Raw genomic sequence first — 56,709 nt, forward strand, 5'->3', positions numbered from 1 at the left:
GACGCGACCATCGCAGGCAAAAGGCTGCGGCGCGGGGCGCGGCTTTGGACGGTCGCCACGTCGACCTTCAAAACCGAGACCTATCGCTATTTGCGCCAGGACCGGCCGACGCGGGAGGAAATCGAGGCTGGGCACCTTTGCCCGCCCGGAACCATCCATCTGCCAAACTGGGCGGACGGCGAGTGGTTGAAGCAATTCACGGCCGAACAACTGATCACGGTGCGCACCAAACGCGGCTTTGCCCGGCTCGAATGGCAGAAGCTGCGCGAACGCAATGAAGCTCTGGATTGTCGCGTCTATGCCCGGGCAGCCGCTTGGATATTGGGCGCTGACCGTTGGTCCGATGCGCGGTGGACTGATCTGGAAGCACAGGTCGGGATCACGGCGGAGGACATGGCTGAGGACGGGGCGGGAAACACCACGCCCGCTTCTCGGCGCGCGGGACCACAGCGGCGAACCGTGCGCTCAAGCTACATGAGGTGAATTGATGTCTACGATTGCCGAGCTCCGTGCCCGCCGCGAGGCGTTGGCCGTTCAACGCTCCTCTGGCGTGGCGCGTGTCAGTTACGACGGAAAGACGGTGGACTATCGCAGCGTCGCGGAAATCGACCGGGCCATCGAGGCGCTTGACCGCGAGATCGCGGCTGCTGAAGGACGGCGGATCGTTCGGCAGGTGCGTGTCACGACGACGAAGGGTCTTTGATCCATGGGCCTGTTTGATCGTTTCCGTCGCCCATCCTCGGGCGGCCCGGCAGCCGTGTCAGCGCGCCTCGAAGGCGCTATGGCGAAACGACGGCTTCGCGGCTGGAACCCGCCGCTGGAGAACATCAATTCGCTGGTCGCCTCGGGCGGTCCCCGCCTGCTGGCGCGGTCGCGCGAACTGGTCGTCACGAACGGCTATGCCGCAAATGCTTGCGAGGCCTTCGCAGCAAACCTGGTGGGCGATGGGATCAAGCCCTCGTCGCTGATCACGGATGCGGCGTTGCGTGACAGTGTTCAGCGGTTGTGGCTCGCCTGGACCGACGAGGCCGATGCCGACGGGTTGACCGATTTCTACGGCCTGCAGGCCATGGTCGCGCGGGAAATGTTCGTGGCAGGCGAATGCTTCGTGCGAATGCGCCCCCGCAGAGTGGAAGACGGATTACTGGTGCCTTTTCAGCTTCAGCTTCTCCAGTCGGAGATGCTGCCATTCGAGAAGACCGAAACTGCGGCAAACGGCAATCGCATCCGCTGCGGGATTGAATTTGACGGCATCGGGCGCGTGGCCTACCACTTCCGCCGTCGCCATCCGGGCGACAGCACCGATCAGGGAGCGGTGATCCCGGATACGGTGCGCGTGCCCGCTGAGGATGTGCTTCACATCTATCGGCCCATTGATGCAGGCCAGATCCGCGGCCTGCCGCATGTGGCTCCGGCCATGGTGCGGCTGTTTTTGCTGGACCAGTACGATGACGCCGAGCTCGACCGAAAGAAGACGGCGGCGATGTTCGCCGGGTTCATCACCAAGACTGCGCCGGAAGACCCGATGATGGGTGAGGCCGAGGCCGCTCTCGATGGCACCGCCATTGCGAGCCTCGAACCTGGCACGATGCAGGTGCTGCTGCCGGGCGAGGATGTGAAGTTCTCCAGTCCTGCAGATGTTGGGGGCGGCTATGAGGCGTTTCAATATCGGACGCTCTTGTCGGTATCAGCCTCTCTGGGGCTGCCGTACCACCTGGTCACCGGGGATGTGCGCCAGGCGAACTATTCGAGCTTGCGGGCAGAGCTGGTCGAGTTCCGCCGCCGCATCGGTCAGTTGCAGCACGGGGTGATGGCACACCAGTTGTGTCGGCCGATCTGGCGGCGCTGGCTTGAGACGGCCGTGTTGTCGGGAGCGCTGGATATCGGCAATCCCGCCGTCGCGCGGCCGGTGCAATGGATCCCGCCACGCTGGGATTGGGTCGACCCGCTGAAGGACATCCAGGCGCAAGTGCTGGCCATGGAAGCGGGCATCACCTCGCGCCGGAAGGTGGTCGAGGCCACCGGCTATGACGTCGAGGAAGTGGACCGCGAAAATGCGGCAGATGCCAAACGCAGTGCTGATCTGGGGCTGAGCTACCGCGCGAGCCCCGGCGAGACGCAAGGCGCGCGGGCGACGCCCGCCGCGCGGCCTGATCCTGGAGATGGCACAGGCGAAGACACAGGCGACGGATCCGCCTCCACCGATCCCGCCACCGAACAGGAGTGACAATATGACAAGCTGGTATGCGATCCGCGCCCGGGGAACAGGTGCGGAAGTGGCGATCTATGACGAAATTGGCGCCTTTGGGGTTTCGGCGAAGGGGTTTCTTGCCGAACTCGGCGCACTGCCCGACGGGACGCCGGTCGATCTGCGGCTGAACAGCCCGGGCGGGTCAGTCTTCGATGCGGTGGCGATTTACAATGCGTTGAAGCGGCACACGGGCACGGTCACGGTCTGGATCGACGGTATTGCCGCCTCTGCCGCCTCCTATGTCGCCATGGCGGGTGACGAGATCGTCATGCCGGAAAACGCGTTCCTGATGATCCACGACCCGTCGGGGTTGGCAATGGGCACGGCGGGCGACATGCGCGCCATGGCCGAAGCGCTGGACAAGATCGCGGGCAGCCTCGTCCGGGGATATGCCGCCAAATCCGGCAAGACCGATGACGAGATCGCAGCGCTGATGTCGGCCGAAACATGGTTCGATGCGGGTGATGCGGTGGCGGCGGGTTTCGCGGACCGGCTGGCGGAACCCGTCAGGATGGCTGCGCGGTTCGACATCGGTCGGTTCCGCAACGCGCCGCCGGACCTCGTCGAGGCAGTGGAAGCAACAAGCCAGGAGGGTGTTCCGACCGAGGCGGAGAGCGTTCCGGCCGAAGGCAATCCAGAGACGGGCACCAACATGCACCAAGAGATCGACAGTATCGTGGACGGCGATGTCGAACCTGCCGACGGCACTGGAGAGGCGGACAGCGACGATGCGCCTGTCGAGCCCGAGGGGCAAGTTGAGGCCGACGACATGCCCAGCCCTTCGGACCCGATCCCGACCCCGGGTGGCGCACCGCCCGATTCCGCCGCGATCCGCGCCGAGGCGATCACCCATGCCCGCGCTATCGTCGATCTTTGCCGCCTTGCAGGCCAGCCGCAGATGGCTGGGCGCTTCCTCGATCAGGACGCCAGTCTCGACGACGTCCGCATGGCCCTTCTCGCTGTCAAAGCCGAGGCAGAACCCGAAATCGCCGCCCATCACCCGCAACCCGGCCGGACCACGACGGCCCGCCCATGGGGCGAGATCGTCGCCCGTACCTTCAAACTGAAAGGATAACTCATGACCACGCTCACGGAGACCACGCATCCCGGAGGCTTCCTCGTTTGGGAAGCCTTCCGCGACTACACCCGCGAAACCGTCACCGTTGCGTCCGGCACGCTCAATCCGGGCACCGTGCTGGGCATGATCACGGCTTCGGGCAAATACGCGGCCCATGATCCCGCCGCCGTCGACGGTACTGAAACCGCCGTGGCGGTGCTCTGGGGCAAGGCCGACGCGACAGGCGGCGATGCGCCAGCCGTTGCGCTGGTTCGCGGCCCCGCCGTCGTCAATCGCTACGATCTTGTCTTTGTCGGCACCCCCAGTGAGGGCGAGATCACCGCCGCCCATGCCGCGCTGCAGGCGGTCGGCATCCTCGTCCGCTGATCAAACCCTCAAAGGAGGCATTCCCATGACCACCATGGATATCTTCGAAGGCGATGCCTTCACCATCATCGAACTCACCCGTGCTCTGGAAAACATCCCCTTCAAGCCCGCGATCCTGTCGGGCGCCAGCCTGTTCTCACCGCGCGGCGTGCGCTCGCGCACCGTCGTGATCGAGAGCCGGGACGGCACGCTGTCGCTAATCCCGTTCTCTGAACGCGGCTCGGCGGCCGAGCAACAAGTGCCGGAGCGTCGCGACATGCGCGCCTTTGTCTGCCGCCAGTTCAAGAAGCAGGACGTGCTCTGGGCGTCTGAAATCCAGGGCATCCGCGACTTCGGCTCGGAAAGTGCGACCCAGCAGGTGCAAAGCGAGGTCGCCCGCAAGCTTGGCCGTTTGCGCCAGGATGCGGAGGCGACGTTCGAATATCATCTGCTGAACGGCATTCAGGGCATCGTGAAGGATCCCAAGGACAGCGCCACGGTGATCAACTACTTCACCGAGTTCGCCATCACGCCCGCCACCGAGATCGACTTTGATCTCGACAATGCGACCCCGGGTTCCGGCGCGCTACGCAAACGCTGCCAGGCGCTGATCGAGGATGTCGAGGACAGCATGGGCGGGCTCGCGGCCGGGGCCGTGCAGGTCCGCGCCGAATGCGGCTCCGCCTTCTTCGCTGATCTCATTGCCCACAAGGAGGTGCGCGAGACCTATCTCAACACCGCCGCTGCTGCCGATCTGCGCGGCCGGGTCGCCGACGAGGTCAGCTTTGGTGGCATCACCTTCCGTCGCTATCGAGGTGGGGCGGGCTTCGGTGTGCCGACCGACAAGGCCTTCTTCTATCCCGAAGGCGTCGAGGGACTGTTTGAAATCTACCACGCACCCGCCGACACCTTCGAGACGGTCAATACTCTGGGACTGCCGCTCTACGCCCGCACGATCCCCGATAGGGACCGTGACGAATGGGTGCGGCTCGAAATCGAGAGCAACCCGCTGCCGATCTGCACTCGCCCACAAGTGCTGCGCTCGGCAAGGCGGACGTGATGTCTGCCTTCGACGCCGCCGTCGACTTGCTGTTCGCCGACCCGAACATCGGGCGCGAGGCGATCTACACCTCCGACGGCGGCGCGCCCATGCTGGTGCGCGTCGTCTCGCGGCAGGCTGATGCGATCACCGACTTTGGCGATGCCCGGCTCTGGTCGGAAACGACCCGGATCGACCTGCGTGTCGCTGAGGTTCCGGCCCCGCGTCCGGGCGACCGCTTGGAAATCGACGGCGAAGCCTTCCTCATTCAGGGCGAGCCCGTTCGTGACCGGGAACGATTGGTCTGGACCGTGGACCTGAGGTCCGCGTGAAACTGAAACTCGACATCGATCCCGACATCGTCGCCATGATGGCAGCGGAGGTCGCGGCGGGCGAACGGGCGGTGACAGCGGCCATGCGCGAGGCCGGGACCGGGCTGAAGTCTGCTTGGCGTATGCAGATCACTGGCGCGGGGCTCGGACGACGGCTTGCCAACTCGATCCGTAACCAGAACTTCCCGAGGTCGGGCGAGAGCCTTGATGCGGCGGCATTGGTCTGGTCCAAGGCCCCAGTAATCGTCGGCGCTCACGATACCGGCCCACTGATCCGCTCGAAGGACGGGTTCTGGCTGGCGATTCCGTTGCCCGCTGCCGGGAAATCCACGCGCGGCGGGCGGATCACCCCCGGCGAATGGGAGCGGCGACGCGGTCTACGCCTGCGCTTCGTCTATCGCCGGACGGGTCCGAGCCTGCTGGTGGCCGAGGGACGGCTGAATACGAAGGGTCAGGCGGTGGTCTCCCGATCAAAGACTGGGCGCGGAAAGGTCACCGCGCCGATCTTCCTTCTGGTGCCGCAGGTCAAACTGCCGAAGCGACTGGACCTCGACCGGGACGCAGAGCGGGCGCTCGACAGCGTGCCGGGGCTGATCGTGGCGAAATGGGTAGAGGACAGGTTTTGAATTTGGATTAAGCATCAGCTAAGAGACGCTCGTACATCCGCCATCGGAATGAAGACGCGGTGCGGATTGTCAGGATCGCCAAGGGTTTGGAAGCCGAGTTCGGCATAGAAGTTCCAGCGGCGATCAAAATGGTCGTCTTGGAGCACGTCGAGTGTGATGGCTGCGGCACCCATCTGGTCAGCAATCTCGAGGCAGCGCTTCAAGGCATCTATTACGAGAGCTGTTCCCAGACCCATACCTTGCGAAGCTTCGTGTACGGCGACAGCACGGATGTAGATTACCGGGATATCGGGGACACCAGCGCGCTGCCACTTTTTGGGACCAAGATTGGCCCGAACGGCCATCGCGCCGAGTGTATAGAAACCGAGCACCGCGGGATCGTTGCCATCCGTTGCGATCCATGCTGTGACCATGCCGGCCTTGATTTGATCCGAAAGCGAGGATTTCAGAAAGTTATCGATGGGCGCAAATCCGCAAGAAAAGGCGCTGCGGTCATGCAGCGCCTTGTCAAACTTGGCGATTGTGAGGGCGGGCGTGTCCGCCGCGGCCTCAGCCGGCATCCTTCAGGAGGCCCTTCGACGCTTCGGCGGCGCGTGCCAGACCTGGCACAACCTTTCCGGGCAACTCGATAGCGGCCTTGAAAGCTTCAAACGCGTCAATGGGCAGAATGGAGAGAGATATTCGCTGTTCCACTTCCTGCGCACGCAGAAGGGCCGCCTGACGAATAAAGTCAGCTTCCTGCAGGCCAGTGGCAGCAGCTGCAGCCTTTATGCGCTCTTCATCAGCACGATGCATGCGCAACTCTTTGCGCGCTTCCATCTTGCCCGGCGTAGGTGCGGTGGTTTCGATCGCAAACATAATCGGTCTCCTTCGCCGATCTATGTACGGTATAACGCCGTACATGTCAATGATCATCATGAGGGTGATCAGGGTCGGCCGCATCGGAAAGATCATGTTCATCACGATGATCACCATGATGATGATCGCCTCGACCATCCAACGAACGTCAGAATAGCACAATGCCCACCCCACGCGAAACCATCCTGACCGCGCTGCACGCGCGGCTTTCGGCGCTGCCCGCGACCGCCCTGCGCGGTGAGGTCTTGCCCGAGCGCGTCCCGGTTGATGGCCTGCTGATCCTGCGCGACGGCGAGCCGGGGGAGCCCGAGGTGACGCTCTCGCCGCTACGCTACCACTACCAGCATCGCGCCGAAATCGAGGCAGTCGTGCAGGGCGCTGACCGTGACGCCGCCTTCGGCACGCTCTGCGCCAGCATCGGCTTAGCGATTGCCGCTGACCGCACGCTGGGCGGTCTCTGCGACTGGATTGAGGCGGAAGCGCCCCGTCCAGTTGATCTGCCCATCGAGGGTGCTGCGGCGCTCAAGGCGGCCGTCATTCCGGTGGCGCTGCACTATTCCACGGCCGACCAGCTGGCGTGATCATCCGGTTAGGTGGCTTTTGAATATGATTGGGATCTGCACTTTCCCTCAATCTGCGCTCCGCTATCGATGCTCAGGCTCTCATAGGTGATTTCGCCGGTCACCCGCGCGCTTGTATGCAACCTGACCTTGCCACCCGTGACTTGGCCGTTGAAACGCCCCTTTATGTCGATGCTGGCTGCATGGATTTCGCCTTCGACTTCGCCTGCCTCCTCGATGACGATCGAGGACGCTTCCACACGCCCTTTCACATAACCGGGCAATTCGACGGTGCCGGGAAAATACAGCTCGCCCGTGATGCGCGAGCCTGAGCCGAGATGCGAGCGGCCACCGGCTTCAGAGTCGTTTTGATCCGCCATTCAATCTCGCCCTTTTGAGTTCTGGCCCATCTTGGGCTCATCCGCTTCAATATACAGGAGAAACCACAATGGCACGAGCCCAAGGGGCACGGGCGCAGATGGCGCTTGCGTTCGAGACGAATTATGGAACGCCACCGGTGGGTGGCTTCACGAAAATGCCCTTCGCCAGCACTTCGCTCGGCGCGGAGCAGCCGCTGCTCAATTCGGAACTTTTGGGTTACGGCCGCGATCCGCTGGCGCCCATCAAGGATGCGGTAACGGCGGACGGCGATGTCGTCGTGCCGCTCGACGCTGAGGCCTTCGGGTTCTGGCTGAAGGCGGCCTTTGGCGACCCGACTACGACCGGCACCGGTCCCTGGACGCACGAGTTTCAGTCGGGCGCGTGGACGCTGCCCAGCATGTCGATCGAGACCGGCATGCCCGAGATCCCGCGTTTTGCGATGTATTCCGGCTGCGTACTCGACCAGATCAACTGGCAAATGCAGCGATCCGGCCTTTTGACCGCGACCGCGCGGCTCGTGGCACAGGGCGAGACCGTGGGCACGACGACCAGTGCCGGAACGCCCGCTGCGTTGGATCTGCAGCGCTTCGGGCATTTCAACGGCGCGATCACCCGCAACGGGTCGGCCCTCGGCAATGTGGTCTCTGCCGACACCACCTATGCCAACAACCTCGACCGGATCGAGACCATCCGTTCGGACGGCCGGATCGACGGGGCAGACCCCTCCATCGCCGCGCTGACTGGCTCCATCGAGGTGCGCTTCGCCGACCAGACGCTGGTGACACAGGCAATCAACGGCGATCCCTGCGAGCTTGAGTTCGCCTATGTGCTGCCCTCTGGCGAGAGCTTCACCTTCACTGTGCATGCCGTCTACCTGCCGCGCCCGCGCATCGAGATTTCCAGGCCGCAGGGGGTGCAGGCCACCTTTGACTGGCAGGCCGCACGCGACAGCACGGTCGGCCGGATGTGCACCGCAACCCTATTGAACGACATTGAGGTATATTGATGCTGACACTTGACCTGATGAACGCACCGCGCTGGCACGACCTTGCACCAGGTGTGCGCGCAGAGCTGCGCCCACTGACCACGGCCCTGATGGTTGCGACGCGCAGCGATGCGGCTGTCGAGGCGGTCCCGGTAGACGCTTCCGACGAGGAACGCGCCGTTGCCTTTGCCAAGGCGCTGGCGCGTCGGGCAGTTCTCACTTGGGAGGGCATCGGCGATGCGGATGGCAACCCTATCGATCCGAGCCCCGACGCTGTCGACACTCTTCTCGACATCTGGCCGATCTTCGAAGCATTCCAATTGACCTACGTCTCCAAAGGCCTGCTGCTGGACCAGGAAAAAAACGTCTCCGCGCTCTCGCCGAGTGGTCCTTCGGCGGGGGCGAGCGATACTGCGAGGGTTGCGAACCCAGCGAAGCGTGCGAAGCGACGTGCAAAACCTGCCCGGCGCGGCTGAACCGGCCTGCGACCTTTGAGGGCTGGCAGGTCTGGGATCTGGTCGGCCGCCTCGGTGGGCAGCTCAGAATGCTGCCGGGCGCGGTGATCGGTTGGGACATGTCGGCAGCACTTGCACTCGGTGATGCCCTCGGAATTCCGCCGCTGGCGATGGCCGAACTGCTGCCCGTCGTCGAGGCGGTGATGATGGCAAAACTCAACGAAAAGATGGATCATTCCAATGGCTGAGAAGCGCGTTTCTGTCCGCCTTGCTGCCGTGGGCGGCCGAGAGGTACGCGCCGAACTGGAAGGTGTCGGTGAGGCTGGGGCGCGCGGGTTCGGGCGGCTCAGCCGCGAGATGGAAGCGGCCAACGCTCGGCTTGCGGCGTTCTCCCGACGGGTCCGGATTGCCGCTGCCGCTGCAGTGGCCGCTGCCGCTGCTGCAGGCGTCGCCATGGTCCGCTCGGGGCTGCAGACCGTCGATGCACAGGCCAAGTTGGCGCAATCGCTGGGCACGACGGTGGCCTCGATCCAGACTCTGGAACGTGCAGGCGAGTTGGCCGGTGTCTCCATGTCCGGGATTGAACAAGCGACGAAGGACCTCACACGACGGCTGAGCCAAGCGGCTGCCGGGAGTGGTCCGGCTGCCGACGCGCTGGAGCGGCTGGGACTGTCTGCCACCGACCTGATTGCCCTGCCGCTGGATCAGCGGGTGGGGGCGATCAACGCCGCCATCGAGGAGTTCGTGCCGGTCGCCGAGCGCGCTGCTGTCGCAGGCCAGCTATTCGGCGAGGAAGGCTCCATCGCCATGTCGCGGATCGACACCGCGACGCTGCGTCAGGCGACCGAGGATGTTCTCGCCTTCGGTGTCGTCGTTTCAGAGCAGGATGCCGACCAGATCGAACGCACCAATGATGCGATCTCGCGTCTCGGCCTCGTCTGGCGCGGGCTGTCGAACCAGCTGGCGGTTGCCGCAGCCCCCGCGCTCGAAGCGGTGGCGAATGCCATGGCGGCCATGGCCAGTCGAACCGGACCGCTTGGCATCGCCATCAGGGGCCTCTTCGACAACATCGGTCGCCTTTCCGCCTACGCCGCTACGTTCGCGGCCCTCCTGGCGGGGCGCTGGGTGGCCGGAATGGTAGCTGCCGCAATTTCCGTGCGCGGGCTCGCCACGGCGCTGGTGGTGATGCGCGGCGCATTGATCCGCACCGGGATCGGGGCGCTGATCGTCGGTGCGGGTGAGTTGATCTACCAGTTCGGCCAGCTTGTCTCCGGCGCAGGCGGCTTCGGAAATGCCATGGCACTGCTGGGCAACCTCGTGAGCGAGGTCTGGGAGCGGATCAAGATGGGGGCTGGCAGCTTTGCAGCCTCTGCGATGGCGGCTTTTGCGGACGTGCACGCAGCGTCGGCTGCCGCGATGCAAGGCGCGCTCGAGGGGGTCGTCGGTTTTGCCAATGCGGCCGTGAACAGTTTTGAGGGGGCGTTTGAGGCGATCAAGGCTGTCTGGGGGCTTTTGCCTGCGGCCATCGGTGATCTCGCGTTTCAGGCGGCAAACAGCCTGATTGAAGGCGTCGAGGCGATGCTGAACGGCGTCGTCTCCAGGATCAACGGCTTCATCGACGGCGTGAACGCCGGGCTTGAGGCGCTCGGCGTGGAGCGGCGGATCGGCCTTATTGCTGATCTTGATCTGGGACAGCTCGAGAACCGCTTTGCAGGCGCTGCGACCCAAGCGGCGACCGCAGCGCAAGATGCTTTTGCTGGTGCGTTCGCGGACAACCCGCTGGCTGTTCCGGATCTGGGACTTACAGGAGCAGCCAGTGATGCCGCCGCCTCAGCCGAGGCCTGGAGGCAGACTGCCGCGACGCTCGCCGATGGTGCCCTGCAGCCACTTGAAGCGATGGAGGCTTTGCGCACTGCGATGCGTACTACAGGAACCGAGGCCGAGACGGCGCTGGATGGAGCCACGGCAGCTGCGGATCGCTTCGACGCTGCTTTGGCCGAAGATGAAAACGGTGGCCCGGCAGCCACGCTCGATGAAACAGCGGCTGCGGCCGGTCGTGCCGGAGGGGCACTGCAAAGCGCCGCTGATGTCGCGCGCCAGTCATGGGACGCGGCCCGTACTGCGGTTGAGCGCACGCAAGAGATCGCGCGGGGTTTGGCCGATGACATCACCGGGCCGATCAAGGAGGCGCTGAAGTCGGGCGAACTCAGCTGGCAAACCTTCGCGAGCGCAATATCCGGGATCGCCCAAAACCTTGCCAACAGGCTGATCGATACCGCCTTCAAGCCGATCGAGGACGCACTGTTCCGGGCTCTGTCCGGGTCAGGCGGCGGCGGTCTCTTTGGCTGGCTCTCTAGCGCCCTCGGCGGACTGTTCGGCATGGGCGGCACCTTCGCGCGCGGCGGTGCCTTTGGGCAGGCTGGCGAAATTACAGCCTTTGCCAACGGTGGCGTGGTCTCAAACCCGACCGTGTTTCCCTTTGCGCGTGGGATCGGGCTCATGGGTGAGGCAGGCCCGGAAGCCATTCTGCCGCTGCGACGAGGTCGGGGTGGAAGGCTCGGCGTCGAGACGAGCGGTGAAGGTCAAACTGCGCAGTCCGCAACCCGCATCGTTAATGTGCTCGATCCCTCCATTGTCGGCGATTATCTGGCAACGCCCGCAGGCGAGCGGCTGATCGTCAACGTGATCCGGCGCAACCGGGGAGGCCTCGATGCTTAGTCTTTGGCCTTTCCCGGTACGCCAACCTGTCACCGAGGTGCTGGAATGGAACACCGACACGCTGATCACCGAGGCGGCTGAGCAGCGGATCGCGCTCCGCACTGTGCCGCGTTCGATCCTGACGGTCTCGCATTTGCTCGATGCCAGTGACCTCTCCCGTGCGGCAGAGCTTGCCCGGGCCGGGCCACTCGACGATTGGACGGTGCCGCTCTGGCACCTTGCACGCCCGTCCACTGTGCCCGTTGATGCCGCCGACATCACTGTATTCGTCGATACCGGCGAGGGAGCGTTCGAAGCGCCGGGACAGGCCGTCATCGCAGCTGACGGAGGTGTGGCATATCTTGTCGAAGTCAGTGCGGTCCTGCCGGACTGGCTGGAGCTGGCCGCGCCTGCGGGCGTGACCCTTGCGCATCCGATTGTAGCCCCGGTGGGTACCGGGATCCTGACGCGACCTATCGAGATCGACCGGCGCCGCCAGGGACTGGGCACGGTCACGGCCACTTTCACCCTGCAAACTGGGACCGACCTGTCTGCCAGCAGCTACGCGACCCATCTGGGTCTGGATGTGCTGACCGATCCGGCCGTGCTCCGCCAACCGTTGGCGGAGAGTATCGCGCAATCCGTCGAATACATCGACAACGGCTTCGGTCCCATCGTAATCGAACCCGTGCTGACCCATGTCCAGCGCCGCTCGACCATCACATTGATCGACCGGGGTGCTGGGCGTTGGTCGCGCCGCCGCTGGCTTTATTCTCTGCGTGGCCGCCAACGCGCGTTCTGGCTTCCGACTTGGGGGCGGGAACTGGTCCTTCAAGCGGCGGTCACGTCCTCGGCTACCTCTGTGATCATTGTAGAAAACATGGATCCCGGCGTTTTGATCGGACGGCATGTGATGTTCGAGATCGTCTCCGGCCCGGTGTTTTGCGAGATCACAAACGCAGTTTATGACGCGCTCGGGATCCGGCTGACCATCGCCGCCCCGGGCAAGAGCATTCCAATAACAACGCCCATTCATCTGCTCACGAAGTTCCGGCTCGATACCGACCGGATCGAGATTGAGCATTTTGCGGGCCGGACTGAGTTCGCGGCAAGCCTGATTGAGATTCCTGGATGACTTATGACCTTGCCGAGACCTCGACCGCTGAAGGGCGGCCGTATTTCCTGTATCTCTTCGCGGAAGGCGATCAGGGCTGGCGCTTCACGAGCCGTACGGCGATCTGGACCTCGCCTGCTGGGGCCATCGCCGATGAGACCGAGGATCTGATCTGGGACCCGTCAGCGGTCAGCCATGGGTCCGTCGTCCAGAGCAGCGATCCACGGCGCGTCGATCTCAGCGTCACCTTTCCGCTCTCCGATCCCTTCGCCCGCCGTTATCTCGGCCCCCGCGGCCGGGCGGTCACGACGCTCACCATCTTTCGTGGGCACGAACAGGTGCCAATGGAGGTGGTTGCACACTGGAAGGGCCGCGTGGTCTCGGCCCGGGTCGAGGGGCGGCAGATCACCCTTCGCTGTGAATCCCTGTTCACATCCATGCGCCGCGAGGGCGTGCGCGCCAAATACCAGCGCCTTTGCCGTCATGCGCTTTATTCCCGAGGATGCCGTCTCGAAATAGAAACCTTTTTCGTGGGCGGCACAGCCAGCGCGCATCAGGGCCTCACGATCACCGTCCCCGAGGTCGCGTTGCTGCCAAACGGCTGGTTCCGGGGCGGTGTGCTGCGCCACGCGGGCCTTCTGGGGTTCATCGCTGGGCATGTCGGAGATGCACTGACGCTTTCCGGCCGCATGCCCGATCTGGAGGCGGCCATTGATGATCCCGAAGCCCTGGCGCTCGTCGAAATCGCCCCCGGCTGTGATCTGCGGCGCGATACCTGCAAGACGAAGTTCGGCAACCTGCTGAACTTCGGCGGCTTTCCCGACATTCCCGGCCGCAACCCGTTTGGCGGCACCAGCATCGTCTGACCCAAATCTGAGAGCCCATCATGGTCTGGAACTTTGTCGTCCAGATCGTCGCCAGCCTCGTGCTGACGGCGATCTCCTATGCGCTGTCGCCCAAGCCGAAGGTCGAAGCCCCGAAAGCCGCCGGGCTCGATGATTTCGACCTGCCGACGGCCGAGGAAGGCCGTCCGATCCCTGTGGTCTTCGGCACCATGTTGCTGCGCGGCCCGAACGTCGTCTGGGCTGGGGACCTCAAGGTCGATCCGATTCGCAAGAAGGGTGGCAAGAAATGAGCGAAGATCTGATCGCCAGCGTGCAGGACCTGCGCGCGTCCCGGCTCTGCTTTCAGGGCGCGCGGCCGTGGTTTCGCCGTCACGGCCTCGACTGGCAGGCTTTCCTCGCAGACGGGCTTCCAGCCGATGTGCTCGCGGCAACGGGCGACGCTCTGGCAATCCGGGTGATCGCGGAGGCAGAGAAGCGCGCCGCGCGCACCGCGAGCGAGACTTAAAATGGGCGGCCGTTCGAAGTCACAGACCGTCGGCTACCGCTATTCGCTCGGGGCGCATCTGGCGCTTTGCCACGGGCCCGTGGATGCGATCCGCGAGATCCGGGTCGATGACCGTACTGCATGGTCGATTGGAACGGGACAGAGCACGTCGCAGGGAACTGGTGTTGGCGCGTTGGCAAGCTACGGCACCGTCACCGGCATGTCCGCCACCGCAGCGGCAGAGGGCGACAGCGTAGCCGAGGTCCGGTTTCCGGGTACGCTCAGCGGCATCCGGCTAGGCCAGAGCTATGACCTTCAACTTCTGACGGACAACACAACCCGCACCGTTACCGTTCAGGCGGTGAGCTATGCTGCGGGCAGCGGCATTACCACCTGGCTCGTCGAGCCCGCCGCCACTGCCTTCACAGCCCAATCGGTGGCGGTGTCGGATGCGGCCAGCGTACCCAGTCTCAACGGCGGCGCTGCGGGCGGGCGCATCAGGATCAACAAGCCCGACCTCTTCGGGGGCGAGAAGCGCGAAGGTGGCATCGTCGGTGACATCGACGTTTTGATGGGCGCGCCGAGCCAGGCGCAGAACGACTATCTCGCCGCCAATGCCGGGGCCGATGTGCCTGGCTATCGTGGGATCTGCTCGCTGGTGCTGCGGCAGGTGTTTCTGGGCCTCAATCCGTATCTCAAGCCCTGGTCGGTCCGCCTAACGCGGATCCTGAAGGCCGAGGATGGCGGTCCGCAATGGTATCCCGAGAAGGCGCAGATCGTACCGGAAGTCCGGATCGGAGATGCCGCCATTTATATCGCCATGGACGCCTCGGGTTCGATGTCGGGATCGCGCATGGCGGCGCAAATCGCTGCTGTCTCGCGTCTGGTCGAAGAGATCGGCGAGAACGCCCTGGAGCCGAACGACGTCCAGATCGTTACCTGGAACTCCACTGTTTCCGGCACGATCCTGCGGCGCGATGCTGGTGCCACGGCCTATGGCGAGCTCCAGGACTGGGTCGATGCGCTTTCAAGCTCCGTGAGCGGCGGGACGGATTTCGGGGTCGCGGTCAGCCAGGCGGGGGCCTTCTTCAATGGCTCCGGCGGCAAACGACGCATCCTGATCTTCGTCACCGACGGCGAACCGAGCCCGGCCTCGACCCTGCAGACGGCCATCGCAACGCTCGTAGGCATCTCGGAGGTCGACGTCTTCGCCTTCAACATCGCGCTGTCGGACACGAGCGCCACGGCCCAGATCGATAACACGCCTGTCGACGGCGTGCCGGTCGTGCCGCCCGGCGATCCAGATGCGCTGGTGGCCTCGCTGCGCGCAGCCTTCGGGCAAGGCCCAGACATGAACCCGGCCCATATCATCCGGGAAAGTCTGACCAACGGAGACTGGGGCCTCGGGCATACGTTCGCGGATATCGGCCCCAGCTTTGCCACCGCCGCGGACGCGCTCTTCTCTGAGGGCTTCGGGTTGTCGCTGCTTTGGCAGCGGGAATCGACGATCGAGGACTTCATCGCCGACGTTCTGAAGCACATCGACGCCTATCTCTATGTGGATCGTCGCTCGGGCCGCTGGGAGTTGCGGCTCATTCGCGCGGACTACGATCCCGAGACGCTCCCGGTTTTCGATGAGACCAATGTCGTCGACTGGGGCGAGCTTGGCCGCCGTGAGGCCGCTGATCTCGTGAACTCGGTGACGGCGAAGTTTTCCGACGCCCGTACCGATCAGACCGGATCGGTCAGCGTGACCGACACCGCGCTCGTCCAGGATCTTGGTCAGGTGGTCAGCGCGACGGTCGATTATCCTGGCATTCGCTTCGAGTCCCTTGCCGTGCGGGTCGCTGAACGCGACCTGCGGGCGCTCTCCGCTCCGATCCTGTCGGGCGAGATCATGGTCAGCCGTGTCGGAGCCAACCTCGATCCGGGCGACGTGATCGTGCTGTCAAACGCGAGGCGGGGGCTCGAGGGCGTCGTTGTCCGCATCGTCGAGATCGATCATGGGGACGGGCGCAATAATGGTGTGCGCCTCAGGGTCGCCGAGGATGTCTTCGCGCTTGGTGAGACCGCCCTTGTAGGCGGCGAAAGCGGCGATCCGGGCAGCCTGATCCTGCCGCCCAAGCCGTTGACGCGCCGCTGGGTGGCGGAAGCGCCATACTGGTTGCTGGTTCAGGAGTTGGGGCATGCGCAGGCCGACGCGCTTCTCGATGAGGATCCGGGGGTGGGGGCGATCGTCGCGACCGGGGAACGTCCTTCGGCCGATGCACTCTCGGCGCAGGTCTGGAGCGACAGTGGGGCGGGCTACACACTCGAAGAGGCGGTCGAATTTGTGCCGACCGCGCTGCTGGTTTCGGACGTCAGCGACGACCCAGCCGAGAACGTGCTTACGGTTGGCGGCTGGACCGGGCTCGGAGACGTGGCCATCGGCACGCTGGCCGCGATTGGCGACGAACTTGTTCGGATTGACGGGGTGAGTGCGACGGCGCTCACGGTTGGTCGCGGCTGTCTCGATACGGTGCCGCTGGCACATCCTGCGGGCACGCCGGTCATCTGCTGGCAGCAGCTCGCGAATGCGTCGGAGGCGGGCTTTGTCGCCGGAGAGATCGTCACGATCAAGATGTTGCCCGAGACCGGCTTCGGGACATTGCCACTCTCGCAGGCACCCGAAGATTCCGTGACGCTTGCCAGCCGCGCGATCCGGCCGCTGCCGCCCGGCGATCTCCGGGGCAATGGCGTCTCGGTCGTGAACCCGAACGTGCTGAACCTCGGGCCGGTCATGTTGACCTGGTCCCATCGTGACCGGCTCACCCAGACCAGCAGCGTGTTCGACGCCTATGACGCAGGCGATATTGGGCCAGAGCCCGGTGTAACCTATGCGGTCGAGATCCGTTGGGTCGAGCCTGATGCTGACACAACGCTTGAGCCACCCGCCGCCGTGATCGACGTGGGCGCCGCCAACAACATCACGCTGACCAAGGAAGATGTGCCGATCCTCGCAGCACCCACTGGCACCAAGCATTTCGAGGTCCGGGTGCAGGCGCGCCGCACGACCGGAACTATCGCTTACGAGGCGTGGCAGGCCCGGTCGATCCGGCTCTTCATGCCGGACGGCATCAAGGTGGCCGAAGTCTCCGCCTGGATGGAGATCGGGGCCGACGCGCGCCTGACTGTCGCCGAGACGGTAATCTTCCTTGATCGGGGCGGGGCGGTGCAACTGACCATCGCTGACGCCGCCATCTGGATCGGCTTTGGCAGTGATGCGCGCCTCACCATACCGGACATCGACATCTTCAACGAATGGGGCGGTCAGTCCCGCCTTACGGCCGCCGAGGCCGCTCTCTACATAGAGGTACTTCCATGAGCCACATCCTCCATCTCGGACACCAGGTCACTGATCTTGCGGGCGTCGAGGGCCGCATCAGTGCCGACGCCGCCGGGTTCGACGCCGATCTCGATGTCAACTGCGTACGGATCAACACGAGTGAGACCAGCGCAGTCCCGTTTTCCGCTTCCTGGTCCTTGCCCGCCGGGGATATCTGGTTGAGCTTTCGATACAAAGCGCCGTCGGTCAACGCCCACATTATCGGCACGGATGGCACCTTCCTGGAGTTCTACGACACCGCAAATAATCTTGTAGCGATTGTCCGAACTGAGCGGGATGACGAGAAGTACCACGCCATGGCCATGGGCGATACGAATGTCGACGGCGCTTCCTCCTTCGTCGCTGCCACGAACCAAGTCTATTGGGTCGATGTGAAGATCGCTGTTGGCGCTGACATCACCATCGAGTTTTACGCTGATGGGGTCCTGCAAAGCAGTGCAACGGCAGCCAACACCGGTGGCAAGGGTCGTCCCGTTCGCTGCGTGTGGAAGAACTACGGCCTCTTCGATTTCTACAACCCCGCCATTTGTTACTACGCACATATCGCAGTCCTTGACGGCGTCTCGACCATCGGGCGGCGGTTTGCGCGGCGCACGCCAGACCTGGTCGCGACCTATGACGCCTTTTCGGGCGGGGTCGATGCGGTGAAGGACGGCGACATCGCCACCCGCGCCGCGAGCGATATCGCCGGTCAGCGAATGTCGTTTTCGCTGGCGGGGCCAACGGGGCCTGCCGGGGCCTCGGCCATTGCGGGCGTGCATGTGAAGCAGCTGGCCCAGCTCGGCACAGCGGGACCGACCGGTATTGCTGGATTCCTGCGGATCGGCGGGGTCGACTATGATGCTTCGCCCGGTACGCCGTCGCCGGATATGGCTAGTCCCGTCTATTCGACATGGGATGTGAACCCGGCCGACAGCACGCCCTGGACCACGGCTGCGCTGCCGACGGAAGTCGGGATCGTCTCGTCATGACGCCAAAGCAAAATGATGTGGGCGACATGCGTATGTCCGAGATCGAATTCCAGGCAATGCTGACGCGCGCCGCCGAAGCGGGGGCCAAACGCGCGCTTGCCGACGCCGGGATCGATGGCAAGGACGCCGCCCTCGATATCCGTGATCTCCGCTCACTGCTCGACTGCATCCGTTTCGTGCGGCGCACGGCCGTTCAGACGGCCGTCCATCTGATCACCACTGGTGTGATGCTGGCGCTCCTCGCCGGGATCGCCCTGAAACTGAAGATCTTCGGCGGCGGCCCGTAAAAGCGCTCCGCCTCAGTTCACCTGCCAACCCGCACCCGCCCTTGTGGCGGGTCTTTTTTGTTTCTGGAGGACACCATGACCACGACATTTTACGATCACTGGCGCGACGTGCCGGACGACACCTGGCGCTGGCCGAATTTCTCACCCGCCGAAATCGCCTGCCGCGGTACCGGCAAGCTGCTGGTCAACGAACCCGCGCTGGATAAGCTTCAGGCGTTGCGGGACCGGCTGGGCAAACCGCTGATCGTCCGATCAGCCTATCGAAGCCCCGAGCACAACCGCGCCGTCGGCGGTGCGACGCGGTCCAAGCACATGGATGGCGCGGCCTTCGATATCGCAATGTCGAACCATGACCCGGTCGTGTTCGAGGCGGCGGCACGCGCAGTCGGGTTCCTTGGGTTCGGCTTCTATCCGCGCTCGGGTTTCATCCATGCCGATCTTGGACCCGCCCGCCAGTGGGGTGAGCGGTTTCCGATCCGAGTGACCTCATTCGCCGAGGACGCGCCGCCCGCGCGCGAGGTTCTAGGCGACAGCCGCACCATGAAGGGTGGCGGAGCGGCCGGAGTGGCGACGCTGGGCGCAGCCGGGGTCGAGGTGGCTCAGAGCGTCCTGGCTGAAACTCAATCCGCCGTCCTGCCGCTGGTCCCCTATCTGGATACGCTTCGCTGGGTGTTCATCGCTGTGGCGCTCATTGGCATCGCGGTCACGATCTACGCTCGCCTTGATGACTGGCACCGGGGGCAGAGATGATCGCCAGCATTCTCGGCGGGATCGTCGCCACCCCATGGGCTAGGACCGCGCTGCGCTACGGTGCGATCGCCCTCACCATGTTGTTATTCCTGTTGTCCATTCGACGCGCCGGGGAGCGCGTCGGCGGGATTGCTGAACGTCTCGAAACCAGGGAGAAGGCCAATGAAATCCAACGTCGGATGTTGGAGGCGGCCGCTCGCCGTCCTCGTGATCGCGACGAGCTGGTTGACCGGCTGCGCGACGGCGGGTTTTGAAGCGACCGGCTCGGCGGCATGTCCGCCGGTCGTGGAATACAGTCGGGAAATTCGGAATCGCGCGATGGAGGAACTCGCTCTGCTGCCGGAAAGATCGGCCGTCGTCGAGATGATGGCCGACTATACGGTATTACGGGAACAAGTGCGCATCTGCAGATAGAAGCGGGTCCGTTTCCCGGTCTTCAGATCGATCTGCAGAGCATCGATCACTCGGATTGCTTGATGTCCATTTCGCCAACTTCAAGCTGCCTGCCGTTGGAGCGGAGCCATGCTGCAAGAAGCTCGACCGTTGCTGCCAATTGGTCAGTCTTGCGCAGTGAACACTCCCACACCGTTGCGACCCGCCATCCTGCCTCTGACAACTGGCCCTGTACAGCGCCGTCCCGGGTCACATTAGCGTCGAACTTCGCCTGCCAGAACTCTGGACGCGTCGATGGAGTGGTTGTGTAACGACAGCCCTCATGGCGGTGCCAAAAGCAGCCATGCACGAAGACGATTGCGTTATGCTTCGGAAACACGAGGTCAGGTCGCCCGGGGACATTCTTCGAATGCAGCCGGTAACGGAAGCCGCGTGCATGAAGTGCCCGCCGAAGCACCAGTTCGGGCTTCGTGTCCTTTCCCTTGATCCCGGCCATCATCCGGGATCGGGTCTGTTTGTCTACGATATCGGCCACGTGCACCCTGGTCTTCGATCTGGAACCTGGTATACACTGACTGAATGAATTTCGTCAGGAGCCTGATTTGTCAGCCACTTTCGGCATTGTCGATCTGTTCGCCGGTCCGGGCGGACTTGGCGAGGGCTTTGCCTCACTCGTCGAGGACGGACATGCGCCGTTCCGGATCGGCATCTCGGTCGAGAAGGAGGCATCGGCCCATCGAACCCTGACGCTGCGCGCGTTCCTGCGTGAATACCGGGCGCTTCACGGCACCTTGCCCGATCAGTTCATCGATTTCCATGCGGGGCTTGTCCCCGAGCCGGACTGGTCAGCAGTCGACGCCGAAGCGTGGCAGCTTGCCATTGATGAGGCTCGTGCACTCGAACTAGGCACTGAGACCGCTGCAAGGGCGATTGACGGTGCCATCGCGAAGCTGCGCAAAAACTATGACGATACGATTCTCATCGGCGGACCGCCCTGCCAAGCTTATTCCCTGGTAGGGCGCGCCCGGGCCAAGGGCAAGATCGGCTATGTGCCTGAAGAGGATGAGCGGCACTACCTTTTCCGAGAGTACATCCGCGTGCTCGACAGGCTTCGTCCCGCGGCCTTCGTGATGGAAAACGTCAAGGGCATGCTGTCCTCGACTGTCGAAAGCCGACTTGTCTTCGAGATGCTGATGGAGGACCTGTCCTCGCTTGGTACGGGCCAAGGTCATCACTACGATCTGCTGGCAGTCCGCGTGGAAGATGGAAAAGTCAGCGTGCAAGAGGCGGCGCGACCGTCAGATTTCATCGTGCGGGCCGAGCAGTTCGGGGTCCCGCAACGGCGCCACAGGGTGATCATCGTCGGAGTTCGGTCCGACCTTTCGGGCAAGGCTGCGCGCGCCGAGATTGCCGTCTCGGGTCTGACGCGAACGGTCAGTGACGTGATCGGGACTATGCCGGACCTGCGCAGCGGCATCAGTCGTGGTCGAGACGATCCATCGGCGTGGCGTGACGAGGTTGTCGAAGCGGCGAGACTTCTGGCCAAAACCCATAAGGGGAAAGATAATGCTCCGCTTCGTCAGGCATTCTCATCCGTTGCCAAGCGCATGAAGTCGGAAGCGCAGAGTCGTCGGACAGCGTCATGCCAGCCGGATGGTTATGGCACCTCAAACGATGAACTGCTGCGCTGGCTTGAGCGGCCAGAATTGCGCGCCATTGCCCAGCACGAGACGCGCGGGCACATGCCCTCGGATCTTGGACGGTATCTGTTCGCCGCTGTGTTTGGGGCAGTCCGCGGCTACAGCCCGAAGGCTGCCGATTTTCCGCTCACGCTCAGCCCGGATCACCGAAACTGGCACAGTGGCGTCTTCAACGACCGATTTCGAGTTCAACTTGCAGACGCGGCCGCCACTACGGTAACGAGCCATATTTCAAAGGATGGACATTACTTCATCCATCCTGACCCTATGCAGTGCCGCAGCCTGACAGTTCGCGAGGCCGCCCGGCTGCAGACCTTCCCCGACGACTACCTGTTCTTGGGCAATCGCACGCAACAGTATGTCCAAGTTGGGAACGCGGTGCCACCATTCCTCGCTCGGCAGATCGCGCAGCTTGTTTTTGAAGCCATACGCCCTCGCTAACGTACCTTTAAGGCCGTCAGTAGCCCAATGGTAAGGAGCGAGCTGCAACGACAGCTTTGGCTTCTTCAAGCGACCACCATGGTCGACCGGCATGGATCATGCGATGGCAGTTTGAGCAAACGAGTGCCAGGTCTTTGAGGCTAGTTCGCGCATTTTCGCCCAGTGACGATATCGGCGCCGTATGATGACACTCAATGAAATTGCGACCACGCTCCCCATAGGTTTCTAAAAAATCGAACCCGCAAATCTCACAGCAAATCCGACCTGCATCTCGGAGAACAGAAGCCTTCTTTCTTTTTACGAGAGTGCGATTCCTCTCGCGATACAGATGAATGCGGGTAAGAAGACGGCCCTCTGGAGCATCAAATTCGTCCTCGTTTTCGGCAGTCGAAGTGGTCTCTGTCGAGCCTGAAAGAGCGATAATGCTGGATGCAGTGCGCTTCAATTCACTTGGGCGGTCTGAAAACTCATTCCATAAGATGGCCTCGAGTTTATTACCACGATTGAGACTTGTCCGACCGTTTTCCGTGTATAATGGGTCATGTGCACTTAGATTGCGCAATTTCATCTCTACTGCGTCGGGGTTCCTCAACGTCACCCCCGCACTTGCAAGACCGAGTGCGCGGCTGACGACGGCGATTTTTTTCGTCAGATGTAAAATGCCTTTAGAATGTGGCCGTGGATCCTCGTTGCGATGGTCAAGATAGTAGTCAAGCGCGAGAATTAGCTCGTCGCGTGTCCAATTCGGATTTCGTTTTCCCGCCTTGTCTTCCATAACTGTGTTTGTCACTCGCAGCTTAAAGGTTTTTAAGAGCTGGTTCTCAGCTCGGGTATGCTTGAAGACGGCGCTGGAAATTCAGCAGCTCTGACCTTCACCCACGTATCCGCGCGCTTCGCGACTTCCGAGAACTGCTGGCCTGGGGCGATCCGGTTGAACTCCGCGTTTACGACTACGGCCCAGTCCCAGAGCAGGTCGCGCAAACCGCCGGAAATCCCCTGCCGCATCCAGACCTGCTGTAGATCGAGCCTGTCGCGAAGTTTCTCCGAAACAACGGCAACGACATAGGTGGCAATGTTCACATAGCCTTGACGAAAAATCTCTTTTGCATCTTTTGTTTTGATCATGCTTTCGATCGCCTTGAAAATGATGACTTTCGCAATCATCGCGCGAAACCAATTTGCATCAAGTGGACTGGGAACGAGATTTGGATTATCATCGAGAGCGTCCATCAGTGCTTTGAAATTCTTTTCGCCGGCAAGAGCGACCTGATTGGGCTTACCTCGCCAAGCTTCATGGTACTTGGCAATGTCGGTCTTGGTCAGTTTGCGCCTTGGTGGGATCATCTCCTTCAGCTTGCGACGTTTGGCAGGTGTGGTGCCCTCTCTCAGCAGCATGACGTTGTAGGCGCCAGCCGCCCGCTCGTAGAACCAACGGGTAGCGCCATCCGGGCACCAAGTGTCGTTTGCTAGTTTTTCAAGCTCTCGATGGAATGGACGATTTGCCGAGAGGTCCGACATTTTCACTGCGTTCTGGCTGTTTGCATAACGCGAGACGTTGCTGATCAACCGCTCACGTGCTTCGTCTTGAGACCCCTTGAGTATGATGATCTTCGCCGGAACCATGACATGACTCAGATCGATGGTACGATCATCACGCGATGCGAAATAGATGCTCGAGGTTGTCTGGCCGCCGTTCACGATCTGCAAACCCTTCAGGAACGACAAACTCAGATTGCCATCGTCGGAACGCTCGAACGCAGCTTCGTCGCAAACCAGGACAAGGCCGTTATTGAACGCGAGAAAGTGCTCCGGTTCCTTTCGTAGCGTTTCGACTATGCCCTTGTTCACCGCACGTTTGTTTCCAAGGAAAGTGCGGATGTTGGCTTCGAGCAGCGTCGTACCGTAACGAAGATAAAGATCCCGAATGAGTTGCCCGGGAATGGCCGTCAGGGCGTATTCGTAATCTGCGTCAGGGTCGGGAACGTGCACACAAGGTAGGGGGCGGCCTATCGACTGGACGAAACTGACTGCAAGTTCATCCCTTGGTTTTCCTTCGGTGTGTCGAAACAGCCGCTCGATGTCCATCGCTTCGACGGCGACCATCTTCTGATGAACCTCCTTGTTCGAGAACCGCTTGGTCTTGGTTCGCCCATCTGTGATCACGAACACCCGAAGCCGGTCGATGTCGTTCCATCGGGAACGGATAGTTGCGACGAGGTCCCTGACTGGGTGGGTAGGGTCAATTTTCGTGTCGAGCTGGCCACTCGCAGCGCGAAAGAGAAAACGCACGCCTTCACTGGCGGTTCCAGTGGCATCCGAGTCGCGCAGATCGTTCAATTCATCCGTCCCGAAATAGTGGGTCACGAACAGGTCGAGTGCCGTTTCATCTGAACTGAGGGCATAACCGGTGATGCGCAGTCTGGCGTTGCCGACCTTGCCGTTCCAATGGCAAACGGTCGGCGCGTCGCATATCCCGGTTTCTGCCACATGCTCCATCACCATTTCGGCAAAGACGAGTTCCTCCGAAGGAAAGGGGCCCTCACCATCCGCCACGCGTTCGGCGATGATCGTCTGCAGGTCAGATCGGAAATTGTGGTGAAATTCTTCAAGGCTCATGTCAGTCCAGTCCAAATTCGTTGATAAGATCGGTTATGCCGACGGAGGCGACTTCCAGAGCATCGAGATCGAGCACATATGCAGCTGAACGGATGGCGACTGGCAGGGCAGCGCGCGTGAGGCGCGGCATATCACCTTCCGAGCGGAATCCCCTCGTATCCTTCAATGTCAGCGTTCGGCCATAGAGCGGCGCATGCTCGTCGAGGTACCCCATCACCATCAGCAAGGCTTCGAAGCCGCGTTGCACTCCAGCATGCTTAAATCTCTCGCGGAGTTCGCAGACAAAATCGACGAGCGAAAAACCGTCCGTGTTTTCTTCAAATCGAAACCCACAAAGAAAAATGGGCGCCCGATTGCCATCCAGCTGCTCGATGCTATTGATCCGGGCAAGGAAGCTGCCGGTCCGAACCGTGCTCTTCACTTCGATCGCGCCGCCGCGTACGTGAAAATCCTGCGCCGCCCTCAATGGTCCCTGCCAGCAGTCGAGAGCACCGGCTCCCAAGGAGGTGTCCGCGAGCAATCTGAGCATCCATAATTCGCCGAGAAGGCCGATCTGTGCATCGGGTGAGAGAGGTCGGTGCGTTCGCGCCATGAACGCCTGCCACTCCCGGACCCGTTCAAGGAAGGCCTCTATCACATCACGATTGGGCGTGCCGGCTGCGGCTTCCAGTGTTCGCAAGACATCGATGACCATGATGGCGAAGATGTCCGGCGACCCTTCCGGCCGTCTCACCAAGGCGATGGCCGTCTTTCCGGCAACGATAGTCTGACCCTCAATAATGGCGACATCGAATCCCTTGCCTTCAGGCAGCCGTGCCGGGTTCGCTGACCACGAGCTGGGAAAGGAGACAATCAGCGCTTCTCGTCCAAGGGGAAAGTGGCAGCCTGCCTCAACCGATACAGCGCCCATCCCAGTGAGGTGAACAAAGCGCCAGTCTTCACTGGCTTCCTGGCGCGCGAGCGCTCTCCATGCCCGTGCAAGCCCCTCTTCAGTCCACCCAGTCATTGAGGCCTCCCCAGAGAACGCTGTTGGCGATGTACCTCGAGTTAGAGACCCTTCTCTCGGAAGTGCTCGATGGGAAACTGATTGCCCAAGCTACTACGGGATGGGCATCTGCGAGTTCTGGAACCTCAGCACCGGCAGGATCGAGCAGGTAGAGCATTAGCAGGCCGCGTTCTCGTCGAGCCGGAATACCCGCTTCAACCACGCCGTTTCCGAGAACGTGACGGATCTGAGGACCTCTTGGTTCGGAAGGTGGTTCCTTACCTTCGTTTCTATCCGTATCATTGCGCCAGGTTTTTTGGCTTAGTTCGAGGGCGGCCTTCCACTCTGCCTCTGTCAGATCTATGGCTTGATCGCGGGGGGAAATGAGAGTTTTGATAGAGTATCGATCCGCATGCTCAGCTGCTCTGCGGCGATCCAACATTTTGACCGAGGCGCCACCAACCGACTTTTCTGTTCCTGGCTGATCTTTTCCGATCAGGGCCACGGTCCAGTTCGTAAGTTCCTGATCTTTGTTCATTTCCTCGATGAAGTCTGCGATCAGTGGGCTCATGATCCGGAAGCTGGCCGCGTGGGTCCTGTACTCACGGAGGAACGAGATCACGCTGAGTGCCGACACATCTCGCCACAGGTGACCGTTCCACTTCTGACCGTCGGGCACGAAGTGCTGGTGATTCAGGTCTGTCGATGGGCCAAGTGCGCTGATGAAGCGATCCGCGGCATTGAAGTTTGCCGCGATGTCGTCCTTCCGGTTCGGAAACACGATGGTCTGCAGCAGATCGCCGGAATAGGTTAGCTGCATCGCGCGCGCGTTTCGCATCTTTGCCCGCGATGTTACGGTCAGCACGGAGTGGGATTTCACGCGCAGGCCGAACTGCTTGGGCGTAGCACCGGCCGCAACCATATTGTCAAACTCTTGGCGTAGCTCTTCGGCTGCATCGGCGATATGGCCGAACCACTCCACCATTTCTTGGGATGTGTATAGGCGGCAGACATCGAGATAGCCGTCACGGTACCCGAACCACCGACCCATTTGCATAAGTGTGTCGTACATGCGTGCAGTTCGCAGGAAGTAGCTTGTACAGAGACCCTCGAGCGTCAGACCACGCGCCAGCTTGTCGCCACCGATGGCAATAACCTTCAGGCCGGTGGCGTCATTCTCGGCATAATCGAGAGCGTCCTTCGCCGTGCCGTTGATCTCGCGCACGCGAATGTCCGACAGAACGTCCGGCAGAACGTCACGAATATCCGTCCATGAGAAGTCTTCCAGCGTCTCTCCTTCGACAAGGGCATCTCGGATCCCGCGCATCCCGGGTAGGAAGGTCGCTTCATATTCCTCGCGCATCGATTCTTCGAGGGAAGCGAGTTCGATACCGCGGGTGTATCGGCCTTTCATGTCCCTCACGTAGGAGGCTACCTGATTGAAGACTTCATTCTGCACTGAGGTGAAGCGGGTCACGTGGATTAGCATGGAAGAGTGCTTGTCGCCGTGTCCGCGCAGTTTCCGTATGGCACAGGCATAAACGAATGACCGGATCGCTTCCGCGAGCGAGTCCGGCACGCGATCTTCGCCCTTCCAGCGTGGTCGATGCCCGTTTTTGTGCGGCTTCATTTCAAGTGAAGTTGTCGACTTGCTAGGCATCCAAGGCTGGAATTCATCGTCTGATAGTGTGCGCACTAGTGGCAGGTCTTCTGGCATGCTTGAAGCGGATCCGAACACGCGCCCCGGTCCGACGTAGTTCGATGGTGCCGAAAGGTTGGTGATGAATGCCGAGGGGAATAGGTCGGGGCCGTGCTCCTGCGTTTCACCTCGCTCGTGAATAAAGATGTTTGCAAAGGGTGTCGCCGTATAGCCGACGTACGCCTTGCGTGCGAAGTGGTGCAGAATCGCCCGGATGAGCCTGTTGATGGTTTTCGGTTGATGTTCGAGATCTGGATTGCCAAAATCATCCACGACGTCTTCGCCCGTATCCACTGAACCATGATCGGACTCGTCGTCGATCACAAGAATTGGCAAATTGGTGACCAGCTTGCGACCTGTTACGGGATCGATGTGATTGGCGACGCGATTGCGGATCCAGTGTAGCAAGCGCTCCAGGACTGTCTTGTTCTTCTTGACCACGAACAGCCACGGTCGCTGTTCGGGACTGATATTCATTTTGGCGGCGACAGCCGTATTGAAGTCGCCCTTGTCACTTCGATTAGTTGCGGCATTGGGACGGACGGATGTGTCGTTGTCGATCAGCCCGACCCCGACCGCGGGAAGCTCATCGGCATCCGCGATCGTGGCAAAGCCGAGGAATCCCTCGTCAAGGCGGATCTGGGTCTGAGCTCTCAGGTTATTGTGCAGACCGGCAAGCACGATGATGATCTTGTAACCGGCGTCGGCAGCCTTGCAGATCAGACCAGTGTAGTTCCCGGTCTTTCCAGACTGCACGTGGCCGACCACCAGACCGCGACGATCCCAAGCGCCTTCACGGATCGGATCCTCGAGGTTTGACAGGACTTCATCGGTGGCAACGTCGAGGGCGTCGAGGGCCGTCCACGGGATACGCGTCTCCATGTATTCGGAGTAGCGTTGCCAGTATGTCCAGCCCCTTTTTCTTTCAGCGTCGAGCCAGGGAATATGGTTCTCTCCGCTTGAGAGGGTGGCATTCTGGCCAACGGTGCGGCTTGATCGACGGATCAGTTCGTCAACGAGCGCGTCCCGATCGACGAGGTCAAAATCGTCTTCCATCATGATCGCGAGCTTGGTCAGCTCCTTTTCGATCATTTCTGGCGTGACTGGGCTCTGAGCCCGCTCTGCGGCGAGGCGAAGCATATTCTGCGCCATCGAGAGTATTGAATCAAAAGCCTTCTGATTGGAAATCGTCATTGTTTATCTTTCACTTCAAGGGATGAAACCAGATCGAGGTGCCTGTCGAATGGGGGCGTGCGACCGAGCCGTTCGCGCGCCTCAGCAGGACTGAGACCACGAAATTCCACGAGTGCTTCAAACATCGAGGACAGCGTCTCCATCACTTCGTTGTCGGGTGCCCCGGCGAAGCCTGTCCTCGGCGTCTCCTTGTCTTCTGCGGTATCCAGCCAGATGCGCTGAACTGGAACTGTCTCCTCGATGAGCCTGAGAACAGCGAGGATGTCCGGCTTGAGCGATCCGGCGCGGTTCAGGATCGAGGCGACGAGGTCATGGTCACGGGCAATCCGGTAGGATGTACCTTGTGCGGAGCGCCGCACTTGCCAAGCTTCAGCAACAGCGTTCGAGCGCGTGCCCGAAACAGGCGTGATGTGACCCCGGTGGGCGAAGACCCGTCTCGCGGTATCTCGCGTTTCTGATGCCAGACGGTGAAGCTGAGACCGCAGACGTACCGGAGGACTGGCTGTCGACTTCAGGACATTGATCTTCCATTCGGCGTCCGCGCTGTTCGGTATGTCGAGACGGATTCGGGCAAGCCTGTGGGCTTCATCGCGCGGCCATGGCTTGCCTCCATCGCCCAGGCCCAGCCAGCCCCCAGCGAGAAGGAGACGCTTGTTGCGGTAGACGTAGAAACCTTCCTGCTGCGTCCAACCTCCGGGCCCAGCGGCGATTTCCTGTTCGGCGGACTTAAGCATGTCGCGATGCGGCAGTACGTGGCATTGAACCGTCACACCCGTGGTGTGGAGGATGCGATACTCGGGGCTTTCAAGTGCCTTGCCAGGATGTCCCGTCAGGTATGGGTCCCAAGGCTTCATACCTCTACCGTTGAGAAGGAGGCGAAGCTTGGGCTGCTGGCCATCCAAAAGACGATGAAATGTCATCGCAAGATGCGCCTCGACACGATCGGCGAGCTCGATCATGTCAGTGGCGGCGAAGCCATCGGTCACGATACGGTCCAGCTTCTCCCAGAGGACGATGGTGCCGTGGTCCATCTGCTCAAGCGGCGCAAGCAGATGCTCAGATCCTTGCGCAGGCCCTTCAAAGAGTGGCCATTCGGCGCCCGGCTCTTGACCAATGAGGTCAAGATCCCAGCGCAGGCACACGACAGGTCCGCCATTCTGCCGACTGGCTACAGTCAGTCGTCGAGCCTGCGAGAAACTCGCTGTCTTCAGGCCCAGCCCGAAGCGCCCGAGGTCGCTGGCGGCGCGTTCTGCCCGCGGATCGCGTGCGCCGAGCCGCATCCCTGCCTCCAGAGCCGCGTCGTCCATGCCGTCGCCGTCATCAACGATCCTTACCCAGCTCTCCGGACCAGCCCATTCGAGATGAATGGCCACCTCGCCTGAGTTCGCAGCTATGGAATTGTCGACCAGATCGGCAAGTGCAGTAGGAGGCGCGTAGCCGAGCCCCCGAAGGGATTCGAGCAACGAGCCAGGATGAGGAGGAGCATTTCTTACACCCATGCCATTAAATCCCTAGCAATTCCTGGAGGCGCCGCTTGCGACCGGGATGGGAAAGACGGTCGAGGCCCTTTGCCTCGATCTGTCGAATGCGCTCGCGTGTCACTCCATAGATTTGACCGATCTCCTCAAGGGTCATGTCGGCGTCGCGTCCTATCCCGAAGCGCATCCGGATCACATCAGCTTCACGCTCCGGCAGCTCAACTAGGGCGTCCGTAATGATACTTTCGGTTTCTGCCTGATCGAAGGCATTCGCGTCCTCCTGTTCGGGCAATACCTCGTCCCAGTCGTCGATGCTTTCGGGATACTCAGCCTCGCGGGGGATCGCGCGAAACTGACTCACCTCGTCAGTGGTCCATTCCAGATCCACGGCGAGATCGTTGTCGGAAACAGTGCCGTCAGCCCGGACGTCGAGCTTTTCCATAGCGAGATCAAGCCTCGCGATTTTCTCTTTCCGATGAACGGGGATACGGATCGCTGCGCCTTCGTCAGCGCGCCATCGCATGATGGCCTGCCGCATCCAGTAGGAGGCGTAAACAACAAAGCGATAACCGCGTTCTGGATCAAAGCGCCGTGTGGAACGCTGAAGACCCATGAAAGCCACTTGGAAGACGTCCTCAGGGTCTTCGCCTTCCTCCACGTTCCGTGCAGCAAAGCGCCGCACGTAAGGCAGGTGCTCGTGGATGAGGCGCTCGTTGGCGGCCTCAAAAACCGAGATCTGTGCATCCAGCCAGTTGGCATGCTCTGGGTTAGCCTTGCTTTGTTCGAGCGAGCTGACGAGCTCCTTGTGGAAAGCCAGAGAGAGATCGAGCGACTCGAGCGCGGCGAGTGCCTGCCTTCGCCGTTTACCGTCCAACACGCGACCATTCGCCTGCCAGAACTTAAGGGCTTCCGCAGCTGCCATGACCTCGGCCGTCTCGGCGTGGCCTGGGCGTGAGGGGATAATGGTCTTCAGTGAGACAGAACCTGGGTCTCGGACCCCACCCCCGATGCTGTCGACGACATCGAGGATCGTTTGGACAGCAGCTTCGGAGGCGAGAATTCCCAGCTGAAGCTCTTGCTTTGCCCGGACCATGGGCTCCAGCAGTTGTAGTTCGTCGGACTTGTCCATGACGAAGCGTTGCGTTCCAGGCAGCCGCGTCGATCGCGTTAGGGCTGCCTCGATTGCTTCAGCCAGCTCGTCGGAGGATATGTCCGATTTGGCGTCCCAGAGCCCGACAATATGCGCGGAACTCTGATCGACCGGGTCGAAACCTGCAGCCTCCAGGTTGCGCAAGAGATTGGTGCGTAATTCCTCGAGATCGCCATTGCCTTCGCAAAGTGCGACGAGGCTCTCGATATCGCTGAATGAGCACCACCCCTTTGCCAAAGTTTCCTCGGCCCAAGTGATGCAAATCTCCGGATCGATCGACAGTCGCGTGCCGGTCTGGACGACGGCGCGTTTGACCGATTGGCGCCCGCGGTTGCGGACCTTCAGGAAGTCATGCTCTGCGCCATGATCCGTGGTTACGGCGGCGGCGGCACCGATGCCTTCTCCGGCAATCGATGCAGGTGAAAGGTCAAGATCCCAATCTCCGTCCTCATCGTCCGAAACCACAGGTGCCGGACTGACGAGCGCGACGAATGTCCCCGAAACCGTTTCGCTCGCGGACTCGCCGAAGAACTCCTCTGGCTCTTCCTCGGCCTCGAAACTAAGCAAATCGTCAAGGTCATCCAGCTGGTTGGGCACCGCCGCAGTTTGCGCAATTTCCGGGCTAGGCCGTTGCTCTGGCCCCGCAGAGGGCTGCGCGGCAACATACGGGGGTACTTCGCTAATTATTTCGGAGCTGCTAGTGTCCGCATTCTTCTTTTCCCACAAGCCGAGACGGTGCGCCTTGCTCAGCACTGCATTGCGGCTGACTCCGCCCAATTCCCTCGATATCTGGTTTGCGCTCCGGCCCTCGGACCACATCCATCTCAGAAGCCCGACCCGGTCATCAGTCCAAGAGGTTTCCGCGCTCCTCTCCTGGCGATTCCAATCATCGTCATCCGGCTCAGTCTCCTTGACTACTGAGAGATGAGTTGCGGGAATGGCCTCGATCATGTCCGCAGTGGTCTCAAGTATCGGGCTCTCCTCGCACGCGTCGAGGCTGGCGATCTCCTGCGAGTTCGTAACAAGCGAAGACAGAAGCTGCGATGCGAGCTTGTGGCCCTCTGCATGCGCCACGTCAGCTGGGGTCTGCCGTTCATGGTTCAGTGCATTAGGATCTGCGCCAGACCGAATGAACAGATCGCAAAGCGCAAGACTGCCCGTTCGTGCAGCCAGGTGGAGCGGAGTGTCGCCCTTCGGGTCAGCCGAATATAGGCGAGCAGATGCAACGAAATCGGCAAGTTTCTCGAGCTTTCCTTCGGCAATCAGCCGGATCTCGAAAGGGTCAAGGATATGGCTTTCGGGTTCGCTCATCGGCTGGGCACGACTGCCGAGGATACGGGACAATTTATCCAGTAGTTTCATGAACGGCCTCCCGGTTGAGAAGCACGATTTGCTGATCCTGAGGCTTCCTTGCGCCGGGGTCGGTATCGAGTCCGAGACGCTTGAGCGCGTAGTAGAGCAGAGCGCGTCGAACCTTGATTTGCGCCTTTTCACCGCTCATCCCATAGTCCAGCGCGATTACCTTCTTCTGGTTCTCGGAGAGTTCAGGGTGGGGGCCGATCTCAAGCGTTACATGTTGTTGCCAGTCGGAATCGGCTGCATCTGTGACTTCGCTGGCTTCAACTCCGCGCGTCTTGAGGATACGAGAAAGCAGGAAGTCCTTGAAGACCTCGTCAGTCTTACAGAACGCTCGTGCGTGCCATCGAAAGCCATCGAACCCGATCGCGTGAGGCGCGATCCACCTCCATGTCGGCTCGGGGCGTGAGAGGGACTGATACTTCACCTCGATCGACTCTGCACGGCGGATGGCTCCGACAACTGATCGCAGAGTGACAGGATTTACACCGCGGGCGGGCGTTGGTGCAGCATCGTAGGATGGCAGTTCTGCGATCCAGGTATCGTCGCTGTCCATGATGCCGTCAGCCAAAGACCGCAGCTGTGCGAGGTAGCGGCTGGCGTCAGGTTTCAGGAAGTGTGGGGCGTACTCCGGCCCCCGGACATATGCCCGCGCACTCTTATCGTAGACCATGTTGTCCGGTACAAAACCGATATAGCGGTTCAGATCGGCGGACGCCTGGTTCACCGACAGCCCGAACTGCTCCATCAAGTCGCTGCGGTTTACATGCCCCTCCCAAAACAATCGGAACTCGATAAATTCGAGGCGCTGCGCGACTCCCCAACGAAGCTCCGACTTGTCACTATCCACTTCGCACTCCCGACTCAGCGCGTTCAATTAATATGCGCGCCCACTTTATGTGCTGATCGAACGCTAGCGGGGAGTCATGTCGTGTTCAATCAAAATCCTGCTTAATTACGGGAGTTTGCTGGGGCAGGACCCGTTTTGGCGAGAACGAACGATAAACCAAGCAGGCGTGCCGATCCGCGCCAACCCTCGGCACGCCTGCAAATGTCGCAACCACATGCGTGGTCGCGCGGTCGGCGAAACCTCAGCCGACCTGGTGGGCTCCGAGCGGGTTCGCCGCCATCCCCACCGCCGCGCTCGATCCGGCCCACTGTCCGGCGTCTCCTGCGGTCCCCGCGCTTGTCGGGTCCGGGTCCCCATCAGTTCTGGCAGCTTTGGCTATTCCAACTCGGTTGGTGGAGCGGAGGTCATCTCGGTGATCGCTTGAAATTCTGTCAGAAACTCCGGCCGATGCTGCATCAGATACCGGACGATTCTGGCGTTCCCTAGTAGCTTTCCCAGATACCCTTTGATGACGGTCAGCTGCAGGTGGTCCTGGCCGTAGGGGTCTTGGATCGATGTGATCCCTTCCTGCAGCCGGGCCAGCTCGCGCTCCATGCGGGCCATGGCCTCCGGGGTGATGCCCCTCATCTTCTTGGGTTTCTTGGTGTCCACCAGCTGCGCCTGGGGCGTCCCCGCCAGAATTGCAGAGATGTAAGCCGGAGAATAATTGTTCGCGTTCATCATCAGCTCGGCGGCCTCAATCTGGCGCATGGCTTTCATTTTGCGCAGGATTTCGAACACGGCGGTCGCACAGTGTTTGTCCTTCAGGATGCCGACGGCCTCTTCGCAGATCCCGTCGAGGAGCTTGGCCTTACGCACAATGCTGCGCGGATTGAGGTCGAGAGCCAGAGCGATCTTTTCCTCGGAGACACCGCGCTCAATGGCCTTGCGGATCATCTTGTGCTCCTGGATGGGCGCAAGGCGGCTGATCCGCTTGTTGTAAGTGAAGGCCTCGTCGTCAGTGGAGATCAGACATTCGACCCGTTCGATGCCGAGATCCTTCAGCACCTCGATCCGGATGTGCCCATCCAGCAGCATATAGGTGTCGTCCTCACCCGGGGATCGCGTGACCACCGGCGGCTCGACCAGGCCAACCTCTTTTATCGACGCGGTGATCTGGCGGTACTTGCGGCTGGATTTGACGGATGCGCTGAGGGCGCGCACAGGCAGGACGGCCTCTACCGGCACCGTGACGCAATCGCTCTCGAAGCCAAGCGTGACCGCGTCCGGGGTTTTGCGCTTGCCCCGGCTCATTCTGCCGCTCCCGCATCCAGTGATTGCCCGAGATAGGTAGGCAGGGTATCCAGCCCCTCCGCGCGCAAGAGCGTCAGGAAGTGGTCATCGTCGCGCAGCGAGCGAAACGCCTCCACGACGAACATCAGGCGGCCTTGTGTCAGTTCGGCTTTCTTGATCAGTAACTTCTGTCGCTCTGCTTCCTGTTGATAGGCTCTCACAAGCGCGTCGCTGGTCAGGGGCCGCTTGGTGCCGTCGCTTCTGCCATAGCGGTTGCGATGAAGGTGCGGGCCCTGTGCATCGCGCTGCTGGATGAGGCGGCGCACGGCGGCCAGTTTCTTGCCGCGCAGCTTCTTCTGGGTGTAGGCGTCCATCAGAGCGCGCTGCCCGCCCTCGGCATCTGTCTTTGAAATGTCGATGGCGAGGTTCAGCGGCAGAAGGCCGGTTTCCACGGCCGAGACCAGCCGTTCTTCCCCGCGTTCCAGAAGCCCCGCGATCATGCCGACATAGTCTGGCGTGACCCCGATCTTGTTTGCGATCTGCCGATCATTGTAGCCGCGTTTGCGCAGGTTGCCGATCTCGCGCATCAGGTCGATCGGGTTGTGCTGGCGGCGGGCGCAGTTCTCGACGAGGCTCATGACGAGGCAGTCGCTCTCGTCGGCGTCGATGATGATGGCCGGTATGGCATCCTGCTGAAGCTCCATGAACGCCTCGAGCCGACCCTGACCACAGACGAGGTCATATTCTGCTGGGTCAGTTCCAGCACGTTGCGCCACAGTGATTGGTCGCTTCAGGCCGATCTTCGCGATGTTCTCGACCATTTCCTTGAAGGTGCGGCGGTTGCGCACACGGGGGTTTAGGATGCGAATTAGGTCGGTGGGGATGAGAGTGACCTGTTTCTGGGTGATGTCTTGGGCGTCGTCGGGCATCAGGCGGCCTCCGTGATCCGGGCCCGGCCAGCGAGCGCATAAAAATAGTCGAGCGTGTCAAAACGATAGGCGTCCAGCGACAGCCCGTTCTGCTCGGCCAACCTCAGCCTGGCCATGGTCATGTCGATGCTCGGCAACAGGTAATAATCGCGCGGCGCTTCGTTCAATTCGTCCATTCGCACGGCAATCGTGATGTCGGGCACCAGGCCAGTATCGAGACGGATGCGCCATCGCAGGGAACCGCCCTGCGTCTCGAAACACCGGGCAAGCACCACCGACGCCGTGAACTCGTCATTGATGCGGATTAGGTCCGTTTCCGGATCTTGGACAGCTTGGCCGCCGCGTTCGCCGATACCGTCAAGGATCCGGGCTACGATGCCGGGATGAGCCTGCCGCAAGGCCAGGTTGATCTCGACGTAGCGATAGTCGCGCTCCGGCTCGTAACCGATCATCTGGTAGGCGCGCGAGCCAAGCTGCCGAAGCGGTTTTGAAAGGCGCTGGACGACGGCAGGTTGTCCTGTTCATCGATGATCAGTCCGGACAGCACGCCTTTCTGTTTCAGCACGGCGCGCAGGGCTTCGAGCAGCTCGGCGTCCGTGAAATGCTGGCTGCGCGCGTCGACGATTTCGCGTGCGCGCAGAAACAGCACCTCGTCCACAATGGCGGGGTAGGCGCCCTCGGCCCGTATCCACATTTCGCGTGGGTTCACCACTCGCTTGTGCTTCAGCTTGAAGGACACCTTGTTGTAAACGTTGTTGCCGATGTATTTTTCGTTGGTCAGGACCTGGTGCACCGATGCCCGGGACCATTGCCGCTCAAGATCCGTCAGATGCCCCTCGGCATTCAGGGTTTCCGCAATCTCACGCTTCGAGCGGCCATCTTCGACGAACATTCGGTACATGCGGCGCACGACATCCTGTTCCTGCTCAGGGCCCGGAACGAGAACGGCACGGTCGGTCTGAAGGCTCTTCTGCTCGCCGCGGGACAACGCGCCCTTCGGGTTGCCGTGTTCGTCGATCAGTACCCGGCGCAACCCATATCCAGCCGCACCGCCTTGGCGGTATCCAAGCTCCACCAGACGGCATTGCCCGGCGAAGACCTTTACCGAAAGCTCGCGGCTGTATTCGCCCGCCATCACCCGCTTGACGGTTTTCAGCAGGTTGGAGCCGATGCTGCCGTCGTTTTCGAACTGCTCACCGCAATAGTGCACGCGGATCCCGGCACGGGAGCAGACATGCTCGTGATACGCCCCTTCATCAGCGTCCTGAAACCGGCCCCAGCGGCTGACGTCATAGACCAGAATGGCTTTGAAGTCCGCGTGGCCGGTTCGGACTTCGGCCATCAGGTTCTGAAGCGCTTCGCGGCCGTCCAACCGCAACCCGGACCGACCGGAGTCCTCGAAGACGCGCAGGATCTGCAGGCCCCGGGCGGTGGCGTAATCCCGAATGATGTCGAGTTGGTTCTCAGTCGAGTACTTCTGGTGATCGGTCGACATTCGCACATAGGCGACCGCCGGGATATCCTGTCCAGCCTCGTCGCCTTTGTCCTCGCTGTTGTATCGACCGTTATTCAAATCGGGTTTTCCTTTTCAGCCTTTGTTGGTTTCAATTTTTCCATCTGGCACAAACGCGTCTGGAAAGTCGTTTCCTGAAACGGGCAAGGTGTTTCCGTTTGCCCGGCAGTCAGTTCTCAAATTCCAATTCATTACTGCACTCCTAAAATCAGTAGTGTCCGTCAAGCGCGGTCCAATGACCCGCACCGGACAAAATCGACTCCCGCCGTTTTCATGGTTCTTCAATTATTTAACGAAGAAGGACGTGAAAATGCGCGTGAAGATGGGCACATTGTGCCGAAAATGGGCACATTTGTGCACCTGGTCGAAGAACCAACCGATTATCGAACCGCCATAGCGATGGCTCTGCACGAAGAGTTGGACGACACACACAGGGCAATCAAAACGGCCATGCGCTGGACAGGTGCCAGCGAACGCACCGTGAAATACTGGTTTTCGGGCGAGCGGGGGCCAAGCGGCGACCATCTGATCGCCCTCGCTCGGCATTCGGATGCTGTGCTCTACGTTATTCTTGCACTTGCAGGCCGCCACATTGTCGAGGAGGGCGACGAATGAGGCGCAAACGATGATTGGCAGACGTAGGGGGCAGCTCACTCTTGTTTTGTGTGCGTTTTTGGTTATATTGAATACAGGCGAGATGTGAGGTGCCGTGCCATGTCCCGAACGACCACGATGACCGTCCGCCTTGGTGGGGCACTGAGTGACTTCGTGTCGGCCAACGTAGGCGATGACGGGTCCTATGAGAACGTCAGCGAGTACATCCGTGACCTGATCCGGCGTGACAAGGAGAGGGCGGAGCAGGAAGCCTTCAACCGGCTGAAGGGCGAGCTGACCCATGCCTTCGCGGCCCCAGAGGAGTCGTATCAGGCGCTGACGTCAGCAGAGGTGATTGCACGGAACCGGGCCTGACTCCGTGGCCGCCATTCGTATTCAAGAAAGAGCGTCCCATCGCCTCGATGACATCTACCGCTACACCCGTGACAGGTGGGGAGATGATCAGGCCGAGACATACATCACCGGCCTGTTCGACGCCTTCGACAAGATAGCAGCGCACGGTGTCGCGTCGAAACCGATCCCAGCCGAGTTTGGTGTTGAAGGGTTCTTTTTTCGATACGAGCGTCATTTCGTCTACTGGCGTCATCTCTCGAATGGTGACATCGGGATCGTGACCATCCTGCACGAGCGCATGCACCAGATCGACCAGTTTCGCGATGATTTTGGGCTCGGATGATCGGAAGCCTTTTCAAGGCGCATCAGATTTGCGCAGCGTGGAATCGTCCATGTTTGCACGGTCCAGCGGTAACAGTAGCCACCTACTTACTGGAGGTGAGGAGGATGCCGCTCTCACCAGACGGCATCACCACGTGAGACGCTTGCAGTGCTGGAAGCGCTCGTGGGGTGCATTGCGCGAAGAATAATAATTTAAAGTCAATGACTTGATGTGGAGAAGGTTCGACGCCAGTCTCGTTCCCTCCGCCATTTAATCCATAAATTTTGATATATTTCAGTGGTTTGGGTTATGTTTTGTGGCCCGCGTGCCCCACTTTTAGATTGTCTTTGCGTTATGCAGGAAAACCTTTGAGTTTCCGATTAATGCTTTCTCCGTCCAATTTTGGCATGGTGTTTTTGCAAGCCTAGAGGCCGGATGTAAAAAACTGCGAAGCGATTTCTCACTGCGCAGTTCCTTTTCGTGTTCTGGAAAACCAAGCGTCACATGGATTTGTTCGGTCTCTTGCCCGAAAGTCTCCAAGCTCTGAGAGCCTTACCAAGGCTGACGCATGCCATGTCGGCAATGCGATCAAGCCAAGTTGGAAGGGCCGAGTGTGCACAGGCGCTTTGGTTCCATAAGAATGTCCTGCACGATTAAGAGCAAAATGGTGAAGTGCTGGTCGACACCAATTTGATCGTCCATGTGCAGGGAAAACCGACAGGGATGTTCAAGGCCTATCGACATCTTCGTGCAACCATGATGAAAACGGCTGCCTAAGTCTGTCGGTTTGCGTGATCACCAGCAGGCGGAGGCAGGGAGAGCGTGTCAGTCTCGAATAGAGCCTATCGCTTTTCGTGCCATGCCCAACGCGATGTGATCCAAGCCAAATAGAGCCTAGCCGGACACACTTTCGACCGTCTGGGGAAACCATAACTGGCCATTTGGGAGACATAATCGAAGCAGCATTCAAAGCCCCCAAAAGGATCGCCAAGCCCCTATGTGTTACAATGTTGGTGTTTTTTCCCGCGAGGCCGCCATAATGGGCGGCTCTTGGCGGGCACTGGGTTTTATGTTGCGTTTGATACAATGCGGTGTTGGCGGTGGGGTGTCTTGCTGATTGCTATTGATGGTGAGCGATGCGCTGTGATCACAGTCTGCGCTATTCGACCGCATGCTCGCCGAAGGTATCACGCCATTTTTCGATAAAGCGCGCGCGCCTGTGCCGGTCCATCGCCACGAGCAAGGTCGGGCCGATTGGGATATAGCGCTCGGCACTGTCGTTGGCTGCGGTTTCATCGCTGTTGCTGTCGTGTATGAGCGTGCTTTGGGACAGCACGGCCCGGCCCTGTGGCGAGAGTAGAAAATCCAAAAACGCCCCCGCCGTCGCGCCATGTTGTGCGCCCTTCGGGATCATAAAGGCACGCGATAAAAACAACGTGTAATCCTCGGGGTAGATCACGCCCAAATTCTCATGTGGGACGGTGTCGACATAGGAGCCCAAGACATTATAGGCGATTTTGTAGCGCCCACTGTCGACCCCTTCGATGATTTCCGCCGAACAACAGGTTGCCACCGCATCGACGCGGGCGAAGCCTTCCAAAAGCCCGCCAAAGGTTGTGGCCTCTTGGCTGTCCATAAAGGCGAAAAGGAACCCAAGGCCTGAGGCTTCGACGTCATAGGTGGCAATTTTGCCCATAAAGTCGCCGGACGAGCGCCGCATCAGATCCAAAAGCGCAAAGCGCGTGCGCGGCGCGTCCTCAGCAGAGACCAGATCGGTGTTGTAGATGATCACGGCGGCTTCGCGGGTGATCCCCCAAAGTTCGTCACGCCACCGACGCGCGGCGGGCAATTGGGCCGTGAATTCAGATTGATAGGTGTTGGCACAGGCGCGGTTGACCAAATCCACCATCTGATGCACCCCGGACGAGATCACCACATCCGCAGGTCTGACTGTCCCCTCACAGGCGGCAAGGCTGTCGGCATAAAGCGCGTTGGACCCCCATTGTTCATAGTCCACTTCGACGCTTGGATTGGCTGCCACAAAGGTCTCAAGCGCAGGGGCGAAAATCGAAATATCGGTGGTGGAGCGCACCACGAGCACGGTGCTTGGCACAGCGTCTTTGGCGATAAATTTTTGACGGGCCTCTTGGCTGATCGCCGGGGCGGCGATGAGGCAGAGCACGACGACACTCAAAGACCGCAAACTCAATAGAGACCGCATCATAGCTCCTCCGCATTTTGATCCGCAGGCAAGGCCAAGCTGACACGAAAGCCTTGATCATTGCGGGCCATATGCACCTTGCCGTCAAAGGCTTCGGCCACCGCGCGCACAATCGAGAGCCCCAATCCTGCGCTGTTGCCCTTTGAGGCGGCCGAGCGTTCAAACCGTTGCCCGATGGTGTCGATCACATCTTCGGCCGGGCCAGACCCCGCGTCTTGCACCCAAATTTCGCCCATGCCCTGATCGACACAGACCCCGATGGTGATCGGCGAGGTGCCGTGACGCAGTGCATTCGCCAGCATGTTTTTCGCCGCTTCACTCAATGAAATTTCATCGGCCATCACGATCACGGCCATATCGCCAATCTCCAATCCGACCTCGGCCTGCGGGGCCAAAACTTCGTGGTCGCGGTCCTCAAACACCTTCAGCGCCACGTCACGCAAATCCACAGCGGAAGGTGGGGCGTTGTCTGTGCGGTGGATGACCATGGCGCGGGACAACATTTGATCCAACAATGTGCCCAAAGAGCGCGTGCGCCGCACCAAGCGCTCCAGCCGTTGGCTGCGATATGTGGGATCGTCTTCTATCGCCAATTCCGCCTGCGCCCGGATCGCGGCCACGGGGGTGCGCAACTGATGCGCAGTGTCCGATATCAGATGTTTCATCGCGCCGACTTGCCGATCCAGACGCTGCATAAAGCGGTTCATCGCATGGACCATGACGGCAACCTCAGCAGGCCCATCGGCGGCCATGGGCGTCAGATCATAAGGGTCGCGTTGCGACAGGTCTCTGGTCAGGTGTTCAAGCGGACGCATGGCCGAGCGGATCACCAAAAACGCCCCTAAAAGCAACGCGATCCCGCCAATCCCCGTGACCAGAACCGCGCCCTTGGTCAGGTCCAGCGCCATCGCATTGCGGGCGCGCAATGTCTGGCCGACAAAGACAAACACAGCGCCGGAAAAATCCCGTTCTGAGAACCGTCTGGCCACGGTGACAAACCGCGCGGGCTCGCCTTGGAGTGTGCTGTCAAAAAACGCAGGGGTGGTGAGCGTGCCATGGGGGACATCACGCATCACATCGCCCGTGTAGCCCGTCAGAACCTCGCCCTCGGGGCCGCGCACCGAATAAAAAATCCGGTCATCCGCCGCCAAGGCCAACAGGCCAAAGGCAGAGACCGGGATGTCGGCAATGGGCGCGCCATTCACGATGTTGATTGATTCTGCCATGTCATTGGCCGCACCCAATAAGATACGATCAAACGACTGGCGTGCCGCGTTTTTACCATAGGCAAAGGCGGCGATGGTCACCAAAATACCGCCCACGGCCAAAAGCGACAAGACCCCGCCCATCACCCGCGACAAGAGCGTGCGTTGGTGGGGGAGGGCGATCCTACGGGGCGTCATTTTGGAAAATCCGATAGCCGAGGCCGCGCTGGGTTTCGATGCTCACACTTGAGGCCGCGAGCTTTTTGCGCAGCCGCGCGATGTAGAGTTCGATGGCGTTCAATCCCACATCGGCGTCATCAAAAGCGAAGAGCCCATCATAGAGACGTTTCTTACTCAGCGCGGCCTTTTGATTGCGCAACAACAGCCCCAAAAGCGTGGCCTCGCGCCGGGTCAAATTCAGCGGCACCCCCTCAAGGGTTGCACTCAATGTGGCAGGCGAAAATACCAGCGGTCCCAAAGAGATAGCATCCGATTTTTGATCCGCCTCACGCCGCACAAGGGCCCGTAGACGTGCTTCCAATTCGCGTTGATCAAAGGGTTTGACCAGATAGTCATCGGCCCCAAGATCAAGGGCGGACACCCGGTCATCGACGGAAAACAATGCGGTCAGCATCAACACCGGCGTGCGGTCGCCACGCAGGCGCATGTCACGCAACAAGTCGGTGCCATTGCGGTCGGGCAGGTTGATGTCGAGCACAATCGCATCATAGCGTTGTACCGCCAGAAAATCCTCCGCCGCCTCACAACATTCGGCAATGTCACAGGCCATGCCAGATTTGTCCAAACGAATGGCCACGGCTTCGGCGACATCGGCCGCATCTTCGACGATCAATACCCGCATGGTGCTCCGATCCTCCCGCTCCACAGACCTGCACAATCTGCCGTGACAGGTTCATGACAGCTTTGCAGTCTACACCTCCTTCATAGCCATTCGCGAGGAGACCGCAAACCTGTGGTGCGTTGGCAATTGGATTTCGGGCGGCCTTACAGCCCGACAGACATAAATGTGGAGGAACATACACATGATCATCAAGGCCACTCGCCTCACCGTTGCCGCAGCTTTGCTTGGCGCATCCACCCTTGGCGCTTTCGCGGACGGTTTCACCCCCGAGAACCCCGAATGTATCGCGCCCGCCAACCCCGGCGGCGGTTGGGATTTCACCTGCCGTCAGGTTGGAAAAACACTGCAAGACCTCGGCCTTCTTGAGAAGACCATGCAGGTTGTGAACCTGGCTGGCGGCGGCGGCGGTGTGGCCTTTGCCGAAGTCGTCAACAAGCGCGCTGATGATAACGATCTGATCGTGGCCGCCTCATCCGCAACCGCAACCCGTCTGGCGCAGGGCGCGTTTCCAGGCAACACCATGGATCAAGTCCGTTGGTTGGCCTCAATCGGTGCCGATTACGGCGTGATCGCGGTGGCCAAGGACAGCGATATTGCCGATCTTCCAGCTCTGCTTGAAATGATCAAAACCGACCCGCGCTCCATCTCCGTTGCGGGCGGGTCCGCTGTGGGCGGTTGGGACCACCTCAAAGTTCTGATCGCGGCCAATGCCTATGGCGTCGACGATGTGCGCACCGTGAAATACATCGCATTTGATGGGGGTGGCGAGGCGGTGACCCAGCTTTTGGCCGGGTCTGTTCAGGCCTTCACCGGCGACATTTCCGAAGCCAAAGGCTTTGTCGACAGCGGTGACATCCGCGTGCTTGCCGTGTTGTCGCCTGAGCGTCTTGGTGGCGAATTTGCCGATTTCCCGACGGCAAAAGAGCAGGGCGTGGATGCCATCGGGGCCAATTGGCGCGGGTTCTACGCACCGGGCGACATGAGCGATGAGGCCTATGACGCATGGGTGTCCAAAATCGCTGATCTCTATGCCACACCTGAGTGGAAAGAGATCATGGCCAACAACGGCATGGCACCGCTTGACCTGCAAGGCGCGGCTTTTGAGACCTTTGTGTCCGACAGTGTTGCGCAAATTCAAGCCATCTCGAAAGAGATTGGCATCATCAAATAAGCCATTTGGTTTGCGATGATGTGATGGGCGCCGCATCCGTTGCGGCGCCCCGCTCATATCCATCACTGCTTCGTTTCCACATCCTCCAAAGGAGATCCCCATGAGTGATCGTATTTTTGGTTTGGTTGGCCTGCTTATTGCCATCGGCTTTGCCTTTGCCGCCTTGGCGATCGAGGAAAGTTTCCTCTCCGATGCGGTTGGTCCCAAAGCCTTTCCGCTGATCATTGCCACCATTCTCGGCCTCAGCTCCATCGCCATCGCGCTCAAACCCGATGCGTCGCCCACTTGGCCAAGCCTTGGCCGTTTTGTCGAAATTATCGCGGCGGCTGTGGTGATGATGCTGTACGCCGAATTGCTTCCCGTCTTTGGTTTCGTGATCGCCACCGCCTTTGCTGCCGCCTATCTGACATGGCGTCTTGGGTCGGGCGCGGTGGCCACCGTGCTGACCGGCGTTGGCACCTCGGTCGGGATTTATGTCATCTTTCACCTCGTGCTTGGCCTCTCGCTCGCGCGCGGCCCGTTTGGGTTTTAAAGGACCACCATCATGGACACTTTTATGTCTCTCGCGGATGGTTTTGCCATTGCACTGACGTGGCAGAACATCCTTTTGGCCCTGTTGGGCTGTTTTCTCGGCACCATTATGGGCGCGCTTCCGGGGCTTGGTCCGTCAAACGGCGTGGCGATCTTGATCCCGCTGGCCTTTACCCTCGGTCTTGGCGCTACACCCTCGCTGATCTTGCTCACGTCTGTTTATTACGGCGCGATGTATGGCGGGCGGATTTCCTCCATCCTGCTCAACATTCCCGGCGATGAACCGGCGATGATGACCTGTCTGGACGGCTATCCGATGGCGCAAAAGGGCATGGCAGGACAGGCGCTGTCGCTCTCTGGGATCGCCTCTTTCGTGGGTGCGTTTTTTGCCACTTGGGGGCTGATTTTCCTCGCGCCGCAGCTTGTTAAGATTGCGCTTTTGTTTGGTCCCGCCGAATATTTCGCACTGTTTGCTTTGGCCTTTATGACCTTGGGCGGCGTGTCTTCGACCAACCAAGCCAAATCGGCCTTTGCCGCAGCACTCGGTCTTGGTCTTGCGATGATCGGCGTCGATACTCAAACCGGTGTGCCGCGTTTTACCTTTGGCGAAGTGCACCTCTATGATGGCTTGGATTTCCTCGTGGCTATCGTTGGCCTGTTTGCGCTCTCCGAAGTGTTCATCTTTTTGGAACACCGCCACGGGGATGCCGACGGCACGGCGTCGAAAATCAAGGTCGGGCGTCTCACCCCGCCGCTCTCGATGCTCAAACAAACCACGCCGACCATGATCCGCTCCACGCTTTTGGGCTTCTTGGCGGGGGTTTTGCCGGGGGCAGGGGCATCGCTTGGGTCGTTCATCTCCTATTCGTTTGAAAAGCGGTTGGTCGATAAAGATGGCAAAACCTTTGGCAAAGGCGATCCGCGCGGTGTGGCCGCCCCAGAGGCCGGCAACAATGCCGCCGCCGGTGGTGCGCTTGTGCCGATGTTGGCGCTGGGTGTGCCGGGCTCTGGCACCACGGCGGTGTTGTTGGCGGTGCTTTTGTCGCTCAACATCACGCCGGGGCCACTGTTGTTTTCGCAAAACCCGGATGTGGTCTGGGGCCTGATCGCGGCGCTGTTCATCGCCAACTTCATGCTCTTGGCGATGAACATTCCGATGGTCGGCCTGTTCACCCGCGTGTTGATGGTGCCGCCGCGGATTTTGATGCCGGTGGTTGCCATGGTGTCTTTCGTTGGCATCTACGGCATTTCGGGCTCGTCTTTTGATCTGTTGGTCATGGTGGGTTTCGGCATGTTGGGCTGGATCTTGCGCAAGTTCGACGTGCCGCTGGTTCCGATCATCCTTGGCACTTTGTTGGGCAATGCGATGGAAAACAACCTGCGCCGGGCGATCACCATCGACAATGGCAATTGGCTAACCTTGGTCGATAGCCCGCTGTCGATCACACTTTGGTTGATTGCCATCGTCGGGTTTATTTTGCCGCTGATCATTGGCCGTAAAGTGAAATCGAAAATGCACGCGCCACGGGACGAAGAAGGCTCTCTCGCCGACTGAGGCGAGAGACTGGCGGGTGTTTGGGCTCAGGTCGCAAACGCCCGCTTTTGCTCACAGCTCTATTTTTGCCGCAAGACCGAAATCAAGTCTTGTGCGGCGCCTCGCAGCGGGTGGCCACGGCGAAAAAACAGGATCAACGGCACATTCGGCATGTGACGCACCGGGCGACAGATCAGGTCGGGCGTGGTGAGCCGATCCGCCGTCAACCGATCAATCACCCCAATTCCGCCACAGCTCGCCACCATTTCGCAGACCGTTGAACAAAACGGCACTTCGCAGCTTGGGCGGTAACTCAGCCCGTGGTGTTGAAAGGCGGATCGGATCGCATCTCCCATGGGGGACCAGCTTGGGTCATAGGCGACCAACGCGTCATCTGCGAGATGATCGAGGGTCAGTTCCGGGGCGGCGCTCAGGCGATGGCGCGCCCGCATCACCGCCCAAAGCGGCACTTCCATCAGCGTCTCAGCCTGAAAATCCGCCTTGGTCGGAAAGGCCATTTGCAGCCCAAAATCCGAGCGCCCCGTGCGCACGTCTTCTTCGGGATCGGTGACCCAAAGCCGCAATCCCCGTGGCCAGCCTTCAAATCCCGCTTGCGCCAATTTTGGCCCCAAAAAACCCTCGACAATTGCGGGGGTGGCGGACAGGCGCACTTGTGAAATGTCGTCATGGCGCAGGCTGCGAATGCGCTCATTGACCCGCGCTTGGGTGGCAAAGATGCCCGTGACTTCGGCAAAAAGCGCCTGCGCCTCAGAGGTGGGTTCAAGCCGGTTGCCAACCCGTTGAAACAACATCAGACCGAGCCGAGATTCGAGACGTTTGATCTGGCCGCTGACGGCGGGCTGTGACACGCCCAGCACGCGGGCGGTTTCGGTGGTGGTGCCCACACGCATCAGCGTGCCAAACAACTCGATTTCACGCAGATTCATTATCACCTCAGTTATAGAATGACTATTTTATATAATTTTACTTATCATAAATGCGGGTGCTATCCAAGATCAACAGCGGCAAAAGCCGTATCTCAGGAGTGACACCCGTATGTTTTTGACCCAGACCCAAGAGTGGACCCGCCGTGGCGCGGCCTTGATGGCCGAGATGCAGGCGCATTTTGATCATCGCGGGTTGCGGGCCGATGCCATGGGGTTGGTGGTGTTTGAACGGGGTGCATCCGGTCAGGCCGAAGGCTTTGCCTGGCGCGGTGATTGGCCGTGTTACCCCTGTTCTTTGGTCAAGGTCTTTCATCTGGTGCATGGGCTGTCCATGGTCGAGCGCGCTCAGATTGCGATGCACGCCGACCTTGATCGAGCCTTGCGCGACATGATCCTGTGGTCATCGAATACGGCGACCAATTACGTGATTGATCTGGTGACGGGCACGACGGGGGACACGTTGCTGTCGGGGCAGGCGTTTGACGAGTGGCGCACGGCGCGGGAGCGACTGAACGGGTTTTTTACCGATCTCGGTTGGGCGGAGTTTGCGGGGTGCAACCTGTCGCAAAAGCTGATGGACGACACGCGCTATGGCCGCGAAGCGCAATATGCCGGGGCCGACGGGGCCTATTTGAACGTGCTCACGCCGCTCTCAGTGGCGCGATTGATGTGGGAGCTGTTTGAGGGCGATGTGCCGCTTTCTGGGCCGTATCTAGAGCGTGCGCGCGGGGAATTGTCGCGTGTGTCGACGCATCCAGAGGCCAAAAATTCGGCCTATCAACTGACTGAATTTCTTGGTGGTGGTCTGCCGGATGGCACCGAGCTGTGGAGCAAAGCCGGGCATAATCTATGGACCGGCGCATTGGAAAGCTCCTATTTCAAACACGACATGCTGCGTTGGGTGCGCCCGGATGGCCGCCCGATCTATGTGGTTTTGATGACCAAAGGTCAGGCCTTGGCGGAGACCGATCCACAGGTGTTCCCCGACATCGGGCAGCTGCTTTATGCGCGGCTGAATATGGCCGAGCCGGTCGAGGCGCTGTGATGACGCACGGTTTTGATCCCACGCCGGCTTGGTTTGGCGATTGGATGCCAGTCGGGCAAGGGCATCGGATTTGGATTGAGCAGTCCGGCAATCCCAAGGGCAAACCTGTGGTGGTGCTCCATGGTGGTCCGGGCGGCAGCAGTGGCCCCGAACTCCGTCGGTTTCATGACCCAGAGCGCTACCGCATCATCACCTTTGATCAACGCGGCTGTGGCCGCTCGACGCCTTTTGCCTCCATTGACGCCAACACCACATGGGATTTGCTCGCCGATCTCGAAATCCTGCGCGCATATCTCAATTTGGAGCGCTGGCAGGTGGTTGGCGGCTCATGGGGCTCCACCTTGGCGCTGGCCTATGCGGTGCGCCATCCAGAACGGATCAGCGAATTGGTCTTGCGTGGGATTTTCCTTGGGACAGAGGCCGAGGTGGCATGGTTTTACCAATCCGGGGCCTCGATGATTTTCCCCGAAGCCTTTGCCGATTTCTGCGCGCCGATCCCCGTGGCAGAGCAAAACGATCTTTTGGCGGCCTATCACGCCCGGTTGTTTGGCACCGACCCGGTGGCGCAATTGGCCTGTGCGCAGGCCTGGAGCCGATGGGAGGGCGCGGCGCTGTCGCTTATTCCCGATCCGGTGCGTATCGCCGACTTCGAAACGCCCGAGACCGCCACGGCTTTGGCGCGGATCGAATGCCACTATTTCACCCAAGGCTGTTTCTTTGAAACGGACGGTTGGCTTTTGACCCAACTCGACGCGCTGCGCGGCATCCCCGGTCATATCGTCCATGGCCGCTACGACATGGTGACGCCGATGCGCAGTGCTCATCTTTTGGCGCAGGGCTGGCCTCAGGCGGGCCTGAGCATTGTCGATGACGCGGGTCATGCCGGGGCCGAGCCAGGCATCACATCGGCAATGATCGCCGTAACCCAAGGCTTTGCGGATCTTCCGCCCTGACCAGATTTCACACAACGACCCCCGAAATGGGGGCATCTTCTCTTCCAACAGATTGGACACTCTATGACACAGACGATACCCCACCCTCTCAAACCTCTCCTGATGCGCAGCGCCGCTGTCGTGCTTGTTGTGTCGATGGCCACCGCCGCCATGGCCGAAACCACGCTCAACCGGGGCAATTTGGATGACCCTGAATCGCTTGATCCGCATCGCACCTCGACATTGGCCGAGGCCAACCTGATGCGTGATCTGTTCAGCGGTTTGGTGTCACTTGACGCTGGCGCGCATCTGATTGCGGGCGCGGCCGAAAGCTGGGCCGTCTCTGAGGATGGACTGACCTACACCTTTACCCTGCGTGCCAATGGCACATGGTCGGACGGCAGCCCGGTGACGGCAGAGGATTTCGTCTATTCGTGGCGCCGGGTGGTGACGCCTGAAACGGCGGCTGAATATGCCTATATGCTTGCCCCGGTGAAAAACGCCTCTGCGATCACGGCGGGCGAACTGGCCCCCGAGACATTGGGGATCAAGGCTCTTGATGCTCATACGCTTGAGATTTCGCTCAACGCGCCGACACCGTATTTCTTGCAAATGCTGACGCATCAATCGACCTATCCGGTGCAAAAGGCCAATATTGACGCTTTTGGCAATGCGTTCACCAAGCCCGGCAATCTGGTGTCAAACGGGGCTTATGTTTTGGCGGATTTCGTCCCCAATGATCACATCACCCTGACCAAAAACGACGCGTTCTTTGCCGCCGACACGGTGTCGATTGAGACGGTGAACTATTTCCCCACCGCCGATGCCGCCGCCGCAGTCAAACGGTTTGAGGCGGGCGAGTTGGACATCAATCGCGATTTTCCGACAGAGCAAACCGAAGATTTGAGCGCCAAACTGGGCGATCAATTGCGGGTCGGACCGATCCTTGGCACCTATTACTACGGGTTCAAAATGGACAAAGCCCCATGGAACAACCCAAAGCTGCGCCAGGCGATTTCGATGTTGATTGACCGCGAATTCCTGGCCGAAAAAGTGTGGCAGGACACGATGTTGCCAGCCTATTCGTTCGTACCACCGGGCATTGATGGCTATGATGGCGTGGCTTTGGATTATGCCGATATGTCGCCTTTGGACCGCGAAGATGCCGCTGTGGCCATCCTGACCGATCTTGGCTACGGGCCGCAAAACCCGCTGGCGATGGAGCTGCGTTACAACACCTCCGACAACAACACCAACACCGCCGTGGCGATTCAAGAAATGCTTGCGCCCTTTGGCATTCAGGTCAGCCTGGTCAATGCCGACACCAAATCGCATTATGGTCATCTTGAGGCCAAGGGCGATTTCGACATCGCCCGCGCCGCGTGGTTTGCCGATTATTCCGACCCGGAGAACTTCTTGTCGCTGTGTTCCTCTGGGACGGGCAACAATTACACGCAATATTCCAGCGCTGCGTTTGATGATCTGATGGCACAAGCCGCAAATGAGGCCGACCCAGTCCAGCGCATGGCCGATCTCGCAAAGGCTGAAGCCGTCGGTGTCGCACAGGATTTGTGTGTCATGCCTTTGATGTTCTACAGCTATCACAACCTCGTCTCGGACCGGATTTCCGGCTGGCAAGACAATGTGATGGACGTCCATCCGAGCCGCTTCCTGAGCGTCGAGTAAACCATCTCCCTCGGCCTTCGGGCCGGGGGCCATCCCCGGAGGACGCGCCGATGCTCCGCTATATCCTGAGGCGCCTTGCGACCGCCATTCCGACGCTTTTTGCCGTCATCACCCTGTCGTTTTTCATGATGCGTATCGCGCCCGGTGGTCCGTTTGACCAAGAGCGCGCCCTGGACCCGGTGATCCGCGCCAATATGGAAGCGGCCTATCACCTCGATCTGCCGCTGTGGCACCAATATCTGATGTATCTCGGCAATCTGGTCCAAGGCGATCTGGGGCCAAGTTTCACCATGCCCGAATTCACCGTCGCCGAACTGTTCAAATCGGGGCTACCGGTCTCTGTCCAATTGGGCGGCTGGGCCTTGCTGACGGCGCTGATCCTCGGCGGAATTTTGGGCATCATGGCGGCGCTGCGCCAAAACGGTTGGGTGGATTTGGCCGTGGTGTCGATTGCAACCGCGGGCAGCACAATCCCGACCTTTGTCGTCGCCCCGGTGTTTCAGTTGGTCTTTGGCCTGAGCTTGATGTGGTTGCCTGTTGGCGGCTGGCAAGACGGGGCGGTCCAAAACATGATCGGCCCTGTGGTGTGCCTGATGTTGCCGCAACTCGCCGTGGTCGCGCGCCTGATGCGCGGGTCTATGATTGAAGCCTTGCGTGCCCATCACATCCGCACGGCGCGGGCCATGGGCCTGTCCGATTGGTCGGTGATCGGCCGCCACGCTTTGCGCTCCGCCGTTTTGCCGGTGGTGTCCTATGCGGGGCCTGCGGCGGCGGCGTTGTTGACCGGGTCCGTCGTGGTCGAAACCATCTTTTCCGTGCCGGGTGTGGGGCGGTATTTTGTCGATGCGGCGCTCAATCGCGATTACACTGTGGTGATGGGTGCGGTCGTGGTGGTGGCGATTTTCACCATTCTTTTCAATCTGATCGTGGATGTTCTTTATGCGGTTATTGATCCGAGGGTGCGCTATGCGTGAGCCGTCCTCTTCCCGACAAAGCCAACCCCGGCAAAGCCAATCTTTGTGGAGCAAAGCCTGGGCTCGGCTCAAACGCAATCGGGCGGCGATGGTCAGTCTGGCCTATTTGCTCACGATGGTTTTGGCCTGTGTCTTTGGCCCGATGTTGGCCGCCAACAGCTATTCCAAACTGTTCCAAAGCTACACCCGCGTGCCCGCCAGCCTGACCGCCTATCCCCGCGCCGAACAGATCGGTCCGGCGATTGAGGCGACAGCGGCACGGGCGCGGGTTGAGATCAAGGACTGGCAGATTGAGGAAGACAGACTGGTTCTGTCGGTCAGCTCAAAGCGGGCGATTGATCCGCGCGTTGTGCAGTATTTTGACCGCTCCGATCTGTTCGAAGGCGCGACATTCACGCCCGTGGATGACACCCACGCACAGATCACCGCAGACATTGAACGCCATTACTTTCTCTTTGGCACCGATGCCACCGGGCGCGATCTGTTTGCCCGCACCTTGATCGCCGGGCGGGTGTCCTTGTCCATCGGTGTTCTGGCCGGGTTGGTCGCGGCGGGGATTGGTGTGTTTTATGGCGCGATTGCCGGGTTTGTTGGCGGGCGCACCGATCAGATCATGATGCGCATCGTTGATGTGCTCTATTCGCTGCCGTTCATCTTTTTCGTCATCATGCTGGTGGTGTTTTTTGGCCGCAACTTCCTACTGATGTTTGTTGCCGTGGGCGCGGTGCTGTGGCTTGATATGGCACGGATTGTGCGCGGGCAAACCCTGTCACTGCGGCGTCAGGAATTTATCGAGGCGGCGGAGGCGATGGGGGTTGGTCCCTTTGCCATCCTGACCCGCCACATCATTCCAAACCTGCTGGGGCCGGTGATCGTCTTTATGACGCTTTTGGTGCCGAATGTGATTATCCTTGAAAGCTTTTTGTCCTACTTGGGCTTTGGCGTTCAAGAGCCGATGTCAAGTTGGGGCATCCTGATCGCCCAAGGTGCGCGCGCCATGCCCTCGGCCAATTGGATGTTGATCTTCCCGGCCTTTTTCCTGATTTCGACCCTCTTCGCGCTGAATTTCCTCGGTGATGGATTGCGCGATGCTCTTGACCCAAAGGACCATTGATATGACTGCTGTGCCAGACGCCCCGCTGTTGCAGGTTCGTGATCTCAACGTGCATTTCGCCACGCCCGAGGGCGAAACGCGGGCGGTGAAAAACGTGTCTTTTGAACTGCGCGCGGGCGAAACCATCGCCATTGTCGGCGAAAGCGGCTCTGGCAAAAGCCAATCCATGATGGCGGCGATGGGGCTTTTGCCGGACAATGCCCGCACCGAAGGCGACATTCTCTTTAAAGGCCGCAATCTTTTGGGGCTGCCGCGCCGGGCATTACGCGAATTGCGCGGTGCGGAATTGGCGATGATTTTCCAAGAGCCGATGACCTCGCTTGATCCGCTCTACCGCATTGGCGATCAGTTGATCGAACCGATCCGTCGCCACAGCCGTCTGAGTGTGAAAGCGGCACAGGCGCGGGCGCGCGAAATGCTTGACCTGGTGCATCTGCCCAATCCCGAACGCATTCTGCATGCCTATTCCTATGAATTGTCCGGCGGTCAGCGCCAAAGGGTGATGATCGCGATGGCGCTGGCCAATGATCCGGCGCTGTTGATCGCGGACGAACCGACCACGGCGCTGGATGTGACCATCCAGGCCGAAATTTTGACGCTGATGGCCAACCTCAAAGACCGGCTTGGTATGGGGATGGTGTTCATCAGTCACGATCTGAATGTGGTGCGCCACATTGCCGATCGGGTCTATGTGATGCGTCAGGGTGAGGTGGTTGAACAGGGACCGGTGGCACAGATTTTTGACGCACCACAACATCCCTACACCCGCGCTTTGATTGATGCCGATCCCAAGGGGCAAAAAATACCCGCCGCGCCTGAGGCGCCGGTGGTCCTGCGCGCGCGCGATGTGTCGGTGACACTTGGCACCGGCGCGCATGAGGTGAAAGCCGTACAGGGGCTTAATCTTGATCTGCATGAGGGCGAGACGGTTGGCATCGTTGGCGAAAGCGGCTCTGGCAAATCGACCTTTGCCCGCGCGCTTTTGCGGCTCAATCAATCCTCCGGTGACATCCGTTTTGATGGCGTTCCGATTGTGGGTCTGACACGACGGCAAATGCGACCACATCGCGCGCAGATGCAGGTGGTGTTCCAAGACCCGTTTGGCGCCCTCAGCCCACGTATGACCGCCGGGCAGATTGTGACCGAGGGGCTTTTGGTCCATCGCCCCGATTTGCGCCGCGCCGAGCGGGACCGTCTGGCGGGAGAGGCCTTGGCCGAGGTTCAACTCGATCCCGATCTGCGCAATCGCTATATTCATGAATTCTCCGGCGGTCAGCGCCAGCGCATCGCGATTGCCCGCGCGTTGATCCTTAAGCCTCGGCTTTTGGTGTTGGACGAACCCACATCGGCGCTTGATCGTTTGGTACAGGCGCAGGTGGTGGATCTGTTGCGCGGGCTGCAAACGCGGCATAACCTGACTTATCTGTTCATCAGTCACGACCTTGCCGTCGTGCGCGCAATGGCGGATCGGGTGATGGTGATGCAGGCGGGGCAACTGGTCGAAGAGGGCATGTGTGCCGATGTGCTAAGCGCGCCGCGTGAGGCCTATACGCAGCGCCTGATCGCCGCCGCTTTTGAGAAAACGGTGGAGCGGCCTGACATGGCGCTGTGAGCGGGGAGGGACCGTACAGGCGTGTCATCTTTTGAGCCAACCGATGCTGATTTTCCTACACAAGGGACACGGGCTCGGTTAGGAATTTATCATGATGAAACGTGACACAGAGCTGAACCGCCTGCCTTTGGCGGACCCCAAAATGACCGATGCGCCGCGCGCGCAAAAGCGATCGCGCCCGGTCCGGGTGGCGGATCAGATCAAGCGCTGGGTGGTCGAACGTGATTTGCGCAAAGGCGCTAAATTGCCAAATGAGGCGGAGATGATCACCCAGTTTGGCGTCTCCAAAGGCACGGTTCGCGAAGCCATGCGCATCCTTGAGGCACAGGGGTTGATCGTGACCAAAACAGGCCCCGGAGGCGGCAGTTTTGTGGGCGAGGTTAGCAAAGACAGGGCCATGTCATTGCTTGGAAACTATTTTTATTTCAAAGACTTGTCTCTGTCTGATATTTATCAGATCCGAAAGGTGCTTGAGCCTGAATTGGTTGCGGATCTTGCCGGGCATTTGTCGCAGGCGGAGTTGGCGGAGCTGCGTGAGTTGGCGCATCAACACCCCGAACCGGCGCGCAGCCCCGAGGAAGAAAAACAGCAACACATCACCTCATTGCAGTTTCACGCGCGTTTGGCCGATGCCGCAGGGAATGAATTGATGGGGTTCGTGATCGCCTTTATGGCGCGTATTTTGACCGATTTGACGGTCTATCGCCGCCTCTATGCGGCTCCGAACAAAGCGATGTGGGAGCGGGGACGCAACCACCAGATTGAGCTTGTCGAAGCGTTGGAGCGGGGCGATGGCGCACGGGCGCGTGAGATCATGCGCTCACATATGGAAGGCGCAGAAACGATGATGCACGCGCAGGAAATGCGGATCACCCGCGAATTTATGAGCGAATGAGCCGGGCAGGGCGCGCGCGCCTATGTTGATGTGTCGGGCCGGTCTGCGGGCTGATGGGGGGCATGGGTGCGATTGTTGAGCACCGGAACCTCGCCCAACCAATTGCAATAAGGAGGCTGGGCGACATGGTCGGCTAAGTTGGCGAGGGCGTTCAGAGGGGTCTCACTATAATCAATGCGCAAGTCCAGCGGCGGGGCATCGGGCGAGAGAACCAACAGCGCCGCCGATTGCAGTCCGCGCACATCGCTGCCCGCAGATTCAGCGGCGCGCAAAGCGTGGATCAACCGGATTTGCGGCGGGCCTAAGCTGGTTTGAAACCCCTCGATCAGGGCGTCAAGCACGACGCGTGATTGGATCATATTGCCCGCCACAACAATGTTTTGCGCGGCAATCACCCCGGCATAGGCCACGCTTTGCGCGCCGGTGAACCCGGCGGTGCCACCAAAGCGATCAAGCACGCTCAATTGCCGATGGTCGCGTCCGCTGTCGGCACCGGTGAGGGAGGCAACCACATCGGCGGCATGGTCTCCGGCATAAAGGCGGCGCATCGCGTCGTCGCGCCAAAAGCTGCTGGGGGCGGTGCCTTGTGATGCGCACAGGCCCGATTCGATGTCACCCCGCAAAACCCAGCCGCCAACACACAAACTGCCCGTCGCGGCCGCCCCGGCGTAAACGCCTGTTTTTACGTCATATGTAAGAATGGAAAATGTCATAGTGGTCTCTCTAACATATTTTTCTTGAATTTATCATGATGATTTGAGCAAATACAATTAATCATGATAAATAAATTGAACAGTGAGGACCCGCTATGACCTTCCTAACTTTGACCCGCCGCGCGTTGCTTTCGGTGACGGCCGCGACGGCACTCGCTTTGTCGATGGGCGCGGTACAGGCGCAAACCCCGGAAGATGTGTTGATCGTTGGCCAGATTGCAGAGCCGCAAGCGCTTGATCCTGCGGCTGTCACGGCGGTGAATGATTTCCGCATTCTGATGAACATCTACGACGGTCTGGTGCGCTACAAGGACGGCACGTTAGAGGTCGAACCCGCGCTGGCGCGAGACTGGACGATTTCAGAGGATGGCACGGTTTACACGTTCACCTTGCGCGATGGGGTCACATTTCATGACGGCAGCGCTTTTGACGCCGAGGCGGTGAAATTCAATTTTGAGCGGATGCTGGATGAGGCGCACCCCTATCACGACACCGGACCTTTCCCGTTGGCGTTTTTCTTTTCCTCGGTCAAAAGCGTCGATGTGTTGGACCCGATGACCGTGCAATTCACCTTGGACGCGCCTTACGCGCCGTTTTTGTCCAATCTGGCCTACCCAACGGGGTTGATCGTGTCGCCCACCGCCGTGAAAGAATTCGGGGCGGATTTTGGGCGTCATCCTTCGGGCACGGGCCCGTTTACCTTTGACACATGGCGCAGCAACGAGGCCGTGGTGGTTCAGGCCAACCCGGACTATTGGGACGGCGCGCCAGAGCTGCAAACAGTTGTGTTCCGCCCGATCACCGATGCCAACACCCGCACCGCCGAAATGCTCGCCGGAGGGATCGACTTGATGGTCGAAGTGCCGCCCGTGGCCCTGAGCGAATTTCAAGGCGAGGCTTTCAACGTCTATGAACAGGCCGGGCCGCACCTTTGGTTTTTGATCCTGAACGCGAAAGAAGGCCCCTTTGCCGACAAGC

General features: G+C 60.3%; 55 protein-coding genes and 1 pseudogene (2 of these 56 only partly in view). 37 read left to right on the plus strand and 19 right to left on the minus strand.

What is annotated here, in order from left to right:
• The 8 genes in view from DA792_RS05910 to DA792_RS05945 are tightly spaced (at most 25 nt apart) and all read left to right on the plus strand, a layout consistent with a single transcriptional unit that may run on beyond the window.
• A protein-coding gene (locus DA792_RS05910; protein ID WP_107718953.1) for a phage terminase large subunit family protein crosses the window boundary here: on the plus strand, positions 1-483 show its 3' portion. It extends 1,512 nt beyond the left edge of the window; only the last 483 of its 1,995 coding nucleotides appear in the window; its start codon lies off the left edge, out of view; the stop codon is at positions 481-483.
• 4 nt (positions 484-487) lie between these two features.
• On the plus strand, positions 488-703 hold the full coding sequence (locus tag DA792_RS05915; RefSeq protein ID WP_107718955.1) for a phage head-tail joining protein: 216 nt from the start codon (positions 488-490) through the stop codon (positions 701-703).
• A gap of 3 nt (positions 704-706) precedes the next feature.
• Positions 707-2,227: a phage portal protein gene (locus tag DA792_RS05920; protein WP_254679365.1), complete on the plus strand. Its 1,521-nt coding sequence runs from the start codon at positions 707-709 to the stop codon at positions 2,225-2,227.
• 4 nt (positions 2,228-2,231) lie between these two features.
• Positions 2,232-3,326, plus strand: coding sequence for a head maturation protease, ClpP-related (locus DA792_RS05925; protein WP_159075180.1), 1,095 nt, complete (start codon positions 2,232-2,234; stop codon positions 3,324-3,326).
• 3 nt (positions 3,327-3,329) lie between these two features.
• Entirely contained in the window at positions 3,330-3,695 is a 366-nt protein-coding gene (locus tag DA792_RS05930; protein ID WP_107718960.1) for a head decoration protein, read from the plus strand.
• A 25-nt stretch (positions 3,696-3,720) separates the two neighbouring features.
• Complete coding sequence (locus DA792_RS05935; RefSeq protein ID WP_159075181.1) at positions 3,721-4,734, plus strand: major capsid protein; 1,014 nt, start codon at positions 3,721-3,723, stop codon at positions 4,732-4,734.
• The gene (locus tag DA792_RS05940) at positions 4,734-5,045 is read left to right on the plus strand and encodes a head-tail joining protein (RefSeq protein ID WP_107718964.1); all 312 of its coding nucleotides are present in this window, start codon (positions 4,734-4,736) and stop codon (positions 5,043-5,045) included. Before DA792_RS05935 ends, DA792_RS05940 begins: the two co-directional genes overlap by 1 nt.
• Positions 5,042-5,671 (plus strand): DUF6441 family protein, encoded by a 630-nt coding sequence (locus tag DA792_RS05945; RefSeq protein WP_107718966.1) that lies wholly within the window; start codon positions 5,042-5,044, stop codon positions 5,669-5,671. The genes DA792_RS05940 and DA792_RS05945 overlap by 4 nt, the downstream gene beginning before the upstream one ends.
• Before the next feature lie 14 nt (positions 5,672-5,685).
• Here DA792_RS05945 and DA792_RS05950 read toward each other — a convergent pair whose 3' ends face one another.
• Together DA792_RS05950 and DA792_RS05955 are read right to left on the minus strand one after the other, a co-directional pair.
• The gene (locus tag DA792_RS05950; protein WP_107718968.1) at positions 5,686-6,231 is read right to left on the minus strand and encodes a GNAT family N-acetyltransferase; all 546 of its coding nucleotides are present in this window, start codon (positions 6,229-6,231) and stop codon (positions 5,686-5,688) included.
• Positions 6,221-6,667: a type II toxin -antitoxin system TacA 1-like antitoxin gene (locus DA792_RS05955; protein WP_159075182.1), complete on the minus strand. Its 447-nt coding sequence runs from the start codon at positions 6,665-6,667 to the stop codon at positions 6,221-6,223. Before DA792_RS05955 ends, DA792_RS05950 begins: the two co-directional genes overlap by 11 nt.
• A 23-nt stretch (positions 6,668-6,690) precedes the next feature.
• Between DA792_RS05955 and DA792_RS05960 the strand changes: the two genes are divergently transcribed.
• Positions 6,691-7,110, plus strand: coding sequence for an acyl-CoA transferase (locus DA792_RS05960; RefSeq protein ID WP_107718973.1), 420 nt, complete (start codon positions 6,691-6,693; stop codon positions 7,108-7,110).
• Positions 7,111-7,118: 8 nt separating this feature from the next.
• Here the strand turns inward: DA792_RS05960 and DA792_RS05965 are convergent, their stop codons facing one another.
• Complete coding sequence (locus tag DA792_RS05965) at positions 7,119-7,469, minus strand: bactofilin family protein (protein ID WP_107718975.1); 351 nt, start codon at positions 7,467-7,469, stop codon at positions 7,119-7,121.
• A gap of 68 nt (positions 7,470-7,537) precedes the next feature.
• Here DA792_RS05965 and DA792_RS05970 point away from each other — a divergent pair, with 68 nt between their 5' ends.
• From DA792_RS05970 to DA792_RS06025, 13 genes are all read left to right on the plus strand, one after another.
• Entirely contained in the window at positions 7,538-8,476 is a 939-nt protein-coding gene (locus tag DA792_RS05970; RefSeq protein ID WP_107718977.1) for a phage tail tube protein, read from the plus strand.
• Entirely contained in the window at positions 8,476-8,931 is a 456-nt protein-coding gene (locus tag DA792_RS05975; protein ID WP_107718979.1) for a hypothetical protein, read from the plus strand. Before DA792_RS05970 ends, DA792_RS05975 begins: the two co-directional genes overlap by 1 nt.
• Positions 8,932-8,999: 68 nt before the next feature.
• Entirely contained in the window at positions 9,000-9,158 is a 159-nt protein-coding gene (locus tag DA792_RS22420; protein ID WP_199908125.1) for a DUF7697 family protein, read from the plus strand.
• Positions 9,151-11,628, plus strand: coding sequence for a phage tail tape measure protein (locus tag DA792_RS05980; RefSeq protein WP_107718981.1), 2,478 nt, complete (start codon positions 9,151-9,153; stop codon positions 11,626-11,628). Before DA792_RS22420 ends, DA792_RS05980 begins: the two co-directional genes overlap by 8 nt.
• Positions 11,621-12,742, plus strand: a complete 1,122-nt coding sequence (locus tag DA792_RS05985; RefSeq protein WP_107718983.1) for a hypothetical protein — start codon at positions 11,621-11,623, stop codon at positions 12,740-12,742. The genes DA792_RS05980 and DA792_RS05985 overlap by 8 nt, the downstream gene beginning before the upstream one ends.
• Positions 12,739-13,587: a phage BR0599 family protein gene (locus DA792_RS05990; RefSeq protein ID WP_107718986.1), complete on the plus strand. Its 849-nt coding sequence runs from the start codon at positions 12,739-12,741 to the stop codon at positions 13,585-13,587. The genes DA792_RS05985 and DA792_RS05990 overlap by 4 nt, the downstream gene beginning before the upstream one ends.
• A 20-nt stretch (positions 13,588-13,607) precedes the next feature.
• Positions 13,608-13,856, plus strand: a complete 249-nt coding sequence (locus DA792_RS05995) for a hypothetical protein (RefSeq protein WP_107718988.1) — start codon at positions 13,608-13,610, stop codon at positions 13,854-13,856.
• Positions 13,853-14,071: a hypothetical protein gene (locus DA792_RS06000; protein WP_107718990.1), complete on the plus strand. Its 219-nt coding sequence runs from the start codon at positions 13,853-13,855 to the stop codon at positions 14,069-14,071. The genes DA792_RS05995 and DA792_RS06000 overlap by 4 nt, the downstream gene beginning before the upstream one ends.
• Position 14,072: 1 nt before the next feature.
• The gene (locus tag DA792_RS06005; RefSeq protein ID WP_107718992.1) at positions 14,073-17,414 is read left to right on the plus strand and encodes a phage tail protein; all 3,342 of its coding nucleotides are present in this window, start codon (positions 14,073-14,075) and stop codon (positions 17,412-17,414) included.
• A complete protein-coding gene (locus DA792_RS06010; protein ID WP_107718994.1) occupies positions 17,411-18,406 on the plus strand; it encodes an FscB in 996 nt (331 codons plus the stop codon). The genes DA792_RS06005 and DA792_RS06010 overlap by 4 nt, the downstream gene beginning before the upstream one ends.
• A gap of 32 nt (positions 18,407-18,438) precedes the next feature.
• Entirely contained in the window at positions 18,439-18,693 is a 255-nt protein-coding gene (locus DA792_RS06015) for a DUF6127 family protein (protein WP_199908126.1), read from the plus strand.
• 75 nt (positions 18,694-18,768) lie between these two features.
• A complete protein-coding gene (locus DA792_RS06020) occupies positions 18,769-19,443 on the plus strand; it encodes a YcbK family protein (RefSeq protein ID WP_107718998.1) in 675 nt (224 codons plus the stop codon).
• Entirely contained in the window at positions 19,440-19,697 is a 258-nt protein-coding gene (locus tag DA792_RS06025; RefSeq protein ID WP_107719000.1) for a hypothetical protein, read from the plus strand. Before DA792_RS06020 ends, DA792_RS06025 begins: the two co-directional genes overlap by 4 nt.
• Before the next feature lie 206 nt (positions 19,698-19,903).
• On the opposite strand, the gene DA792_RS06035 is transcribed toward DA792_RS06025, so the two are convergent.
• A complete protein-coding gene (locus DA792_RS06035; RefSeq protein ID WP_107722576.1) occupies positions 19,904-20,371 on the minus strand; it encodes a very short patch repair endonuclease in 468 nt (155 codons plus the stop codon).
• Between the two features lie 67 nt (positions 20,372-20,438).
• Here DA792_RS06035 and DA792_RS06040 point away from each other — a divergent pair, with 67 nt between their 5' ends.
• Positions 20,439-21,977 (plus strand): DNA cytosine methyltransferase, encoded by a 1,539-nt coding sequence (locus DA792_RS06040; RefSeq protein ID WP_107719005.1) that lies wholly within the window; start codon positions 20,439-20,441, stop codon positions 21,975-21,977.
• A 16-nt stretch (positions 21,978-21,993) separates the two neighbouring features.
• On the opposite strand, the gene DA792_RS06045 is transcribed toward DA792_RS06040, so the two are convergent.
• The 10 genes and pseudogenes from DA792_RS06045 to DA792_RS06095 form a co-directional block, all read right to left on the minus strand.
• On the minus strand, positions 21,994-22,752 hold the full coding sequence (locus tag DA792_RS06045) for an HNH endonuclease (RefSeq protein ID WP_107719007.1): 759 nt from the start codon (positions 22,750-22,752) through the stop codon (positions 21,994-21,996).
• A 32-nt stretch (positions 22,753-22,784) separates the two neighbouring features.
• Positions 22,785-24,593 (minus strand): AIPR family protein, encoded by a 1,809-nt coding sequence (locus DA792_RS06050; RefSeq protein ID WP_107719009.1) that lies wholly within the window; start codon positions 24,591-24,593, stop codon positions 22,785-22,787.
• A 1-nt stretch (position 24,594) separates the two neighbouring features.
• Positions 24,595-25,599 carry a PD-(D/E)XK motif protein gene (locus DA792_RS06055; protein WP_107719011.1) on the minus strand — a complete coding sequence of 335 codons (1,005 nt, stop codon included), beginning with the start codon at positions 25,597-25,599 and terminating at the stop codon, positions 24,595-24,597.
• Complete coding sequence (locus tag DA792_RS06060) at positions 25,583-28,471, minus strand: Z1 domain-containing protein (protein WP_107719013.1); 2,889 nt, start codon at positions 28,469-28,471, stop codon at positions 25,583-25,585. Before DA792_RS06060 ends, DA792_RS06055 begins: the two co-directional genes overlap by 17 nt.
• Positions 28,468-29,970, minus strand: a complete 1,503-nt coding sequence (locus DA792_RS06065) for an ATP-binding protein (protein ID WP_107719015.1) — start codon at positions 29,968-29,970, stop codon at positions 28,468-28,470. The genes DA792_RS06060 and DA792_RS06065 overlap by 4 nt, the downstream gene beginning before the upstream one ends.
• Positions 29,971-29,974: 4 nt before the next feature.
• Complete coding sequence (locus DA792_RS06070) at positions 29,975-32,461, minus strand: sigma-70 family RNA polymerase sigma factor (protein WP_254679366.1); 2,487 nt, start codon at positions 32,459-32,461, stop codon at positions 29,975-29,977.
• The gene (locus DA792_RS06080) at positions 32,445-33,305 is read right to left on the minus strand and encodes a WYL domain-containing protein (RefSeq protein WP_107719017.1); all 861 of its coding nucleotides are present in this window, start codon (positions 33,303-33,305) and stop codon (positions 32,445-32,447) included. The genes DA792_RS06070 and DA792_RS06080 overlap by 17 nt, the downstream gene beginning before the upstream one ends.
• Positions 33,306-33,680: 375 nt before the next feature.
• Complete coding sequence (locus DA792_RS06085) at positions 33,681-34,598, minus strand: plasmid partitioning protein RepB C-terminal domain-containing protein (protein ID WP_107719019.1); 918 nt, start codon at positions 34,596-34,598, stop codon at positions 33,681-33,683.
• Positions 34,595-35,506: a plasmid partitioning protein RepB C-terminal domain-containing protein gene (locus DA792_RS06090; protein ID WP_107719022.1), complete on the minus strand. Its 912-nt coding sequence runs from the start codon at positions 35,504-35,506 to the stop codon at positions 34,595-34,597. Before DA792_RS06090 ends, DA792_RS06085 begins: the two co-directional genes overlap by 4 nt.
• Positions 35,506-37,001, minus strand: a pseudogene (locus tag DA792_RS06095) (recombinase family protein). The gene DA792_RS06090 and the pseudogene DA792_RS06095 overlap by 1 nt, the downstream one beginning before the upstream one ends.
• A gap of 291 nt (positions 37,002-37,292) precedes the next feature.
• Here DA792_RS06095 and DA792_RS06100 point away from each other — a divergent pair.
• From DA792_RS06100 to DA792_RS06110, 3 genes are all read left to right on the plus strand, one after another.
• Complete coding sequence (locus DA792_RS06100; RefSeq protein ID WP_254679367.1) at positions 37,293-37,634, plus strand: XRE family transcriptional regulator; 342 nt, start codon at positions 37,293-37,295, stop codon at positions 37,632-37,634.
• 99 nt (positions 37,635-37,733) lie between these two features.
• Complete coding sequence (locus tag DA792_RS06105) at positions 37,734-37,988, plus strand: ribbon-helix-helix domain-containing protein (protein WP_107719024.1); 255 nt, start codon at positions 37,734-37,736, stop codon at positions 37,986-37,988.
• A 4-nt stretch (positions 37,989-37,992) separates the two neighbouring features.
• Positions 37,993-38,310, plus strand: a complete 318-nt coding sequence (locus tag DA792_RS06110) for a type II toxin-antitoxin system RelE/ParE family toxin (RefSeq protein WP_107722579.1) — start codon at positions 37,993-37,995, stop codon at positions 38,308-38,310.
• A 1,138-nt stretch (positions 38,311-39,448) separates the two neighbouring features.
• On the opposite strand, the gene DA792_RS06115 is transcribed toward DA792_RS06110, so the two are convergent.
• From DA792_RS06115 to DA792_RS06125, 3 genes are read right to left on the minus strand one after another with little or no spacing between them, the layout of a single operon-like run.
• Complete coding sequence (locus DA792_RS06115; RefSeq protein WP_368074498.1) at positions 39,449-40,513, minus strand: ABC transporter substrate-binding protein; 1,065 nt, start codon at positions 40,511-40,513, stop codon at positions 39,449-39,451.
• Positions 40,510-41,913 carry a sensor histidine kinase gene (locus tag DA792_RS06120; protein WP_107719028.1) on the minus strand — a complete coding sequence of 468 codons (1,404 nt, stop codon included), beginning with the start codon at positions 41,911-41,913 and terminating at the stop codon, positions 40,510-40,512. The genes DA792_RS06115 and DA792_RS06120 overlap by 4 nt, the downstream gene beginning before the upstream one ends.
• Complete coding sequence (locus DA792_RS06125; RefSeq protein WP_107719030.1) at positions 41,900-42,577, minus strand: response regulator transcription factor; 678 nt, start codon at positions 42,575-42,577, stop codon at positions 41,900-41,902. The genes DA792_RS06120 and DA792_RS06125 overlap by 14 nt, the downstream gene beginning before the upstream one ends.
• Before the next feature lie 181 nt (positions 42,578-42,758).
• Between DA792_RS06125 and DA792_RS06130 the strand changes: the two genes are divergently transcribed.
• The 3 genes from DA792_RS06130 (at position 42,759) to DA792_RS06140 (ending at position 45,834) form a co-directional block, all read left to right on the plus strand.
• Complete coding sequence (locus DA792_RS06130; protein WP_107719032.1) at positions 42,759-43,748, plus strand: Bug family tripartite tricarboxylate transporter substrate binding protein; 990 nt, start codon at positions 42,759-42,761, stop codon at positions 43,746-43,748.
• A gap of 100 nt (positions 43,749-43,848) precedes the next feature.
• A complete protein-coding gene (locus tag DA792_RS06135; protein ID WP_107719034.1) occupies positions 43,849-44,280 on the plus strand; it encodes a tripartite tricarboxylate transporter TctB family protein in 432 nt (143 codons plus the stop codon).
• Positions 44,281-44,292: 12 nt separating this feature from the next.
• The gene (locus DA792_RS06140) at positions 44,293-45,834 is read left to right on the plus strand and encodes a tripartite tricarboxylate transporter permease (RefSeq protein WP_107719036.1); all 1,542 of its coding nucleotides are present in this window, start codon (positions 44,293-44,295) and stop codon (positions 45,832-45,834) included.
• A gap of 59 nt (positions 45,835-45,893) precedes the next feature.
• Here the strand turns inward: DA792_RS06140 and DA792_RS06145 are convergent, their stop codons facing one another.
• On the minus strand, positions 45,894-46,760 hold the full coding sequence (locus DA792_RS06145) for a LysR family transcriptional regulator (RefSeq protein ID WP_107719038.1): 867 nt from the start codon (positions 46,758-46,760) through the stop codon (positions 45,894-45,896).
• A gap of 109 nt (positions 46,761-46,869) precedes the next feature.
• Here DA792_RS06145 and DA792_RS06150 point away from each other — a divergent pair, with 109 nt between their 5' ends.
• The 7 genes from DA792_RS06150 (at position 46,870) to DA792_RS06180 (ending at position 55,018) form a co-directional block, all read left to right on the plus strand.
• Positions 46,870-47,805: a serine hydrolase gene (locus tag DA792_RS06150; protein WP_107719040.1), complete on the plus strand. Its 936-nt coding sequence runs from the start codon at positions 46,870-46,872 to the stop codon at positions 47,803-47,805.
• Positions 47,805-48,758 (plus strand): prolyl aminopeptidase, encoded by a 954-nt coding sequence (gene pip / locus DA792_RS06155; RefSeq protein WP_107719042.1) that lies wholly within the window; start codon positions 47,805-47,807, stop codon positions 48,756-48,758. Before DA792_RS06150 ends, pip begins: the two co-directional genes overlap by 1 nt.
• A gap of 63 nt (positions 48,759-48,821) precedes the next feature.
• Positions 48,822-50,423, plus strand: coding sequence for a peptide ABC transporter substrate-binding protein (locus DA792_RS06160; RefSeq protein ID WP_199908127.1), 1,602 nt, complete (start codon positions 48,822-48,824; stop codon positions 50,421-50,423).
• 50 nt (positions 50,424-50,473) lie between these two features.
• Positions 50,474-51,397, plus strand: coding sequence for an oligopeptide ABC transporter permease OppB (gene oppB / locus DA792_RS06165; RefSeq protein WP_107722580.1), 924 nt, complete (start codon positions 50,474-50,476; stop codon positions 51,395-51,397).
• Positions 51,390-52,511, plus strand: coding sequence for an ABC transporter permease (locus DA792_RS06170; RefSeq protein WP_199908128.1), 1,122 nt, complete (start codon positions 51,390-51,392; stop codon positions 52,509-52,511). The genes oppB and DA792_RS06170 overlap by 8 nt, the downstream gene beginning before the upstream one ends.
• 1 nt (position 52,512) lies before the next feature.
• Positions 52,513-54,123, plus strand: coding sequence for an ABC transporter ATP-binding protein (locus DA792_RS06175; RefSeq protein ID WP_217621087.1), 1,611 nt, complete (start codon positions 52,513-52,515; stop codon positions 54,121-54,123).
• A 94-nt stretch (positions 54,124-54,217) separates the two neighbouring features.
• Positions 54,218-55,018 (plus strand): FadR/GntR family transcriptional regulator, encoded by an 801-nt coding sequence (locus DA792_RS06180; protein WP_107722582.1) that lies wholly within the window; start codon positions 54,218-54,220, stop codon positions 55,016-55,018.
• Positions 55,019-55,038: 20 nt separating this feature from the next.
• On the opposite strand, the gene DA792_RS06185 is transcribed toward DA792_RS06180, so the two are convergent.
• On the minus strand, positions 55,039-55,731 hold the full coding sequence (locus DA792_RS06185) for a DUF1028 domain-containing protein (protein ID WP_107719048.1): 693 nt from the start codon (positions 55,729-55,731) through the stop codon (positions 55,039-55,041).
• 95 nt (positions 55,732-55,826) lie between these two features.
• Here DA792_RS06185 and DA792_RS06190 point away from each other — a divergent pair, with 95 nt between their 5' ends.
• Positions 55,827-56,709 carry the 5' portion of an ABC transporter substrate-binding protein gene (locus DA792_RS06190; protein ID WP_107719050.1) on the plus strand. It continues 692 nt past the right edge of the window, so only the first 883 of its 1,575 coding nucleotides appear in the window; its start codon is at positions 55,827-55,829; its stop codon lies off the right edge, out of view.

This window comes from Celeribacter baekdonensis (assembly GCF_003047105.1).
Lineage (GTDB): Bacteria > Pseudomonadota > Alphaproteobacteria > Rhodobacterales > Rhodobacteraceae > Celeribacter > Celeribacter baekdonensis_B.

Bases quoted from the DNA above. Each gene is read 5' to 3' on its own strand.
- DA792_RS05915 (WP_107718955.1), top strand. From the start codon at position 488: ATGTCTACGATTGCCGAGCTCCGTGCCCGCCGCGAGGCGTTGGCCGTT.
- DA792_RS05920 (WP_254679365.1), top strand. From the start codon at position 707: ATGGGCCTGTTTGATCGTTTCCGTCGCCCATCCTCGGGCGGCCCGGCA.
- DA792_RS05925 (WP_159075180.1), top strand. From the start codon at position 2,232: ATGACAAGCTGGTATGCGATCCGCGCCCGGGGAACAGGTGCGGAAGTG.
- DA792_RS05930 (WP_107718960.1), top strand. From the start codon at position 3,330: ATGACCACGCTCACGGAGACCACGCATCCCGGAGGCTTCCTCGTTTGG.
- DA792_RS05935 (WP_159075181.1), top strand. From the start codon at position 3,721: ATGACCACCATGGATATCTTCGAAGGCGATGCCTTCACCATCATCGAA.
- DA792_RS05940 (WP_107718964.1), top strand. From the start codon at position 4,734: ATGTCTGCCTTCGACGCCGCCGTCGACTTGCTGTTCGCCGACCCGAAC.
- DA792_RS05950 (WP_107718968.1), bottom strand. From the start codon at position 6,231: ATGCCGGCTGAGGCCGCGGCGGACACGCCCGCCCTCACAATCGCCAAG.
- DA792_RS05955 (WP_159075182.1), bottom strand. From the start codon at position 6,667: ATGGTCGAGGCGATCATCATCATGGTGATCATCGTGATGAACATGATC.
- DA792_RS05960 (WP_107718973.1), top strand. From the start codon at position 6,691: ATGCCCACCCCACGCGAAACCATCCTGACCGCGCTGCACGCGCGGCTT.
- DA792_RS05965 (WP_107718975.1), bottom strand. From the start codon at position 7,469: ATGGCGGATCAAAACGACTCTGAAGCCGGTGGCCGCTCGCATCTCGGC.
- DA792_RS05970 (WP_107718977.1), top strand. From the start codon at position 7,538: ATGGCACGAGCCCAAGGGGCACGGGCGCAGATGGCGCTTGCGTTCGAG.
- DA792_RS05975 (WP_107718979.1), top strand. From the start codon at position 8,476: ATGCTGACACTTGACCTGATGAACGCACCGCGCTGGCACGACCTTGCA.
- DA792_RS22420 (WP_199908125.1), top strand. From the start codon at position 9,000: ATGCTGCCGGGCGCGGTGATCGGTTGGGACATGTCGGCAGCACTTGCA.
- DA792_RS05980 (WP_107718981.1), top strand. From the start codon at position 9,151: ATGGCTGAGAAGCGCGTTTCTGTCCGCCTTGCTGCCGTGGGCGGCCGA.
- DA792_RS05985 (WP_107718983.1), top strand. From the start codon at position 11,621: ATGCTTAGTCTTTGGCCTTTCCCGGTACGCCAACCTGTCACCGAGGTG.
- DA792_RS05990 (WP_107718986.1), top strand. From the start codon at position 12,739: ATGACTTATGACCTTGCCGAGACCTCGACCGCTGAAGGGCGGCCGTAT.
- DA792_RS05995 (WP_107718988.1), top strand. From the start codon at position 13,608: ATGGTCTGGAACTTTGTCGTCCAGATCGTCGCCAGCCTCGTGCTGACG.
- DA792_RS06000 (WP_107718990.1), top strand. From the start codon at position 13,853: ATGAGCGAAGATCTGATCGCCAGCGTGCAGGACCTGCGCGCGTCCCGG.
- DA792_RS06005 (WP_107718992.1), top strand. From the start codon at position 14,073: ATGGGCGGCCGTTCGAAGTCACAGACCGTCGGCTACCGCTATTCGCTC.
- DA792_RS06010 (WP_107718994.1), top strand. From the start codon at position 17,411: ATGAGCCACATCCTCCATCTCGGACACCAGGTCACTGATCTTGCGGGC.
- DA792_RS06015 (WP_199908126.1), top strand. From the start codon at position 18,439: ATGTCCGAGATCGAATTCCAGGCAATGCTGACGCGCGCCGCCGAAGCG.
- DA792_RS06020 (WP_107718998.1), top strand. From the start codon at position 18,769: ATGACCACGACATTTTACGATCACTGGCGCGACGTGCCGGACGACACC.
- DA792_RS06025 (WP_107719000.1), top strand. From the start codon at position 19,440: ATGATCGCCAGCATTCTCGGCGGGATCGTCGCCACCCCATGGGCTAGG.
- DA792_RS06045 (WP_107719007.1), bottom strand. From the start codon at position 22,752: ATGGAAGACAAGGCGGGAAAACGAAATCCGAATTGGACACGCGACGAG.
- DA792_RS06050 (WP_107719009.1), bottom strand. From the start codon at position 24,593: ATGAGCCTTGAAGAATTTCACCACAATTTCCGATCTGACCTGCAGACG.
- DA792_RS06055 (WP_107719011.1), bottom strand. From the start codon at position 25,599: ATGACTGGGTGGACTGAAGAGGGGCTTGCACGGGCATGGAGAGCGCTC.
- DA792_RS06060 (WP_107719013.1), bottom strand. From the start codon at position 28,471: ATGACGATTTCCAATCAGAAGGCTTTTGATTCAATACTCTCGATGGCG.
- DA792_RS06065 (WP_107719015.1), bottom strand. From the start codon at position 29,970: ATGGGTGTAAGAAATGCTCCTCCTCATCCTGGCTCGTTGCTCGAATCC.
- DA792_RS06070 (WP_254679366.1), bottom strand. From the start codon at position 32,461: ATGAAACTACTGGATAAATTGTCCCGTATCCTCGGCAGTCGTGCCCAG.
- DA792_RS06085 (WP_107719019.1), bottom strand. From the start codon at position 34,598: ATGAGCCGGGGCAAGCGCAAAACCCCGGACGCGGTCACGCTTGGCTTC.
- DA792_RS06090 (WP_107719022.1), bottom strand. From the start codon at position 35,506: ATGCCCGACGACGCCCAAGACATCACCCAGAAACAGGTCACTCTCATC.
- DA792_RS06100 (WP_254679367.1), top strand. From the start codon at position 37,293: ATGGTTCTTCAATTATTTAACGAAGAAGGACGTGAAAATGCGCGTGAA.
- DA792_RS06105 (WP_107719024.1), top strand. From the start codon at position 37,734: ATGTCCCGAACGACCACGATGACCGTCCGCCTTGGTGGGGCACTGAGT.
- DA792_RS06115 (WP_368074498.1), bottom strand. From the start codon at position 40,513: ATGATGCGGTCTCTATTGAGTTTGCGGTCTTTGAGTGTCGTCGTGCTC.
- DA792_RS06120 (WP_107719028.1), bottom strand. From the start codon at position 41,913: ATGACGCCCCGTAGGATCGCCCTCCCCCACCAACGCACGCTCTTGTCG.
- DA792_RS06125 (WP_107719030.1), bottom strand. From the start codon at position 42,577: ATGCGGGTATTGATCGTCGAAGATGCGGCCGATGTCGCCGAAGCCGTG.
- DA792_RS06130 (WP_107719032.1), top strand. From the start codon at position 42,759: ATGATCATCAAGGCCACTCGCCTCACCGTTGCCGCAGCTTTGCTTGGC.
- DA792_RS06135 (WP_107719034.1), top strand. From the start codon at position 43,849: ATGAGTGATCGTATTTTTGGTTTGGTTGGCCTGCTTATTGCCATCGGC.
- DA792_RS06140 (WP_107719036.1), top strand. From the start codon at position 44,293: ATGGACACTTTTATGTCTCTCGCGGATGGTTTTGCCATTGCACTGACG.
- DA792_RS06145 (WP_107719038.1), bottom strand. From the start codon at position 46,760: ATGAATCTGCGTGAAATCGAGTTGTTTGGCACGCTGATGCGTGTGGGC.
- DA792_RS06150 (WP_107719040.1), top strand. From the start codon at position 46,870: ATGTTTTTGACCCAGACCCAAGAGTGGACCCGCCGTGGCGCGGCCTTG.
- pip (WP_107719042.1), top strand. From the start codon at position 47,805: ATGACGCACGGTTTTGATCCCACGCCGGCTTGGTTTGGCGATTGGATG.
- DA792_RS06160 (WP_199908127.1), top strand. From the start codon at position 48,822: ATGACACAGACGATACCCCACCCTCTCAAACCTCTCCTGATGCGCAGC.
- oppB (WP_107722580.1), top strand. From the start codon at position 50,474: ATGCTCCGCTATATCCTGAGGCGCCTTGCGACCGCCATTCCGACGCTT.
- DA792_RS06170 (WP_199908128.1), top strand. From the start codon at position 51,390: ATGCGTGAGCCGTCCTCTTCCCGACAAAGCCAACCCCGGCAAAGCCAA.
- DA792_RS06175 (WP_217621087.1), top strand. From the start codon at position 52,513: ATGACTGCTGTGCCAGACGCCCCGCTGTTGCAGGTTCGTGATCTCAAC.
- DA792_RS06180 (WP_107722582.1), top strand. From the start codon at position 54,218: ATGAAACGTGACACAGAGCTGAACCGCCTGCCTTTGGCGGACCCCAAA.
- DA792_RS06185 (WP_107719048.1), bottom strand. From the start codon at position 55,731: ATGACATTTTCCATTCTTACATATGACGTAAAAACAGGCGTTTACGCC.